The sequence below is a fragment of the Pseudomonas sp. 22189 genome, from assembly GCF_052045635.1.
Classification (GTDB): Bacteria; Pseudomonadota; Gammaproteobacteria; order Pseudomonadales; family Pseudomonadaceae; genus Aquipseudomonas; species Aquipseudomonas parakoreensis.
The window spans coordinates 1-44,499 of sequence record NZ_JBQEPG010000035.1 but is presented as its reverse complement, the minus strand read 5'-3'; the positions used below and the strand labels follow the sequence as shown (position 1 = coordinate 44,499).

Sequence of the window (44,499 nt, the reverse complement as noted above, 5' to 3'; positions counted from 1 at the left end):
GCGATGGTGCGTCGATTGGATGATCTTCAGGAAATGGAGCAGATGGAGCTCAATCGTCTGGATGTGTCCGACGAAAAGGTCAAAGACTCGATCAACTCCGTTCTGCGCCACATCGAAAAAGAGATCGCTGAAACGCACAAAGCGATCAAGAAACACATCGATGATGATCCGGACATGCGCCAGATGCGCGACTTGATCGTGACCATCGACGGTATCGGGCAGAAAACCCTTGAGCGGCTGCTGGCCGAGCTGGGCGACCTGCGCAAATACGACGACCCTCGCAAACTGGTCGCTGCTGCAGGGTTGAACCCTAAGCTGCAGGAGTCAGGAAAACTCAAAGGCAGAACAATTATTTCGAGGGTCGGCTCGGCTCGCGTTCGGGCGGGTCTGTACATGCCAGGCCTGGTAGCGCTGAGGCACAACGAGGCGATCATCGCCATGAAGGAACGCTTGAAGGCCAATGGCAAAGCCCCCAAACAGATCATCTGTGCAGCCATGCGCAAGTTGTTGCACTTCGTCTACGGAGTGCTCAAATCGGGCCAACCATTTGACCCGAAATTGGCACTTGCCCGGTGAGGGGCAAGACGGTATCTACATTGGAATGCGATTCCCTGTAGGAGCTGCCGAAGGCTGCGATCTTTTTGCTCTTAATGCGGTTGTGTGTCGCCCGCTGCGGTGTCGATGCTGACCACCACCGACATCCCCGGGCGCAAGCGTTCCTCCTCCTGCTGATCCGGATCGATGGTGATCCGCACCGGCACGCGCTGGGCGATTTTCACGAAGTTGCCCGTGGCGTTATCCGCCTGCAGCAGGGCGAACTCCGAACCGGTGCCGGGCGAAATGTGCTGCACATGCCCGGTGAACTGGCGGTGGTTCAGCGCATCAACGGTGAAGCGCACCGGCTGCCCGACACGCACGTTGTCCATCTGGGTTTCCTTCATGTTGGCGATCACCCATTTCTGATTTGGCACCAACGCCATCAGCTGCGCGCCGGAGTTGACGTAGGCGCCCAGGCGCACGCCGATCTGCCCGAGCTGGCCGTCTCGCGGGGCGACGATGCGCGTATTCGACAAGTCGATTCGCGCCAGTTGCACCGCCGCTTCAGCGCTGGCCACCGCCGCCTCCAGCGAACCGCGATTGACGATCACCGTCTGCAGATCCTGACGAGCGATTTCGAGGTTGGCCTTGGCCTGCGCCACCCCCGCAATGCTCTGCGCATTGGCCGCGAGCGCCACGTCCATTTCGCGTTTCGACACCGAGCCGTCACTCACCAGCTCCTTGTTACGGCGCAGATCCGCCTCGCTTTTACGCAACTGCGCCTCGCTGTCGGCCACCACCGCCTGACGCAGTTTGATCGTCGCTTCGGCGCTGTTGCGTTGCTGCACCACGTTGGCCAGCGCGGCTTTCTGCACCGCCAGTTGCGCCAGCGACTGGTCGAGGCGTTGCTGATAAATCCGGTCATCCAGGCGCACCAGCAAATCACCGGCCTTCACGTACTGGAAATCCTGCACCGGCACCTCGAACACGTAGCCACTGAGCTGCGGGCCGATGATCGTCACCTGCCCGCGCACCAGGGCGTTTTCCGTAGTTTCGACGGCGCTGCTGAACGGCGGCAGTTGCCAGGCGTAGAGCACGATCAACACGCCGACGATGGCAATCGCGGCAAAGCCCAGTGACGAGATGATCCGCACCCGCAACGAGCGCGGCTCAGTGTTCGGCGAGGACGGCGGCGCCACGCCTTCCGGGGTGGCGGCGATGGCATTGGTGGTTGTGGTGGTCGGTTCGGTCATGAATGGGAGGCACCGTCAGGAGGTACGGAAGGCGCTGGGTCGACGGCTTTGGTGGTGCTCATCAGCCACAGCGCACGAATGGACAGCCAGATCATGGTCAGCACCGCAATCACGGCGATCAGCATGAACACATCGTTATAGGCCAGCACGTTGGCTTCGCGAGTGGCCGCGTTGGCCAGGCTGCGAATCCCGGCGAGGTTGCGCAGACTCGGGTCGGCCAGCAAGCTGCCGTAGGTCGAACCGCCGCTTTGTACGCGCGCAGCCACCAGCGGATCGGACAGCGTCAGGTGCTCGACCAGGTGGCTGGAGTGGAATTTCTCGCGCACGATCTGGAACGTGCCCAACAACGCCGCGCCGAGCAGGCCGCCGAGGTTGTTGCAGATCCCGAACAACACCGAAAAACTCACCAGATTGCGCGGGTTGGTCAACACGTTGCGGGTGCCGAACACCATGGTCGGGCCCAGAAAGAACGTGCTGCCGAAGGCCAGCAGGAACTGGCTGAAATACAGGTTTTGCGGACGGGTCAGGTTGTTGGAAAAACTGTCCATCACCGAGCCGGTGGCCATCAGCGCCAGCGAGATGATCAGCGGCATCAGCAGGTGCTTGGGGTCGATGGTCAGCGCACTGGTCGCCAGCCCGGCGATGCTGCCGATCAGCATCACCACGTAGAGGCTGTGCAGTTGCTCATAACCCATATTGAGGTTCTGCATGAAACCGACGGCGCCGGTGGACTGCTCCGAGGTGACCATGCGAATCAGGGTCACCGCCAGCGCCAGACGGATCATCGTGCCGCTGCCGAGCCAACGGGTCATCAGCATCGGGTTGCTGCGGTTGTGCTCGATGGCCAGGCCCGCGAGGATCAGGGCAATCGAGGCCGCCAGCGCATAGCCGATCCAGTCGGCCTCCAGCCACCAGTCGATCCGCCCCAGCGACAACACCGCGCAGAGCAGTGCCACGCCGCTGGCGAGGATGGCGAAGGTCAGAAAGTCCAGCGGTTCGAAGGTTTTGAAGCGGTCACCGGGCGGCAACTTGAGCAGCAGCACGCAGCCCAGCGACAGCAGCGCCATGCCCAGCTCGAACAGGTACAAGCCACGCCATTCGGCAATCTGCAGCAAGTCTTCGGAGAACAATCGCGCCAGCGGCAAAGCCAGTTGCGAGGCGCCGAGGCCCAGCACCAGCGCCTTCAGCCGCCACTTGGCCGGAAACGCCTGAACCATGTAATACAGACCCAGCGAACTCAGCGCCGCACCGACCATGCCGTGCGCCGCGCGCACGGCGATGGCCGAGCTCAGGTCATTGACGAACAGGTGGCCGAAGGTCACCAGCGCATACAACACCAGAAACACTTCGGTGAATGCACGCAGGCCGAACTGCTGACGAAACTTCACCAGCAACAGGTTCATCGACACGTTGGTCATCACGTACGCGGCCGGCAGCCAGGCCATCTCCGCCGTGGTCGCGCCCAGCGCACCTTGCAGGTAAGGCAGGTTGGCGACCACCAGCGAGTTGCCCAGACCACCGGTCACCGCCACCAACAGCCCGACCAGCGCATAGGCCAGGCGCTTGGGGTTGGAGTGCAGCGGCGTCGAGGGGGAACCGGGCAGACTGGGCTTCTCGTGCGGCTGCCAGTTGCGCGGGGCGTATCGATCCATTGAAAGACCTTGTGCTTGTGTTGCCGGGAGTTTGCCGCAAATGTTGCGGCAAACCCACAATCCTGTGGGAGCTGGCTTGCCAGCGATGGCGGCAGTCGGCTCGGCAAGAGGGTGACCGGCAGCCCGCTCCCACTGGTTCGCGGTGGATTCGTAAATTCTGTTTAAAGGTCTTCTTGCCCGCAACGGATTTTTCCCGCGCCGGGCAACTGCCACCCTTGCAGCCCTTCTCAACCTGCAAGGTGCCCGTTATGACCACGCCCCACCGGCAACGCTCCCCACGCTTTTTAAAAAACCTTGTGGCGGCCGCCCTGCTGCTGCCGGCCCTCGCCTTCGCTCAGGAACGCCCGTGGCCGGACGGTTCGCAACTGGTGATCTCGGTGTCGATGCAATTCGAAACCGGCGGTCAGCCCGAAGGCGCGGAAAGCCCGTTCTCCGGCACGCCGCTGCCCAAGGGTTATCCGGATCTGCCGGCGCAGACCTGGTTTGATTATGGCTACAAGGAAGGCTTGTGGCGGATGCTCGACCTGTGGGATCGCACCGGCATCAAGGTCACCTCGCATGTGGTCGGCGAAGCGGCGCACAAACACCCGGAACTGGCGAAAGCGATTGCTGCGCGCGGCCATGAACTGGCGGCCCATGGCATGCGTTGGGCCGATTCGTACAACATGAGCTACGACCAGGAAAAACAGTTCATCGGCGACGGTGTCAACGCGGTGGAAAAACTTACCGGCCAGCGCTCGGTGGGTTACAACGCCAACTGGCTGCGGCGCAGCCCCAATACGCTGAAGGTTCTGCAAGACCTGAATTTCACCTACCACATCGATGACGTCAGCCGCGACGAACCGTTCGTGACCATGGTCCGTGGCCGCAAATTTGCCGTGGTGCCGTACACCCTGCGCAATAACGACATCGTGCTGATCGAGGGCCGGCATTTCTCCGCCGAGCAGTTCTATCAGCAACTGGTGCTGGAATTTGATCGCCTGTACACCGAAGGCGCGAGCCAGCGGCGGATGATGTCGGTGAGTCTGCACGACCGCATCGGCGGCACGCCGGCGATGGTCGAAGCGATGGAGCGGTTCATTCGTTATGCGCAGGCGCATCCGAAGGTGAGTTTCATGCGCAAGGATCAGATCGCGCAGGTTGTGCTGACCGAGAAAAATCCTTTGATTGATTGAGGAGCAAAATCAAAAGATCGCAGCCTGCGGCAGCTCCTGCAAGGTGTACACCATTGCCATGGAGCTGCCGCAGGCTGCGATCTTTTCAGGCGCGCAATAACATATACCCCGCCACCACCAGACACACACTGGCAAACCCCACCTGCAACGTCCGCGCCGGCACCCGCGCACAAAGCTTGCGCCCGATGATCATGCCGACGATGCTGGCGACGATAAACGCCGCGCCCTGTGCATCAATCCGCACGCCTGCGTGAAACGATCCGATCACGCCAATCGCGGAAATCAGGCTGATCACCATCAGCGACGTCGCCACGATCCCACGCATCTGCACATCGGTCAGTTGCTTGAATGCCGGCACGATCAGGAAACCACCGCCGACGCCGAGCAAACCCGAAACCACACCCGTCACTGCGCCCAATACCGCAAGGGTCGCGGTGCATTTGGCGGTCCAGTCGAAGCGCCCGGTCTGTTCATTGAGCATGCAGTTCTTCTGCCCCCAGCTCGCATGACCGTGGTCGCTCGGCCCCTCTTGCGCACGCTCGCGGCGCAACATCCGCCAGGCGACCATGACCATCAGCAGGCTGAAGAGGATCATCAGAATCTGCTCCGGCAACTGATGCGCGAAATAGATCCCCAGCGGCGAAAACACCGCGCCGAGCGCGGCAATCAGCAGTGCCGCGCGATAGCGCACCAGGCCATGACGCAAACCGTCAATGGCACCGACAGCTGCCGCACTGCCCACGGCGAACAACGCCACGGGCGCAGCCTGGGTCATGCTCCAGCCGAGGCCGAGCACCAGCGCCGGCACCGCGAGAATCCCGCCGCCCGCCCCGGTCAGCCCGAGAATCAGCCCCATCAACACGCCAAACAGACTTGCCAGCAACATACGGAGTTCTCAGTCGACTTTGGACAAACCGGTCAGCCACTCGCGGCCTTTGAGCATGCCGTTCCAGTAGAACCACGGCAGCAGCGTCGCCTTGAGAAACCACGCCGAGCGGCGCGGCACGGTCGCATCAAGGGCGAAGGTCGGCAGCAACTTCCCGCCGTAACCGAACTCGGCGAGGATCACCTTGCCCTTCTCCACTGTCAGCGGACAGGAACCATAGCCGTCGTACTTCAGTGGCAACGGCTGCCGCTTGCGCAGCGCCAGAAGGTTTTCGGCGACGACCACGATCTGCTTGCGCACGGCGGCAGCGGTTTTTGCGTTAGTGGTGCCGCAGATGTCACCGAGGCCAAACACTTCGGGGTATCGCGGATGTTGCAGGCTGTGCGGATTGACTTCGCACCAGCCGGTGGTGTCGGCCAGCGGGCTCTGGGCGATGAACTCCGGCGCGACTTGCGGCGGCACAACATGCAGCAGGTCAAAGGTTTTCGCCTGTGTGGTGACGTTGCCGTCAGCGTCCTTGATCTCGAACCAGGCGGTTTTCGCCGGGCCGTCGACCCTGACCAGATTGCTGTTGAAGGCCAGTTGCGCGTTGTACTTTTCGATGTACTTCATCAGTGGCGGGACGAAAGTCGCGACACCGAACAGCGCGGCGCCGGCGAGATTGAACTCGACGTTGATGTTGTTCAGCACAGCGGTTTTGCGCCAGTGATCGCACGACAGGTACAACGCCTTCTGCGGTGCGCCGGCGCATTTGATCGGCATCGCCGGCTGAGTAAACAGCGCCTTGCCGCCGCGCAGTTTCTGCACCTGATCCCAGGTGTACTGCGCATGCTGATAGCTGTAGTTGGACGTCACGCCATGCTGACCGAGGCTTTCCTGCAGGCCTTCGATCTTCTCCCAGGCCAGACGCAGGCCGGGGCAGACGATCAGGTTCTGGTAGCTGACGCGGCGTTGATCGTTGAGCGTGAGTTGACGTGTGTCGGGATCCACCGCTGTCACCGCCGCCTGAATCCAGGTGGCCTGACGCGGCATCACTTTGCTCATCGGCCGCGCAGTGTCCTTGACGTCATAGGCGCCACCGCCGACCAGCGTCCACGCCGGTTGGTAGTAATGCTGGGCGCTCGGCTCGATCACGGTGATGTTCAGAGTGGGATCACGCTTGAGCAGACTGGCGACAAAACCGATGCCGGCGGTGCCACCGCCGATGACCACGATGTCTGCACTGATGGATGGGCCCCAGTGTTGATCGTTCATTGCTTGTTCCTTATTGCTGCACGCAAGGATTTTTTCGAATCAAACCACTAAACCTGTGGGAGCTGGCTTGCCAGCGATAGGGACTTGTCAGCCGCTATTGATGGCGACTGACACTCCGCCATCGCTGGCGAGCCAGCTCCCACAGGTTTTGTATTGTGTTGGCTGACATTTATGGGTGGCCCCAGCTCTTGAGCACCGCCCCGCAATACAGTCCGGACAGGGTCTTCATCACCTGAATCACTTCAGGGCTGGCCAGGCCGTAAAAGATGTATTTGCCTTCGCGGCGGGTCGCCACCAGGCCTTCATCGCGCAGGATGCCCAGTTGCTGGGACAGCGTCGGCTGGCGCACGCCGGTGATTTTTTCCAGCTCGCCGACGTTGCGTTCGCCCTGAGTCAGCTGGCACAGGATCAACAGGCGATCCTCATTGGCCAACGCCTTGAGCAGCGCGCAGGCCTTGGAGGCGGACGCCCGCAGTTGGGCGACTTCACATTCGGTCAGACTGGATTGCATTTGCACGATGCCTTCAACGTCACTTAAGCTGCGAACATTATGTTTTTAGATAAAGTGTTGCAACCCATTTCCCTGATTCAGGTTGGTGTCCATGCCCGCGCAGATTGAAGCTTTCCTCGACCCCGCCTCTTCGACCTACAGCTATGTGGTCTATGAAGCCGATGGCGGGCAATGTGCAATCGTCGATCCGGTGCTTGATTACGACGGCGCTGCCGGTCGTACCTGCACCGTACAGGCCGACAAAATCATCGCCTTCGTCCGTGACCACCGCCTGCAGGTGCAATGGCTGCTGGAAACCCACGCCCACGCCGACCACCTGTCCGCCGCGCCGTACCTGCGCCGCGAACTGGGCGGCAAGATCGCCATCGGTGAGTCGATCAGCAAAGTGCAGAATGTGTTCAAGGCGCTGTTCAATCTGGAGCCGGAGTTCTGCGTCGACGGCTCGCAGTTCGATCACCTGTTCGCGCCGAACGAGTCGTTCAGGATCGGCAACCTCAAAGCCACCGCCCTGCACGTCCCCGGCCACACCCCGGCAGACATGGCTTATCTGATCGACGGCGAACAGATTCTGGTCGGCGACACGCTGTTCATGCCCGACGTCGGCACCGCCCGCTGCGACTTCCCCGGCGGCGACGCGCATCAGTTGTTCAACTCGATCCACAAACTGCTGGCCTTCCCGGCCAGCGTCAAACTCTACGTTTGCCACGATTACCCGCCAGAAGGCCGCGCCGCGCAGTGCCAGACCACCGTTGGCGAACAGCGCAAGAGCAATATTCATGTGCATGACGGGATCGACGAGGCGGCGTTTGTCGAGATGCGCACCAAACGCGATGCCGGGTTGGGCATGCCGACGCTGTTGCTGCCGGCGATTCAGGTGAATGTGCGGGCGGGGAATTTTCCGGCGGCCGAGGACAATGGTGTGGTTTACCTGAAGGTGCCGATCAACAAGCTCTAAAAGCAAAAGATCGCAGCCTTCGGCAGCTCCTACAGGGACATGGTTTGTGCGTGCCCTGCGTAGGAGCTGCCGCAGGCTGCGATCTTTTGATCTTCAGGACCCGAGGGTCAACCCATTCGCTGGCAACGGCAGCGCCGTCTTGTAGCGCACCTGCTTCAAGGCAAAACTCGAGCGGATATTCGCAACGCCCGGCACCTTGGTCAGAAAGTCCATCATGAACCGCTCCAGCGCCTGAATCGTCGGCACCAGCACCCGGATCAGGTAGTCCGGGTCGCCGGCCATCAGGTAGCACTCCATCACCTCGGGGCGGTCGGAGATCGCCTCTTCGAAATGCTGCAACGCCTCCTCGACCTGCTTCTCCAGACTGACGTGAATGAACACGTTCACATGCAGGCCCAGCAGATCGGCATCCAGCAGCGTCACCTGCTCGCGAATCAGGCCTAATTCTTCCATCGCCTTGACCCGGTTGAAACACGGCGTCGGCGACAGGTTCACCGAGCGTGCGAGGTCGGCGTTGGTGATGCGCGCATTCTCCTGAAGGCTGTTGAGAATGCCGATGTCGGTACGGTCCAGTTTGCGCATGAGACAAAACCACCTGTTTTTTATGTTTATGCAGAATTTCTATCTGCAAATCATCTCCAGCGCAACGAAACAGAGAGAAATATTCTTCTCCGCCGGGCCTATGATTGTTGTAGGACAAGATTTCTTTCACCCAAGAATGATTGCCAGCTCACTACAAGAAATTCACAAGATCGAGCGTAGAAGCCATGACCCAAGCGTATGAACCGCTGCGTCTGCACGTCCCTGAACCCTCGGGCCGCCCAGGCTGCAAAACCGACTTCTCCTACCTGCATCTGACCGATGCCGGCACGGTGCGCAAACCTTCCATTGACGTCGAACCTGCCGACACCGCCGACCTGGCGCGTGGGCTGATTCGGGTGCTCGACGATCAGGGCAACGCCCTCGGTCCCTGGGCTGAAAATGTGCCAGTCGACATCCTGCGCAAGGGCATGCGCGCCATGCTCAAGACGCGGATTTACGACAACCGCATGGTGGTCGCCCAGCGCCAGAAAAAAATGTCGTTCTACATGCAAAGCCTTGGCGAAGAAGCCATCGGCAGCGCCCAGGCCCTGGCCTTGAACATCGACGACATGTGCTTCCCGACGTACCGCCAGCAAAGCATCCTGATGGCCCGCGAAGTGCCGCTGGTCGACCTGATCTGCCAGCTGCTGTCCAACGAGCGCGATCCGCTCAAGGGCCGGCAGTTGCCAATCATGTACTCGGTCAAGGACGCCGGCTTCTTCACCATCTCCGGCAACCTCGCCACTCAGTTCATTCAAGCCGTCGGCTGGGGCATGGCCTCGGCGATCAAGGGCGACACCAAAATCGCCTCGGCGTGGATCGGTGACGGTGCCACCGCCGAATCGGACTTCCACACCGCCCTCACCTTCGCCCACGTTTACCGCGCGCCAGTGATTCTCAACGTGGTCAACAACCAATGGGCAATCTCGACCTTCCAGGCCATCGCCGGAGGTGAAGCCACCACCTTCGCCGGACGCGGCGTCGGTTGCGGCATCGCCTCGTTGCGGGTCGATGGCAACGACTTCTACGCGGTCTACGCCGCTTCCGCCTGGGCTGCCGAACGCGCCCGGCGCAACCTCGGCCCGACCATGATCGAGTGGGTCACCTACCGCGCCGGCCCGCACTCGACCTCCGACGATCCGTCGAAATACCGGCCTGCCGACGACTGGAGCCACTTCCCGCTGGGCGACCCGATTGCCCGCCTGAAGCAGCACCTGATCAAGGTCGGCCACTGGTCGGAAGAAGAGCACGCCGCCGTCAGCGCCGAGCTTGAAGCCGAAGTGATTGCCGCGCAGAAACAGGCCGAACAGTACGGCACCCTCGCTGGCGGGCAGATTCCTAGCGCCGCGACCATGTTCGAAGACGTCTACAAAGAGATGCCGGAGCACTTGAAGCGCCAGCGTCAGCAGTTGGGGATCTGACATGAACGATCACAACAACAATATTCAGTTGGAAACCGCCATGACCACGACCACCATGACCATGATCCAGGCCCTGCGCTCGGCCATGGATGTGATGCTTGAGCGTGACGACAATGTGGTGGTATTCGGTCAGGACGTCGGCTACTTCGGCGGCGTGTTCCGTTGCACCGAAGGCCTGCAGACCAAGTACGGCACCTCGCGGGTATTCGACGCACCGATCTCCGAAAGCGGCATCGTCGGTGTGGCGGTAGGCATGGGCGCCTACGGCTTGCGTCCGGTGGCCGAGATTCAGTTCGCCGACTACGTCTACCCCGCTTCCGACCAGATCATTTCCGAAGCCGCACGCCTGCGTTATCGCTCGGCCGGCGAGTTCACTGCGCCGATGACCCTGCGCATGCCCTGCGGCGGCGGGATCTACGGCGGCCAGACCCACAGCCAGAGCATCGAGGCGATGTTCACTCAGGTCTGTGGTCTGCGCACCGTCATGCCGTCCAACCCGTACGACGCCAAAGGCCTGCTGATCGCCTCCATCGAAAACGATGACCCGGTGATCTTCCTCGAGCCAAAACGCCTGTACAACGGCCCGTTCGACGGCCACCACGACCGCCCGGTGACCCCGTGGTCGAAACACCCCCAAGCTCAGGTGCCAGACGGTTACTACACCGTACCGCTGGACGTCGCCGCGATCACCCGTCCGGGCAAGGACGTGACCGTGCTGACCTACGGCACTACCGTTTACGTGTCGCAAGTGGCTGCTGAAGAATCCGGCGTGGATGCCGAAGTCATCGACCTGCGCAGCCTGTGGCCGCTGGACCTGGACACCATCGTCAAATCGGTGAAAAAAACCGGTCGTTGCGTGGTGGTGCACGAAGCCACCCGCACCTGCGGTTTCGGCGCCGAGTTGGTAGCGCTGGTGCAAGAGCATTGCTTCCATCACCTGGAAGCGCCGATCGAACGCGTCACCGGTTGGGACACCCCCTACCCGCACGCGCAAGAGTGGGCGTATTTCCCAGGGCCGTCCCGAGTGGGCGCGGCGTTGAAACGGGTCATGGAGGTCTGAATGGGCACGCACGTTATCAAGATGCCGGACATCGGCGAAGGCATCGCAGAAGTAGAGCTGTCGCAGTGGCACGTCAAGGTTGGCGATCTGGTCGTTGAAGACCAGGTGCTGGCGGACGTGATGACCGACAAGGCGATGGTCGATATTCCCTCGCCGGTACACGGCAAGGTGATTGCCCTCGGCGGTCAGCCGGGGGAAGTGATGGCGGTCGGCAGTGTGCTGATCAGCATCGAAGTCGAAGGTGCCGGAAACCTGAAGGAATCCGCCGCGCCAGCACCGGTTGCTGCGAAAGAGGCACCTGCTGCGGCGAAAGTTGAGACAGCTGCCGAGAGCAAACCTGCGGCCGCTGCTGCACCGCGTCCGGCACCGGTTTGCCAAGGCCCGATGGTTGCCCGCGAGGCCAATGAACGTCCGCTGGCCTCGCCGGCGGTGCGCAAACATGCGCTGGATCTGGGCATTCAGTTGCGTCTGGTGCGCGGTTCCGGCCCGGCCGGCCGTGTGCTGCACGAAGACCTCGAAGCCTATCTGGCGCAGGGGCAGTCGAACGCTTCGGCACCGCTCGCCGCCGCTTACGCCCAGCGCAACGACGAAGAACAGATTCAAGTAATCGGCATGCGCCGCAAGATCGCCCAACGCATGCAGGACGCCACCCAGCGTGCCGCGCACTTCAGCTACGTCGAAGAAATCGACGTCACCGCCATCGAAGAACTGCGCGCGCATCTGAATGAGAAACACGGCGCCAGCCGGGGCAAGTTGACCTTGCTGCCGTTCCTGGTGCGCGCGTTGGTCGTCGCTCTGCGCGACTTCCCGCAGATGAACGCCCGTTACGACGACGAAGCCCAGGTCATCACCCGCCTCGGCGCAGTGCATGTCGGCGTCGCCACGCAAAGCGATGTCGGCCTGATGGTGCCAGTAGTGCGTCACGCCGAAGCGCGCAGCCTGTGGGACAGCGCCGCAGAAATCTCGCGTCTGGCCAATGCTGCCCGCAATGGCAAGGCCAGTCGCGACGAATTGTCCGGCTCGACCATCACCCTGACCAGCCTCGGTGCGCTGGGCGGCATCGTCAGCACGCCGGTGCTGAACCTGCCGGAAGTGGCCATCGTCGGCGTGAACAAAATCGTCGAACGGCCAATGGTCGTCAAAGGCCAGGTGGTGATACGCAAGATGATGAACCTCTCCAGCTCCTTCGATCACCGCGTGGTCGACGGCATGGACGCGGCGCTCTTCATCCAGGCCATTCGTGGTCTGCTCGAACAACCCGCGACTCTGTTTGTGGAGTGATGCCATGCAAACCTTGAACACCACGCTGCTGATCATCGGCGGCGGCCCCGGCGGTTACGTCACGGCGATTCGCGCCGGACAACTGGGCATTTCGACGATTCTGGTCGAGGGTCAATCGCTGGGGGGCACCTGCTTGAACATCGGCTGCATTCCGTCGAAAGCGCTGATTCATGTAGCCGAGCAGTTTCACCAGACTCAACACCACAACCAGCATTCGGCACTGGGCATCAGCGTTTCCGCGCCGACCCTCGACATCGGCAAAAGCGTCGAGTGGAAGGACGGCATCGTCGATCGCCTGACCACCGGTGTCGCCGCACTGCTGAAAAAGAACAAGGTCCAGGTCATCCATGGCTGGGCCAAAGTCATCGACGGCAAAACCGTCGAGGTCGGCGATACACGTATCCAGTGCGAACATCTGGTGCTGGCCACCGGTTCAACCAGCGTCAACCTGCCGATCCTGCCAATCGGCGGGCCGATCATCTCCTCCACCGAAGCGCTGGCACCGAAAGCGGTACCCAAACGTCTGGTGGTGGTCGGCGGCGGTTATATCGGTCTGGAGCTGGGCATTGCTTACCGCAAGCTCGGCGCCGAAGTCAGTGTGGTCGAGGCGCAGGATCGTATCCTGCCAGCCTACGATGCCGAGCTGACCCAACCGGTGCACGAAGCGCTGAAGCAACTGGGCGTGAAGCTCTATCTCAAGCACAGCGTGCTGGGTTTCGATGGCACCTTGCAGGTGCGTGACCCGAACGGCGACACCCTCAATCTGGAAACCAATCAGGTGCTGGTGGCAGTCGGTCGCAAGCCGAATACGCAGGGCTGGAACCTCGAAGCGCTGAATCTGGACATGAACGGCTCGGCGATCAAGATCGACAACCGCTGCCAGACCAGCATGCGCAACGTCTACGCCATCGGCGACCTGAGCGGCGAACCGATGCTCGCGCACCGCGCCATGGCCCAGGGCGAAATGGTCGCCGAACTGATCAGCGGCAAGCACCGCGAATTCAACCCGACCGCCATCGCCGCCGTGTGCTTCACCGACCCGGAACTGGTGGTGGTCGGCCAGACCCCGGACGAGGCCAAGGCTGCCGGGCTGGACTGCGTCGTTTCCAGCTTCCCGTTCGCCGCCAATGGCCGGGCGATGACCCTGGAATCGAAAAGCGGCTTCGTGCGCGTGGTCGCGCGTCGCGACAATCATGTGATTGTCGGCTGGCAGGCAGTCGGAGCAGGTGTTTCCGAATTGTCGACCGCGTTTGCGCAAAGCCTGGAAATGGGCGCACGCCTGGAAGACATTGGCGGCACCATCCATGCGCATCCGACCCTGGGTGAAGCGGTGCAGGAAGCGGCGTTGCGTGCGTTGGGGCATGCGTTGCACCTTTAAAGATCAAAAGATCGCAGCCTGCGGCAGCTCCTACAGGGGGGTTGCCGATTCTGTAGGAGCTGCCGCAGGCTGCGATCTTTTCAGCGATGGACAAGGATTTTTCATAAGCAGGCTAATAAATCTGCTTTTCCCCCCATCGTCCGGGCTGCGAAACCGCTCCAGAATGAAGTATTGTTGTGCCCATCCAAAAAAACGTCAGAAGCCTGAACCGTTTCGACGGTTGTTCAGTGATAGAGGGTGTCATGGGTAACGAAAGCATCAATTGGGACAAGCTGGGTTTTGACTACATCAAGACCGACAAACGCTATCTGTCGTACTTTCGCAATGGCGAGTGGGACAAAGGCACCCTGACCGAAGACAACGTGCTGCACATCAGCGAAGGCTCGACGGCCCTTCACTATGGCCAGCAGTGCTTCGAAGGCCTGAAGGCTTATCGTTGCAAGGACGGCTCGATCAACCTGTTCCGTCCGGACCAGAACGCCGCGCGCATGCAGCGCAGCTGCGCTCGCCTGCTGATGCCGCACGTATCGACCGAGCAGTTCATCGAAGCGTGCAAAGAAGTGGTTCGCGCCAACGAGCGCTTCATCCCGCCATACGGCACCGGCGGCGCGCTGTACCTGCGTCCGTTCGTGATCGGCGTGGGTGACAACATCGGCGTGCGCACCGCGCCAGAGTTCATCTTCTCGGTATTCGCGATCCCGGTCGGCGCCTACTTCAAGGGCGGCCTGACCCCGCACAACTTCCAGATCTCCAGCTTCGACCGCGCTGCCCCACAGGGCACCGGTGCGGCCAAGGTCGGTGGCAACTACGCCGCCAGCCTGATGCCGGGCTCCCAGGCCAAGAAGGCGCACTTCGCTGACGCTATCTATCTGGATCCGCTGACCCACAAGAAAATCGAGGAAGTCGGTTCGGCCAACTTCTTCGGGATCACCCACGACAACAAGTTCGTCACCCCGAACTCGCCCTCCGTACTGCCAGGCATCACCCGTCTGTCGCTGATCGAACTGGCGAAAACCCGTCTGGGCCTGGAAGTGGTGGAAGGCGACGTGCTGATCGACAAGCTGTCGGACTTCAAGGAAGCCGGCGCCTGCGGTACCGCTGCGGTGATCACTCCGATCGGCGGCATCAGCTACAACGACCACCTGCACGTGTTCCACAGCGAAACCGAAGTCGGCCCGGTCACCCAGAAGCTCTACAAAGAACTGACTGGCGTGCAGACCGGCGACATCGAAGCGCCAGCGGGCTGGATCGTCAAGGTTTGATCTGACGGCCAGTTGTACAAAAGCCCTCCATCAAGTGATTGATGGGGGGCTTTTTGGTTGTGAGAATCAAGATCAAAAGATCGCAGCCTGCGGCAGCTCCTACAGGNCAGGCTGCGATCTTTTGATCTTTTGATTCTATTTCACCGCAATCCGCTTCCCGCCTCGCGCAGCGATCCCGCTGGCCTGACCATTCTGTTGCTTGCCCGTGCGCGCCTGGGTAATCAATCCGGGAATCAACTCCCCTTCCGGCAGATTCTTCCAGAAACGCACCGGCAAGTGCCCTTGCATGACCTTCTCGTTCAACCGCGCCGGGTTGAAGATGTGGCTGTAGTACGTCAGCCACAACTCGCCGTGCGGGTCATCGACGTTCTGCGCCAGTTGCTGCCATTCCAGTGGGCATTGGCGTTGATGGATCAATTGCTCGCCATCGTAATAAACCCCGTCACGCGGGGTGGCGATCAACCAGCGATGCCGGCCCATGCGCCCGATGAAATGCTCGCTGGCGCTGTGCAGGATGTCGTGGGCCGGCTCGTGCCATGCGACGTATTGCGGGCCCGGCTGATCCTGCGGGCGTTCGATGAAACGCACGAACGCATGCAAATGGTGGGCTTCGCGGTGTACCTGCTTGATGCGCCGCTGCAACTCGCTGCCGAGTTTATCGCCGGCCATCATCGCTGTGCGGTCGCCGTGGCTGACTCGCCACAGCACTTCATACAACAGACTCCAGCGCTGGTCGCCCCGGTAGCGCGCGGCTTGCTCCAGGGTATCGAGCAGTGCACGGGGGATACGTGCCTGAAACGGCCCCTGCCCCTCCGGCACCGAGACGTCACTGGCAAACAGATCGCTCACCCCTTCCGACGCCCAGCTCACCAGACTCGGGTCGACTTCATGGCTGAGCAGCCAGCGCGCCTGTTGGCGCCAGGTGTCGAACAGGTCGTCGCAATCGAGATTGATCATCCCCACAATCCCATCTGCTGCGGCTGCGGCCGGTCGCGCAGTTGCTGATAGAGCATGTGGCTGGTGACTTCCGCCTGTTGCGGGTGGTAGTCGCTGGTGATGATGAAGGGCTTGGCCTTGGCCAGCACACAGCGCATGCGCGCCACGTCTTCGTAGCGAATGCGCCGTTGCTGGCGCAATTGCACCAGACGTTCGGTGGTACGCAGGCCAATGCCGGGGATGCGCGCGATCAGCGACGGCTCGGCGCGGTTCAGGTCCAGCGGAAACACTTCGCGATTCTGCAGCGCCCAAGCCAGTTTGGGGTCGATGTCCAGCGCCAGATTACCCGGGCCCTTGAGCAACTCATCTGCGTTGTAGCCGTAGCTGCGCAAGAGGAAATCGGCTTGATACAGACGGTGTTCGCGCATCAGCGGCGGCGCGGCCAGCGGCACGCTTTTCGGGCTGTCGGGAATCGGACTGAAGGCCGAGTAGTAGACGCGGCGCAAGCGGTAGTTGCCATACAGCGACTGAGCGCTGTGCAGGATCGTGCTGTCGTCGGTGTCATCGGCGCCGACGATCATTTGCGTACTTTGCCCGGCGGGGGCGAATTTCGTCGATCGCGGTTCGTTGAGCACCGTTTGCACGCCAGTGTAAATGGTGTTCATCGCTTGCTTGATCGAACCGATCTGTTTCTCCGGCGCCAGGGTTTGCAGGCTGGCATCGGTGGGCAGTTCGATATTGACGCTGAGGCGATCGGCATAACGCCCGGCCTCCTCGATCAACGCCGGGTCGGCCTCGGGAATGGTCTTGAGGTGGATGTAGCCGCGAAACTCGTGCTGTTCGCGCAACAGCTTTGCCACGCGTACCAGTTGTTCCATGGTGTAGTCCGCCGAACGGATGATCCCCGAACTGAGAAACAGCCCGCTGACGCAGTTGCGCCGGTAGAAATCCAGGGTCAGCGTGACCACTTCCTCGGGGGTGAAGCGTGCGCGCGGCACATCGCTGGAGCGGCGGTTGACGCAATATTGGCAGTCGTAGAGACAGAAATTGGTCAGGAGGATTTTCAGCAGCGACACGCAACGACCGTCCGGCGTGTAGCTGTGGCAGATGCCCATGCCATCGGTCGAGCCCAACCCGGTCTTGCCCTCGGAGCTACGCTTGGGCGCACCGCTGCTGGCGCAGGAAGCGTCGTACTTGGCGGCGTCGGCGAGAATGCTGAGCTTGTCGATGATTTGCATGGCGGAGACTCGATACTGGTTATGCGTACAGTATCGAGTCTATTGGATTGGCACAAGGTGCAAAACGGGATCAAAAGATCGCAGCCTTCGGCAGCTCATACAGGGACTGAGCAGCGCCGAGAATTATCGGGTGTACGCGATTACTGTTGGAGCTGCCGCAGGCTGCGATCTTTTGACCTTCGCGTCTAACGGCAACTCAAGACCAAACCGCGTATCTATTGCCTTTCGCCCCGCCACGGTCAATGCCAACGCCCGACTATCAAGATCCTGCGTCACCCACTTGCGTTTCAACGCCATCTGCAACAACGCCGCACCCAACGAACCGCCCAGATGCGGCCGACGCATGCTCCAGTCCAGGCACGGGCAAGCGAGCTTGCGGCGCAAGGTACTCAAGTCCTGTACCTCAATACCCAAATCCACGAACAGCGCCTCGCCACTCTCGCTCAAGCGATAAGCCCGCTCGTCGGTTTCCACCAGCCATCCCGCCGCGAGCAAACGGTCATGCAGCAACACCGCCAGCGTGCCAGCCATATGGTCATAGCAGGTGCGCGCGAATTGCAGACGATCTGGAGTGTGCGGCTTGAAGCTCGGCACGGCGTTCTGGCCGATCACCATCAACGCTTCCAGCGCCTGCGCCACCCGTTGATCAGCGAGGCTGTAATAACGATGGCGGCCCTGCACGTGCAAGCGCACCAGCGACAGATCCTTGAGTTTGGCCAAGTGCGCGCTGGCAGTGGAGGCACTGACCTCGGCAACGGCGGCCAATTCAGTGCTGGTGCGGGCGTGGCCGTCCATCAGCGAGCAGAGGATTTTGGTGCGTGCCGGTTCGGCGATGGCGGCTGCCACCTGCGAAACGCCGATGTCTTGATGTTCTGCGTGCATATTTCGCTCCCCGACGAATCGTCGCCGCTGCGAACTGAAGATACTCGCATCACTTTCCCGACGACAAGGTTATGAACCATGGACCCGATCATCGCTGCGACGCATGCCGATCCCTACCCTTACTACGCCAAACTGCGCGCCGAGGGCGGACTGACCTTTGATCATGGATTGAGACTGTGGGTCGCCAGCAGCGCCCGAGCGGTGCGTGCGGTGCTGACGCATGCCGATTGTCGGGTGCGGCCGCTGCAGGAACCGGTGCCCAAGGCGATTGCTTCGGGGACGGCCGGCCAGGTATTCGGGCAGTTGATGCGGATGAACGACGGCGAACGTCAGCGCTGCCCACGCTCTGCGATGGAACCGGCGCTGCAGTTGATCGATGACGTTCAGGTACGCGCATTGGTGGCAGCACGGCTGATGACCGCGGACGCCGACGGCTTATATAAGGCGATGTTTCGCGGCCCGGTGTGCGTGGTCGCGACGCTGCTCGGCTTCACCCCGGCGCAAGGCCGGGCGATCAGTGAGCTGACGGCGGATTTCGTCGCCTGCCTGTCGCCGTTGAGCAATGACCTGCAACTGGCGGCGGCGCATGCGGCGGCTGAGCAATTGCGCGGTTATTTCATCGAGTTGCTCGCTGAAGCCAACAGTGATTTGCTCCAGGCTATCGAGCAGCGATTCGCAGGGGACAAAGAACCCCTGACCGCCAACCTGATCGGTCTCTGCTCGCAGACATTTGAGGCGACAGCCGGGCTGATCGGCAATGCACTGATAGCGCTGCAACGTCAGCCCGAGTTACGTGGCGCCTCTGTGGACGCACTGTTGGCCGAGGTTCAGCGCTTTGATCCGCCGGTGCAGAACACTCGACGCTTTGTCGCACAGACTTGCGAGATCGATGGCGTGCGGCTCGAGGCTGGCGAGGTGATTCTGGTGCTGCTGGCCTCGGCCAACCGCGATCCCTTGTTAAATGCAGAGCCCGACCGGTTTCTGCTGGATCGTCCTGACCGGCGCAGTTTCAGCTTTGGCAGCGGCCGGCATCAGTGTCCGGGGCAGACACTGGCGCTGAGTATTGCCGCTGCGACTGTCAGAAAAATCCTTGATCAGGGTATGAATCTGCAACAACTGACGTGGCATTACCGCCCTTCCCTCAACGGGCGGATTCCACTGTTCAGCGCAGTGCGACCTTAAGCGCTACGCAACTCGATGGTCAGGTGCGACAGCTCATGCACCGGCGCCAGCCGTTCGCGAATCGCCTCCGCCGTCACGCCCGCCGCCGCGACCACACTGACAATCGCCGCCCGCGCCTGCGGGCCGACCTGCCAGACATGCAGATCGCTGATGCGTACATCGTCGGAGGCTTCCAGCAACTCGCGGATCTCCGCCGCCACCGGCTCGTCGGTGGTGTCGAGCAGCACGGCGGCGCTGTCGCGCATCAGGTTGTAAGCCCATTTCGCGATGACAATCGAACCGACAATCCCCATCGCCGGGTCCAGCCATACCCAACCGAGATAGCGCCCGGCCAGCAACGCGGCAATCGCCAGCACCGAGGTCAGGGCATCGGCCAGCACATGGACGTAGGCCGAGCGCAGATTGTTGTCGTGATGGTGATGATGATCATGACCGTGGTCATGCTGATGGCCGTGGTCATGGCCGTGATGGCCCATCAACAGGAAGGCGCTGAGGACGTTTACGCCCAAGCCGACAATCGCAATAACAGTGGCTTCGCCAAACGCCACGGTGGTCGGTTCGAACAAACGAAAAATCGACTCGCCGGCAATGCCCAGCGACACCAGCCCCAGCACCATCGCCGAAGCAAATCCGGCCAGATCGCCGACTTTGCCGGTGCCGAAACTGTAGCGGCGGTTGTTGGCATTGCGCCGGGCAAAACCATAGGCTGCCGCGGCGATACCCAACGCGCCGGCATGGGTCGCCATGTGGAAACCATCGGCCAGCAGGGCCATGGAGCCGGTGATGTAGCCGGCGGCGATCTCGCCGATCATCATCACGAACGTCAGCGCCACCACCCACAAGGTGCGGCGGGCGTTTTCGTCGTGAGATGCGCCGAGAAACTGGTGATCGTGGCTGAAACGCTCAGCGCTTGGGGTCAGGCTCATGATGCGGATGCTCTATTTGGAATAACGGCGGATGGCTTGCAACAGATCTTCGGCGCCCTGAGCGCGCTGTTCGTCGGTGAGGTCGGGATGCGCCACGTGCTCACGGGTGTGGGCCTCGATGAACTGCTCCATCAACCCGTTGACCGCCCCGCGAATCGCCGCCACCAGGTGCAAGGTCTTGGCGCAATCGGCATCGCCTTCCAGCGCTTTCTCCACCGCCTGCACCTGCCCGGCAATCCGCCGCACGCGGTTGAGCAACTCGTCTTTGTGTTCGTGAATGTGCGACATACCTATACCCCCTACCCCTATATGGCGCGCATAATCGCCGATGGCTTGGGCAATCGCAAGTTCGGTGAGCATTCAAGGGATGAACGGGATGCTGAAAGCGATTTCACTCCCACTGTGGGAGCGAGCCTGCTCGCGCAGGAGCCCTCTCTACTATCGAATATCCGAAGGTCAAACCCGGGAAAAAAGGCTGATCCATGAAGAGTTACTCACACGAATCCAAGCGCTTTTTCAAGCGTCTGCTTGCCTAACTGATGCGCACACTTACTCAGTCAAGCCTCGACGATTTACTTAACGGTTGGATGGGTAAATTAAGCTGCGATACCACAAACTTGATTTTTTACATTTGTAACAATCACTTGGATTTCAGACCCTTCCTACAGCTATAAAAAGCATCTTCATATAGCGTCCGCATCGCTTTCAAAAACGATGTAACAAGGACACTGATGGTGCGTAAAAAAGATATACCCCGTGTTCAAAACCCACCGACTGGTGACGGTCACCACATTACCAGCCGCTACATGACAATCAGCGAACTGGCGGAGAGGGAGGCAAGACAATCTGCTTATGACGATATGCTGGCCAGGCAGCAGGCGTATGAAGATCGATTGATCAAACAACCGCTAAAGTATCAGCGCGCTGTTAAAGGCTGTGTGTTTACCAAAAGCTGCAAACTTCCTGATGGTGTTATCAATCACACTAGCCCCGCCGGGTTTATACCGGTAGAGAGGCTGGCCGACTTTGGAGAGTTTTCCCTGCTAGGCGGCCGCGAACGAGACGCCGTCGGAAACATACCGCTGAAAAAAATCTGCGGCAGCCACTTGCCCAACTCAGCAGGAACGCTTGCTCTAGGTTTGACTGCCGTAGCAGGCACAAGTGGTAGCGCAGTGAACGGTGCAGCCGTTGCGACTGGAGGTGTTGGCGCTGGAGCATTACTCGGAATAGTCGCACTGCTTTGGCCATCGAGTTTGGGCGACAGTTCTCTGTACACAGAAGAACAACTCAAATCACTCGACAAAGGCCGAACTCGTGTCCGACTGCACGTAGAACAACAGCCTGATGGCACTCTGAAAGGGTACGGATATAACACCCAGACGCGCAGTGATTGGGAGATGATTCCTGTCGTAAAGTTCGTCGAGCAAGGAACGCAACAAGTTGCGGACTTCGGTAATGGGGCAGCACTGATCTGGACTCCCGTTGTTGACCCTTCCAGTACCACGGGAATCCCGCCACTGGAAAGTGCGCCGCAAGCGCCACAGATATGGATTTATCCGCCGACAGAACAGGCGGACAAAATCATCGTCAACCCGATTTATCCGCCGCAATATCAGGACTTCATTCTGGTGTTCCCGGCCAACTCAGGGATCAAACCGCTTTATATTGTCCTGGCGCTTGAATTCGACGCGGCGAGTTACCACGGAAAAAAAGATACACCCGTGAAAAGTAAGGGGCCTACCAATGGTCAGGAAGCATTGGAAAACTCTGTTCAGGTAAAGCCCACATCGCCCCGCCGAATTGGTGTCGATCCGGATACAAATGAGCTAGTTGTCTTTGACCGCACGGGCGGAGATATCTACCACGGCCACGTACGGGCATGGGATAAACTTCATCAAGATATGAAAAATGCACTGATCAAAGCCAAAAAAGTAGACAACAAAGGCAATATCCTCGGAGCAAAAAAATGAGCCTCATTTATCAAGACCCATCACTCAGCCATGATGAAGCCATAAGACGCCTCGCCAGCGACGTGGACGAAAGTGTCGTTTCCGCTCTGGTGTCTATCGGTCTGAACGAAACCGACAGAGCCTGGGCTCAAGACACCTGCCTGAAATATCTCACCAACAAAACTGAAGCGATTGTGGCATCTGCGATTACCGCTCTCGGCCACATCGCTCGCCGCCATGGCGAAATGAATACCGAAACCGTCCTGCCCGCGCTCGAAACCGTTCAGAGGAAGTTCCCTGCTCTGAAGGGCATAATTGAAGACACGCTTGACGATATCCACACATTCACCTGACCCGCCGGACGAGTGCTCAAATTACAGAGATTGGGATGAGGGTCCCCACCCCTCATCCGGACAGCTTCGACACTCGCTATCCTCAATCCTCCCGCGTCAAAACCTCCAGCAACTCAATCTCAAACACCAGATTCGAATTCGGCGGAATCTTGCCCATCGTTCGTTCGCCGTACCCCAGATGCGCTGGCACCAGCAGCTTGCGCTTGCCGCCCACTTGCATGCCCATCAGCCCCTGGTCCCAGCCCTTGATCACCCGGCCCGTGCCAATCACGCACTGGAAAGGTTTGCCTCGGCTGTGGGAAGAGTCGAATTCGCTACCGTCTTCCAGCCAGCCAGTGTAGTGGGTGGTGATCAGTGCGCCTTTGACGGCGGCCTTGCCCTCGCCCACCTGGAGATCGATTACCTGCAGTTCATCATTCATGCCATTCACTCTATTGTTCAGCTGGCCGCCGTTTTCCCAGAAATGGCGGCTGTTCGCAACTCATTAACGAAGATTGGCGCTGTATCCGAAGTGACTGACAACCCATTAAGATAGCCAACCGCCATTACTTCACGGATCGATTGTTCATGCTGGCAGTTCCCGAATGACTGACCTCTGGATCAGCCTTGCCCTTGGCGTTGTCATGCTTGGATTGATCGCTGTCCTGATCTGGCGCGAGCGCGGTTTGCGCAAGCAACTGGACGAATACCGCGAGCTGCTGACCCGCGCCACCGAACGCCAGAACATCCACCAGGACGGTGACGCCGAGCGTTTCAAACGCAGCCAGTACTTTGCCCGTATCGGCACTTGGGATTGGGAAGTCGACACCGACCGGCTGTATTGGTCGGACGCGATCTACGGCATGTTCGGGTTCAAGATCGGCGAGATCACACCGTCTTATGCGCTGTTCTGCGCCTGCGTGCACCCGGACGACCGCGTCAGAGTGCGCGACGGTGAATTGCGCTGTCTGGAGACCGGTGAAAACCACGACGAGGAATACCGCGTGGTCTGGCCCGACGGCACGATTCGCTGGCTGCGGGAAACCGGCAATGTGGTGCGCAACGATCACGATGCGGTGATCAAGATGATGGGTGTGGTGCGCGACATCACTGAGGAAAAAGCCTCGGCGAGTTACCTTCAGCACCTCGCCCACTTCGACCCGTTGACCGGTCTGCCCAATCGCCTGGTGCTTGAAGAGCGTTTATCCGAAGCACTGGAACAGGCGCGCCGCAGCCTGACCCGCGTGGCACTGGTGTTTATCGATCTCAATGGTTTCAAGGCGATCAACGACCATTACGGTCATGCCGCCGGCGACCGCGTGCTGATCACCACTGCGACGCGTCTGAAACGCATCCTGCGCGCCACCGACACCGTCGCGCGGATTGGCGGCGACGAATTCGTGGTGATCCTGCAAGGCCTGGCCCCGAGCCTCAACCTGCAGGAGGAAGCCCGCAGCATCTGTCAGAAGATTTTCATCGAACTGTCGCCGCCGATCAGCATCGGCAACGACCAGCGCCACATCGGCACCAGCCTTGGCGTCGCGGTATTTCCGGACCATGCGCCAACCATGGACCGACTGCTGCACATTGCCGACCTGGCGATGTATGAGGCCAAGCGCAGTGGGAATAATCAGTATCGATTGGGGGGTGGGCAGGTATTAAATCAGGGTCGAGTGGAGTTGCTCAGTCAGGAGGCAAGCCAAATACGACACCATTGAAAGTATGGGTACAACATTGGCAATGGGGTTTCATCTCCTCGGCCTTCAAATCCGGGTTGACGATTTGCAGGCACTTTTGCTCATCGACGTACAGACCACTGAAGTAGCTCGACTCACCCACTCGCACGATCTCCTCGCGATCGTCTTCATGGATGGACACGATCCAGAACACTGGCTCCGGGCGATCAAGGCGCGCCACCGCCTCACTGTAAATCTCATCCCAGTTACCTCCGACGCGAGATAACAGAAAGCGAAATAATGGGGTGTAATCGTAGCCGTGATGCTTGATCCCGTGCATCGAACCCCGCGTTGCCTCGCTGCGCCTCTCGGCTTTGGTATTGCGCTCATACCGATAGTGGCTGCCCTGATTGTTGCGCCAGACGTTGTGGGCAGTGGTATTTACCTTGCGATAAAGCGGTTTCTTTTCCAACGATTGCTCCTGACATCCAGTCACTCGAAACGCCTTTCGGGTTTTACTCGAATGGCGCCCGAATGCAATCGACCGTCCATGGCCAATTGTTGCCGAAGTGCTTAACGCTCGACAGGCTGCATCTCGACAATGGTGCCGTTGGTGATCATGACCATCACGTACTTGTCGTTGATCTGCACCCACTGCGCCTGGTCGACCGGTGCTTTCAAGCCTTTCTGTTTCCAGTTTTTCAATGCCTTGTCGCTGCGCTGATAAATGTCTGGAGCGCGGTCGTTGACCTTCAATTCACGGTCGCTGGTCGGCGATTGGACGGTGGGTTCGCTTGAGGTTTGCGCCGCTTGAACAAGTGGGCTGATCCCGGCAATGCCGGCGACGAGGGCCAGGCTGGCGATTAGGGTTTTGCTGTTCATCGGTGAACCTCCTTCAGGTGTGTGATGCCTGTACTCCGACTGCGGAGGACTGGAATCATTCCTTGTTTTTTGCGTGGACTGGCCGGGGATTGTAGTTGTCCGTGAGGCCGCTATCGCTGGCAAGCCAGCCCCCACAGGTTTTCTTGGTGTTGCAGGAACAGCGCGTACACCGCAAAACGGTGGGAGCTGGCTTGCCAGCGATGGCGTCGGCACATTCAGCCTCTTCATTACCTGACACACCGCTTTCGCGAGCAGGCTCGCTCCCACAAATAGGGGTGTTTCAGGGGATTGATCCACTTTGCACATCAATCCATGCCAACAATGCAATTAACATCCTGTTACAGCTGCGCGACCATCCGCCGCAATAACAACCGTGCGCCGCTTCCACGTCGCGCACGTCATAAAAGCGGTGGAGATCTTTTCTATGACAGCCTCAATCCCACACGGCGGCTCGCGGGCCGGCGCCATTTTCCGGGTGACCTCGGGTAACTTCCTCGAACAGTTCGACTTCTTTCTGTTCGGCTTCTACGCCACGCAGATCGCGGCGGTGTTCTTCCCGGCGAGCAGTGAGTTCGCTTCCCTGATGATGACGTTCGCGGTGTTCGGCGCAGGCTTTCTGATGCGTCCGCTGGGGGCGATCGTGCTGGGTGCCTACATCGATGACGTCGGTCGGCGCAAAGGGTTGATCGTCACCCTGTCGATCATGGCCAGCGGCACGATCCTGATTGTGCTGGTGCCCGGATACGAGACCATTGGTCTGTTTGCGCCAGCGCTGGTGTTGGTCGGACGGCTGTTGCAGGGCTTCTCCGCCGGTGCGGAACTGGGCGGTGTTTCGGTGTACTTGTCGGAAATCGCCACACCGGGCCGCAAAGGCTTTTTCACCGCTTGGCAGTCAGCCAGTCAGCAGGTCGCGATCATCGTCGCGGCAGCATTGGGCTATGCGCTGAACGCGTGGATGGCGCCGAGCGTGGTGGCCGATTGGGGCTGGCGGATTCCGTTTTTCGTCGGCTGCCTGATCGTGCCGTTCATCTTCCTGCTGCGCCGTAACCTGGCGGAAACCGAAGAATTCGCCGCACGCAAACACCGCCCGAGCATGAAAGAAGTGTTCCGCACCCTCGGCCAGAACTGGGGCGTGGTGCTCGGCGGCATGCTGATGGTCGCGCTGACCACCACGGCGTTCTACCTGATCACCGTGTACGCGCCGACCTTCGGCAAAACCGTGCTGCACCTGAGCACTTCCGATGCGTTGCTGGTGACCTTGCTGGTGGGCGTGTCGAACTTCTTGTGGCTGCCGATTGGCGGCATGTTGTCCGACCGCATCGGCCGGCGTCCGGTGTTGATTGCGATGTCGCTGCTGGCGCTGGCCAGCACCTACCCGGCGCTGTCGTACCTGGTGCAGGCGCCGAGCTTCAGTCACATGTTGCTGTCGCTGTTGTGGCTGTCGTTCATCTACGGCATGTACAACGGCGCAATGATTCCGGCGCTGACCGAGATCATGCCGGTGGAAGTGCGGGTGGCCGGCTTCTCCCTCGCCTACAGCCTGGCGACCGCGATTTTCGGCGGTTTCACCCCGGCGATGTCGACCTTCCTGATCCAGTACACCGGCGACAAGGCCGCGCCGGGTTACTGGATGAGCGTCGGCGCACTGTGCGCGTTGGGCGCCACGCTGTACCTCTATCGCCGCGCAGGCGGCCGTTTGCAATCGGTTGCCGCCTAAGGAGCAATCACCTTGAAAAAACTGATAAATCTCAGCGCCATCGCCCTCTTCGCGTTCAGCGCCCTGGCCCATGCTGAACAGCTGAACGTGATGACGTCGGGCGGTTTCACCGCCGCCTACAAAATCCTCGGCCCGAAATTCGCGGCGGCCACCGGCAACACCCTCGACACCCAGCTCGGCCCGTCGATGGGCAAGGCGCTGGAGGCGATCCCCAATCGCCTCGCCCGTGGCGAACACGCCGACGTGGTGATCATGGTCGGCTATGCCCTCGATGACTTGATCAAACAAGGCAAGGTCGACCCGGCCTCGCGGGTCGAACTGGCGGATTCGCGGATCGGTCTGGTGGTGCGTGAAGGCGCGCCGAAGCCAGACATCAGCAGCGTCGAAAGCCTGAAGAAAACCCTGCTCGACGCAACATCGGTGGCCTACTCCGACAGTGCCAGCGGCGTGTACATCGAGAAGGAGTTGTTCAACAAACTCGGCGTAGAAGATCAGCTGAAACCTAAGGCGAAAATGATCCCGAAAGTCCCGGTCGGTTCGGTGGTTGCCACCGGCGATTATCAACTGGGCTTCCAGCAGGTCAGCGAATTGCTGCCGGTGCCGGGGGTGAGTTTTGTCGGCAAGATTCCGGAATCGGTGCAGTCGGTGACGCGTTTTGCCGCCGGCATCCCGGTCGGTGCGCAGCATCCGAAAGAGGCCAAGGCCCTGCTCGACTACCTCGCCGCGCCTGCCGCCCAGGCTGACGTGCAAGCCACCGGGCTGGATTCGGTCAAGCGCTGATCGTCGGCGGCTGGACTTTCATTTCCACCACCAGCCGTTCGAGCTCCAGTGCTGCCGGGGTCAACGTGCGACCCCGGCGTTTGATGATGCCGACACTGCGCATCACTTGCGGATCGGTCAGCGGCACCCGGGTCAGGATCGGATGATCCGGCCCGGGCATCGCCATCAGCGGCACCGCCGCCACGCCAAGCCCCGCTTCCACCAGACCAATCATCGTCGTCACATGCCGCGTCTCGCAGATGCTCTGGCGTTGCGGCACCACTCGGCTCAAGGCCTGATCGAGCAGAAACCGGTTGCCGGACGTCTTGTCCAGCGAGATGTAATCCTGCTGATAGAACTCGTCCCAGCTCACGCTGCTGCGCCCGGCCAACGGATGATCACGGCGACAGGCGACAACGTAGCACTCCTGCACAAGCGGTTCGAAATCGACTTTGGCATCCTGGGTGCCGATGAAGCTCAAACCGAAATCCGCCTCGCCATTGACCACCGCACTGAGCACGTCGTGGGCGCTGGAATCGAGGACTTTGACCTTGATGCGGGGGAATTGCCGGTGATAATGGGCGACCACGCGCGGCATGAAGTAGTAGGCTGCCGACGGCACGCAGGCGACGGTGACGTGGCCCATTCGCGTCGAAGCGACTTCGCTGATGCCCAGCAACGCCACGTCCAGATCATCCAGCAAACGCTCGACGCTGGGCATGAAGCCGCGCCCGGCCTGAGTCAGGCTGACTTTGCGCGTGGTGCGTTCGAACAGTTTTACGCCGAGGGCGTCCTCGAGCTTTTCGATGCGTCGGCTCAAGGCCGGTTGTGACAGGCGCACGGTGTCGGCGGCCTTGCGGAAGCTGCCCTGCTCGACGACCGCGCGAAAGGCTTGCAGGTCGTTGAGATCGAAGTTGATGGCCATGGCGGACTCGGAAAGACTGATTCGCGAAGGCTATCAATGTAACCATTTGATGCAAATTATTACAGATTTACACTGGCTCACTGTAGGAGCTGCCGAAGGCTGCGATCTTTTGATCTTCAAAAACAAGATCAAAAGATCGCAGCCTTCGACAGCTCCTGCACGGGATCTTCGGTGGATCTTGAATCGTTTCAGCCTTTATCCTTGTCACCCCCCGCCGTACCGCTGTCAGGAGTCAACCCATGCCCCATGAAGGCAACCTGTTACAAGCCGCTGTCGTGTTTCTGTTCGCCGCAGTGCTCACCGTGCCCTTGGCCAAACGTCTGCAACTGGGCGCGGTGCTCGGTTATCTGTTGGCGGGGGTGATCATTGGCCCGTCGGTACTCGGTCTGATCGGTAATCCGCAAAGCGTCGCGCATATTTCCGAACTGGGCGTGGTGCTGCTGTTGTTCATCATCGGCCTGGAACTGTCTCCACGCCGCTTGTGGGTGATGCGCAAGTCGGTGTTCGGCGTGGGTCTGGCGCAGGTGCTGCTGACAGCGGCGGTGATCGGCGTGCTGGCGTTGTATGTGTTCGGTCAGCCGCTGAACAGTGCAATTGTGCTCGGCCTTGGCCTGGCGCTGTCGTCCACCGCATTCGGCCTGCAGAGCCTGGCCGAGCGCAAGGAACTCACCAGCCCGCACGGGCGGCTGGCGTTTGCGATTCTGCTGTTTCAGGACATCGCCGCGATCCCGTTGATCGCGCTGGTGCCGATGCTCGCCGGCAGCGCGCATGCCACCAGCAACGCAGAAAGCCTGAATCACGGTTTGCAAGTACTCGGCGGGATCGCCGTGGTGGTGGTCGGCGGGCGTTATCTGTTGCGTCCGGTGTTCCGCGTGGTGGCAAAAACCGGTCTGCCGGAGGTGTCCACCGCCACCGCATTGCTGGTGGTGATTGGTACGGCGTGGCTGATGGATCTGGTCGGCGTGTCGATGGCCCTCGGGGCTTTCCTTGCCGGCCTGCTGCTGGCGGACTCCGAATATCGACATGAACTGGAAGCGCAAATCGAGCCGTTCAAGGGCTTGCTGCTTGGGCTGTTTTTCATCAGCGTCGGCATGGGCGCCAACCTGAGTCTGCTGCTGAGTGCGCCGATCACCGTGCTGGGCCTGACGCTGTTGCTGATCGGCTTGAAGTTGCCGCTGCTGTTTGTGGTCGGTCGTCTGGCCGGTGGGCTGACCAAGGTCAGTGCAATTCGCCTGGGCATCGTGCTCGCCGCCGGCGGTGAATTTGCCTTTGTGGTGTTCAAGATCGGGCGCGATCAGGGCCTGTTCGAACCGCGCCTGTATGACCTGCTGGTGCTCACTATCACCCTGTCGATGGCGTTGACGCCGTTGCTGCTGTTGATCTGTGCGCGGCTGGTCAGCCCGAAAGTACAGCCGGTGGAAGTACCGGAGAAATTCCGCGAAATCGATACCGAAGCACCGCGCGTGGTGATCGCCGGCATGGGTCGGATGGGCCAGATCGTGGCGCGGATTCTGCGGGCGCAGAACATCAGGTTCGTCGCCCTCGACACTTCAGTTGAAACCATCGAACTGTCGCGCAGTTTTGGCGGCGTGCCGGTGTTCTACGGCGACCCGATGCGCCCGGAAATCCTCAATGCGGCAAAGGTTGGTGAGGCGGAATACTTCGTGATTGCCACGGACGATCCGGAAACCAACATCAAGACCGCCGAGATCGTGCGCAAGCTGTATCCGCACATGAAGATCATCGCCCGCGCACGTAACCGTCAGCACGTGCACCGCTTGGTGGATGTCGGCGCCGAGCCGATTCGTGAGACCTATTACTCCAGTCTGGAAATGAGCCGCCGCACTCTGGTCGGGCTGGGCTTGACCCAGGCTCAGGCCGATGCGCGGATCAAGCGCTTCAAGCACCACGACGAGCAAGTGCTGGAGGCGCAGCACGCCGTTTACGACGACGCGGCCAAAGTCCTGCAGACCGCTCAGGAAGCCCGCGCGGAACTGGCGCGACTGTTCGAATCGGATCAACTGGAAGAGGAAGCGCGCAAGACCTGACCTCCTTGCACAGATCCAAACGTCAGGCCGACAGCACTGACGCCTTCGCGGGCAAGCCCGCTCCCACAGGTTTTGTGAACGACCGAAAACCCTGTAGGAGCTGCCGCAGGCTGCGATCTTTTGATCTTGATCTTAAAAATCAAAATCAAAATCAAAAGATCGCAGCCTGCGGCAGCTCCTACAGGGGATTGGATCAGGCCAGCTCTAATTCACGTTCTTGCTTGACCGGCGCCACCTCAAACCGATCCGCGAGGAACGGTGTGATATCCAGCGGCAGTGCTTCCTGGTTGACCAGTTTATCCAGCAGCACCCCGGTAATCGCCGAGGTCAGGATGCCGGTGCGGAAGTGTCCGCAGGCATTCAGATACCCTTCCACCCCACGCATCGGCCCGAGGATCGGCAGTTCATCCGGCGAGCCCGGACGCAATCCGGCCCAGGTGCGCTTGAGGTTGACGTCCTTGAGTTCCGGCAGGCAGCGCACCGCGCCCTGCACCAGTCCGGCGATTTCCGGGTAGGTGGTGGTGACGTCGAAGCCTTTGTCTTCGGTGGTGCTGCCGATCAGGATCTCGCCGTTGTCCTTCTGCGCCACATAGCAGTCGCTGGTAGTCAGGCAACCGTTGAGGATCTTCGGCATGCGTTCGGTCAGCAGGATCTGGCCCTTGACCGGCTTCACCGGAATCCGCACACCGGTGGCCCATTCGCTCAAATCCGCCGCCCAGGCGCCGCCGGCGTTGATCAGGGTTTTGCAGTGGAACACGCCCTCTTCGGCCGTCTGCACGCCGGTCACGCGGCTGCCGTGGTGCAACACGCCAGTGACGTTGGTATTGACGAAGATGTCGACGCCGTTCTGCCGCGCACCTTCCATGTAGGCATCGGCGAGACGGAACGGGCTGACCTGGTGGTCGCAGAGAAATTCCAGTGCCCCACGAGCCTCATGGCTGACGCTCGGCTCGGCTTCGCGCAATGCAGCCTGATCGAGCCAGCGCACCTGATCGGCCAGATGCGGAATGCAGCTGACAATGTGCTCGGCGTAGAGCCGGTCTTCGTCGTCATATATGACGAACTTCAGCCCGGTCTTTTCGAACTTGAAATCCATCCCGTGCTTGTCCTTCAGCTCGCGATGCAACGCCGGGTAAAGCGCGTTGGACTGCAGGGCGAAATCGAAGAACGACTCCGGCAGGATATGCGGCGTGCTGGCGTCCACCGCAACGGCCGCGCCCTGGGTTTCGCGTTTGCGGTTGGCCGACATCATCCGGAAGAAAATCACCCCGCAGCCCAGTCCCACCGACTCGCCGATGGCCCACAAGCCGCCGGCCGAAGCGCGGGTTGCGTTGCCCGGGCGTTTGGCGTCGATCAACGCCACTTTGAGGTTCTCGCGCTTGGACAATTGATAGGCGCAGGACGCCCCGATCACGCCGCCGCCGGCAATGATCACGTCATAGAACTTACTCATGGGAAACGGCCTCCGTGCCGCCGGACTGGAACGCGGAAAAAGGAATCGGATCGATCGGGAAACGCGGGCGCAACCAGCCGACGTCCTTGCGCCCGGTTGCCTGGCGCAGGCGATCGCTGCAGTAGCCGACGCACATCCGGCCCTGACAATCGCCCATGCTGACGCGGGTGCGCATCTTCAGGCTGGCGATGTCCTGCACGCCTTGCTCCAGCGCCAGATCAATGTCCGCGCGGGTCGCATGTTCACAGCGGCAGATCACCGTATCGGCAGCCGGCAAAGCGGTCTGGCCGACACCGCGTTCGGTGTAGCGGTCGACAGCCGCACGAAAGCGCACGATGGATTTGAGTTTGCCCAAATAACGGTCGCGGCGTACCCGTGCCAGATCCTCTTCGATAATCCCGCGTTGCAGCAGGATCGAGGTGGCAGCGATTCTGCCGGCGAGCATCGCCGCTTCACCGCCGCGAATGCCGCCCATGTCACCGGCCAGGTGCACATGCGGCTCGTTGCTTTGTTGCCAGCTGTTGGCATTGGCGCGCAGGTAACCGTCGTCGCTGAAACCGTGGTCGAGGCCCATCTGCTGACTGAGCTGGGTGCGCGGGATAAAACCGTAACCGACCGCCAGGGTCTGCGCTTCGAAGCGCTCGATGCGTGTCAGGTCCGGCTCCCAGGTGGCCGAGTACGGTGCCACGCTGACGCTTGTCAGCTCGCCGTCGCCATGAGCTTCGACCACGCCCCAGCCGTAGTTCATCGGGATGCCGTGCAGTTTCAGGTAAGCGAGCATGCTCAAACCATCGAGGAACAACTGCGGCTTGTTCAGCAACGCCAGGCTTTCGCGGGCGATCTTGCCGAAGGCGCAGGCTTCGTACACACCCGCGACCTTGACGCCGGACGCGTGCAGCTGCGTTGCCACCAGCGGCAGCAACGGGCCGGTACCGGCGATGACCACCGGTCCCTGCGGCTTGACCACGCCACTTTTGATTTGCAGTTGCAGGCCGCCGAGCATGATCACGCCCGGCAGGGTCCAGCCGGGAAACGGCACGCTGCGTTCGTGACAACCGGCGGCCAGCAGCAATTGCGGATAATCGATCTCATGCAGTTGCTCATCGCCATCCAGCACCACTAGGGCACGGGTGCCTTCGGCGCCGACCACGCGGTGATTCAGGCGCACGTCAATCAGCCCGGCCTGTTGCTGAAAGTCACCATGCAGTTTGCTCAGGGCTTCGGAATAACGTGGCCCGAGGTAATCCAGTTGCACGCCGTCACGCAACGGCCCGCGATAGACCACCCCACCGAGGCGCGAAGCCTCTTCGAGCAAGGTACAGCGCACGCCATGGCGCGCCAGTTCGATGGCCGCCGCCATCCCCGCCGGACCACCGCCGACGATCACCGGTTGCAGGCTCATACAACCTCCTGCTCGTTGATGCGGTTGACCTGGGTTTCAATCCGCATACCGTCGCGCACCACCGTCTGGCAGGCTCGGCGCTTGTGCCGACCGTTGATTTTCACCAGGCAGCACTGGCACACGCCCATGCCGCAATAGGCGCCGCTGATCTGGTCATGATCGTTACGTGCGACCTGGCGCACACCGAGGGACTGGATAACGCTGAGGACCGTTTCACCGATGGCCGCGCTAACCGGTTGGCCGTTGATGTGGACAGTCATATCCGCCTGGGTCAGGGGCTGGATATCAAAGGTGCGTTCGAGGCAGTGCATTACGATGTTCATCCGTGAAAAGTTTCAGGGGGAGTTCTACGTCAGCTCCTTGCTGCACTCTGCCTGGCGACCCGTTGTGATTGTTGGTGGGGGCTGCCGGGCTACTCCATCAGCGCAGCAAATCGCGCACCGGAGCACTGTAGTCGATACCGCAACAAGGGCCTGGATCTTTTAAGTTAGGTGATATTTCAAGGGGAAATATTGATCCAGATCGGTGAAATCTCGAGCCGGGTGAAAAACCCTTGAGGTGTCAGTGTTTACCGCTGAGCAGCCCCTGCTCCGCCTCGCACAGCCCCACCACATAATCCCAGACCACCCGCAGCCGCACCGATTTGTGCAGCTCGCGCCGGGTGCTGATCCAGTAACTGCGCTCAATACGCTCATCCGGCAGCAACAGGCGCAGATCCGGATCCGACGCCGCCATATAGCAGGGCAACACAGCAATTCCCAGGCCCGAGCGCGCCGCCTCCTGCTGGGCGATCACGCTGGTGCTGTGGAATACAACGCGCGGGCTGCGACAGAAACTGTTGAGGAACATCAGTTCCTGGCTGAACAGCAGATCATCCACATAGCCGATCCACGCATGCCGGGCGAGGTCTTCGCGACTCTGTAGCGGCGGTGCCTTGTCGAGGTAGGCCTGACTGGCGTAGAGCGCTAACCGATAGTCCGTGAGCTTGCGCGTGACCAGCATGTCGGCGGCCGGGCGTTCGAGGTGGATGCTGATTTCCGCCTCGCGGTTGAGGATGCTGACGAACCGCGGCACGGCCACCAACTCCACTTCCAGGCCGGGATAGCGTTCGAACAGGCCGATCATTCGACTGGCGAGAAATTTGATACCCAGCCCTTCCGTGACGCCGACGCGGATCTTGCCCAGCGGCGCGGTGGATTGGGTGATCTCTTCCTGGGCCAATAGCGCGACGTTTTCCATGGCCTCGGCGTGCTTGAGCAGCGCCTCCCCCGCCGGGGTCATTTCGTAGCCTTGGGCATGCTGGACGAACAGTGCGGTGCCGAGGCTCCTTTCGATGGCCTCGATGTGCCTGGCGACGGTGGCGTGAGTGGTGTTCAGGCGTCGGGCGGCCGTGAGCAGGCGACCGCTGCGTTGCAACTCCAGAAAAAACCGCAGGTCGTTCCAGTCGAACATGGGGTGTCCTTGTCAGCCAGGGTCAAGCCAGGCTGTTCGAAAACGCACAGCGGCTGGGTAAAAACTAACATTCTTTTAACGAAAGCTAACAACTAGAGTGTCGGACAATAAAAAAAAAAAGCGAGGTCAGGGAATGCAGACTTCCCTTGATGAATACGACTACATCGTGGTCGGTGCCGGACCTGCCGGCTGCCTGCTGGCCAATCGATTGTCGGCAGACAAGCAGCAGCGGGTGTTGCTGCTCGAAGCCGGCGGACGCGACAACTACGCGTGGATTCACATCCCGGTCGGCTATCTGTTCTGCATTGGCAACCCACGCACCGACTGGTGCTTCAAGACCGAAGCCCAACCCGGCCTGCAGGGACGCAGCCTGAGTTACCCGCGCGGCAAAGTGCTCGGTGGCTGCTCCTCCATCAACGGCATGATCTACATGCGCGGCCAGGCCGGCGACTATGACGGCTGGGCGGCCGAGGGTAATCCGGGCTGGGCCTGGAACGACGTGCTGCCACTGTTCAAACAGAGCGAAAACCACTTTGCCGGCGCCGCTGAATTTCACGGCGCCATGGGTGAATGGCGGGTTGAGCAACAGCGGTTGTCATGGCCGATTCTCGACGCGTTTCGCAGCGCCGCCGAACAGAGCGGCATCGCCAGCATCGACGACTTCAACCAGGGCGACAACGAGGGTTGCGGCTACTTCCAGGTCAACCAGAAGGCCGGGGTGCGCTGGAACGCGGCGAAGGCATTTCTCAAACCGATTCGCGAGCGGGCCAATCTGACGGTGCTGACCGGGGTTGAAGTGGATCGGGTGCTGCTGGAAAACGGCCGTGCTTGCAAAGTCAGCGCGCGTCACGAAGGCCAGGTGAAAAGCTTCAAGGCGCGCAAGGAAATCATCCTCTGCGCCGGTGCCGTCGGTTCCCCGAGCATTCTGCAGCGCTCCGGAATCGGCCCGCGGCCGTTGCTGGAACGCCTCGGCATCGGCGTGATTCATGAGCTGCCGGGGGTTGGCGGCAACCTGCAGGATCACCTGCAATTGCGCCTGATCTACAAACTGCAAAACGCCCGCACGTTGAATCAGATCGCCGGCAGCCTGTGGGGCAAGATGGGCATGGGCCTGCGTTACCTGTATGACCGCAGCGGGCCGCTGTCGATGGCGCCGAGTCAGTTGGGCGCATTTGCCCGCTCCGGGCCGGAGCAGACTTCCGCGAACCTTGAATACCACGTGCAACCGCTGTCGCTGGAGCGCTTTGGCGAGCCGCTGCACGGTTTCCCGGCGTTCACCGCGTCGGTCTGTGATCTGCGTCCGCAGAGCCGTGGGCGGATCGACATCCGTTCGACGAATCCTCAGGACGCGCCGCTGATTCAACCGAACTACCTCAGCCATCCGGAAGATTTGCGCGTGGCCGCCGATGCGATCCGCCTCACCCGCCGCATCGTCAGCGCCCCGGCCCTGCAAGCGTTCAAACCGGTGGAGTATCTGCCCGGCGACAGCCTGCAAAGCGAGGCGCAACTGCACGAAGCGGCGGCGCGAATCGGCACGACGATTTTCCACCCGGTCGGCACCTGCCGCATGGGCAATGACGCTGATGCGGTGGTCGATGCACAACTGCGCGTGCATGGCGTGCCCGGCCTGCGCATCGCCGACGCCTCGATCATGCCGCGCATCACCTCGGGCAATACCTGTTCGCCTACGCTGATGATTGCCGAGAAGGCGGCGCAGATGATCCTCAACCCACCGATCAGGACCTGCACACCCACTCCCGAACTGGCCCACACCCTGTAGGAGCTGCCGCAGGCTGCGATCTTTTGCCTTTGGCTTTTACAAGATCAAAAGNGGCAGCTCCTACAGGGGGCCGTGTAATTCGTTCAAGGCAGCGCGCAACACCAGTGGAACAACAAAAACAATCACTGTGAGGGATACCGATATGTCAGAACACGCTCAGCCGCTGGATGCCGCGAGCGGCGCCAGCACCAGCAATGCCACACAGAAAGTCATCTTCGCCTCGTCGCTGGGGACGGTGTTCGAGTGGTATGACTTCTTCCTCTACGGCGCCCTGGCGGCGGTGATCAGCAAACAGTTCTTCGCCGGCGTCAACGACACCACCGCGTTCATCTTCGCGCTGATGGCCTTCGCCGCCGGGTTTATCGTGCGGCCGTTCGGGGCGCTAGTGTTCGGTCGGTTGGGGGACATGATCGGGCGCAAATACACCTTCCTCGCGACCATCGTCCTGATGGGCATCGCCACGTTCTGCGTCGGCCTGCTGCCGAACTACGCCAGCATCGGCATCGCCGCGCCGATCATTCTGGTGGTGCTGCGCATGCTCCAGGGCCTGGCGCTGGGCGGTGAATACGGCGGCGCCGCGACTTACGTGGCGGAACACGCGCCCATCGGCAAGCGCGGTTTCCACACCAGCTGGATTCAGTCCACCGCGACCCTCGGCCTGCTGCTGTCGCTGCTGGTGGTGCTTGGTTGCCGGTACTTCACCGGTGACCAGTTTGAAGTCTGGGGCTGGCGCATTCCGTTTCTGCTGTCGATCGTGCTGCTGGGCATTTCCACCTGGATCCGCCTGAGCCTGCACGAGTCGCCGGCCTACCTGAAAATGAAAGAGGAAGGCAAAGCGTCGAAGGCGCCGATCCGCGAATCCTTCGGCCAATGGGAGAACCTCAAGGTCGTGCTGATCGCGCTGTTCAGCATCAACGCCGGGCAAGCGGTGACCTTTTACGCCGCGCAGTTCTATGTGCTGTTTTTCCTCACCCAGTTTCTGAAAATGGATCCGGCCGTTGCCAACAGCCTGCTGATCATCAGCGTGGTGATCGGTGCGCCGTTCTTCATCATTTTCGGCTGGCTGTCGGACAAGGTCGGACGCAAACCGGTGTTGATGCTCGGTTTGCTGCTGGCGACGGCGCTGTACTTTCCGATTTTCAAATCCCTCGCCCACTACGCCAATCCGGCAATCGATCAGGCCAGCCGTCAGGCGCCGATCACTGTACTGGCGGACCCAGCAACCTGCACCTTTCAGTTCGACCCGGTGGGCAAGGCCAAATTCGACAGCCCGTGCGACAAGGTCAAGACCTTCCTGGTCAAGCAAGGCCTGCCCTATACCAGCGCCGCAGCGCCGGCCGGCAGCGGCGTGCAGGTGAGCATCGGCGACGTGAGGATCGACGGCTATGACGAATCGGCCCTGCGCGGCGCCGTCACCCTCGCCGGTTACCCGCAACAGGCCGACCTGCAGCAGATCAACAAACCGATGATCGTGGCACTGATTGTCGCGCTGATCATCATCTCGGCCATGTGCTACGGCCCGCTGGCCGCGCTGATGGTCGAGCTGTTCCCGACGCGCATCCGCTACACCTCGATGTCCCTGCCGTATCACATCGGCAACGGCTGGTTCGGCGGTTTCCTGCCGACCGTGTCGTTCGCGCTGGTGGTGTACACCGGGGATATTTTCTATGGGCTGTGGTACCCGGTGCTGATTACCGGGGTGAGCCTGGTGGTGGGGATGATTTGTCTGCGTGAGACGAAGAATATCGATCTCGATAAGAACTGAATCTGAAACATGATCCTTTGGTAAAAAACCTGTGGCGAGGGGATTTATCCCCGATGGGGTGCGTAGCGCCCCCCGTGAAAAATGGGACTACTGCGTAGTCCATCGGGGATAAATCCCCTCGCCACAATTGAATCTCTTCTTCCAGGAACTAAGCATCCGCCGTGATCACCTCGAACTTCACCTGATCCGGATAAAACGCCACATAGTCCTTGATCTGCTCGACCGAGATTTTCGGTTTCTCATACGTCCACACCGCATTCGCCGCCTCATGCCCCGGTATTTGCAAGCTGAAGTAATTGGCGTCGCCCTTGTACGGGCAATAACTGGTGTGGTCGGTGCGGGCGAAGTATTTTTCGTCGATGTCCTCGCGGGGCACGTAGTACACCGGCGGGTAATTGGCCTCATGAAGAACCAGCACATGCGAGGACGCTGCGACCTGGATGCCGTGGAATTTCACCAGCAGGCAACCGGGAAGTTCTTCGAGGGTGATGACGGGGTTGAGGCCGGTGGTGCTCATGGGGGTTTCTCCAGGGACAAATGAACTGTGGCGAGGGAGCTTGTCGAATCGTCGCACCGTCCCGCTGGGCTGCGTAGCAGCCCTGAATCCAGGAATCGCGTGTGTCAGGTATAACGCGATTTCCGAGTTTGCGACGGCTTCGCCGCCGAGCGGGACGGTGCGACGATTCGACAAGCTCCCTTGCCACAGGACGATAGTTGCCCTGAATCGGTGTCAGTCAGGATCAGCTCAAACCACGATATCAGTCGCCAGCGCCTGCCCCACCACACCGACGGCAAAGTCCACCTCACCCTGCCCCGTCAGATCGATCAGCAGCCCGGTCTGACCACTCTGTGCGTAATAAGTCAGGATTGCATCGCCCGCATGGCCGGTGAAACCGCTGACGAAGTTCAGCGTGGCCGCGCCCGTGGCGAAACCGGCGATGCCCGAGAGGTCGATCTTGTCCACGCCGCTTTTGAAATCCATGATCCAGTCCGGCTGGTTGTTGGTCGAGTCACTGGCCGCACCGAACACGAAGGTGTCCGCACCCTCGCCGCCCCACAGCACATCCGCGCCGCCACCGCCGTAAAGGATGTCGTTGCCGGCTCCGCCGAACAGATGGTTGACGGCCGAGTTACCGATCAGCAGGTCATTGCCGGAACCGCCAACGGCGTTTTCCACGGTCACGCCATAGGCGATCGACACGTTACCGACCAGCCCGCCGACATCGGAGAACGAGCCTTCTTTGAGATTGATTTTCTGGTTCTGGGTGAAGCCGGAGAAGTTCAGCGTGTCATCGCCGCCACCGTCCCACACCGAGAACACCAGCTTCGACGACGCCGAGGTGGCGCTGTAGTAATCGCGCCCGGTATTGGAGCCGAAACCGTAGGTGGTGTTATCGGCGCGAGTCTCATAGTTGGCGCCGTAGAGTTTTTGCACGGCGACGATATCGTCCAGCAGCGGTGCCGAAGCGTAGGCGCCGCTGCCGTCCTTGCTGAAGTTCTGGTCGGTGTTGGCTTCGCTCCAGTAGCTCATCAGGCTGTAGCCACGGGTGTCTTCGGCGTATTTGGCGTCGTTGTAGGTCGGGTTTCCGTTGCCGGCGTTATAGGCGCCCGGGTGCGACAGGCCGAGGGTATGGCCGATTTCGTGGGTCAGGGTCTGACGCCCGTAGTTGTTGGTGTCCGGGGTCTTGTTGACCTGATACTGGTTGTTGATCAGGTACCACGACTGGCCATCGTAGCTGCCACCGCTCGGCAGGTAAGCAAACGCCGCGCCGCCAGTGCTGACGTCGTAGTTGCCGAAGGTCATGTGGCCGTCGCCGCCTTTACCCTCGGTGAAGGTCACCTTGGCCACGTCGGCCCAGGATTGCATCGACAGCACGGCCTGAGCCTTTTGTTGAGCGCTGAACTGGCTGAAATTGCCGAGGTTGGGGTTGTAGTTCGCCGGTTTCTCGGTCAGGAAGGTGTAGGTCAGGGAGATTTTGCCGTCGCCGTTCTTGTCGTGCCACGACAGGTTTTTGCGCAGGATTTCGTCGGCCGCCTGGTCGGCAGTGAACGACGGTTTGCCGTTCACCAGGTCGACGCCACGGTCGTACAGGTGGCTGAAGGCGTTCACTTCGTCATAGGCGCTGCTGGTTTTCGCTTTGGCTTGAGCCATGGTGGGACTTCCTTGTTTCAGAGTAGTCAGTGCGTTCGGACGTTGGCGATCATCTGGCGGGATCGTCCGGTCTCTCGCGTTTCTTGAAGGCCCGACGAACCTGACATGCCCGGCAAGCGCGGCACCATTCGATTTCTCGATAGTGGTGCGCGACGTCCCGGTAATACCGGTCATTCCCGGCAACGTTTTGATCTGTATATCCATACAGATAAAAGTTGCCCCCGACGCCAACTGCGGCCATCCTGTGCACCTCCAGTGAACTGATCGACGACGGTGGTTATGCGGCTGTACCTCTGTGAAAAACCTTCCCAGGCCAAAGACATTGCGGCCGTGCTCGGCGCCAGGCGTCGGGGCGACGGCTGCTGGCTGGGAACGGACGTCACAGTGACCTGGTGCATCGGCCATTTGCTGGAAACCGCACCGCCGGATGCCTACGACGCGCGCTACAAACGCTGGGTACTGGCGGATCTGCCGATCATCCCGGACAAGTGGAAAATGACCGTCAAGCCGCGCACTGCCAGCCAGTACAAGGCGGTCAAGCGCCTGCTCAGCGAGGCCAGCGAACTGATCATCGCCACCGACGCCGACCGTGAGGGCGAGATGATTGCCCGGGAACTGGTCGAGCACTGCCGCTATCGCGGGCCGATCCGGCGCTTGTGGCTGTCGGCGCTGGATGAAGCGTCGATTCGCAAGGCCCTGGCCGCGCTGAAGCCGGGAGCGGAAACCTTCAGCCTGTATCACTCGGCGCTGGGGCGCTCGCGGGCGGACTGGCTGATCGGCATGAACATGAGCCGCCTGTTCACCTTATTGGGCCGGCAGTCCGGCTATCAGGGCGTGCTGCCCGTCGGCCGGGTGCAGACGCCGACACTGCGGCTGGTGGTGGATCGCGACCGCAGCATCGCCGATTTCGTCCCGGTGCCGTATTGGGCGATCGATGTGCAACTGCTGCACGACGGCACGCGGTTCACTGCGCAATGGCGTGCGCCCAGCGACGTTTGCGACGATCAGGATCGCTGTCTGAATCAGGCACTGGCGCAACAAGCGGCGGCGGCAATCAGCAATGCCGCCACTGCGCGGGTGATGAAGCTGCGCACCGAACGCATGCGTGAAGTGGCACCGCTGCCCTTCGATCTGGGCACCCTGCAGGAAGTCTGCTCGAAGAAACTCGGTCTCGGCGCCCAGGAAACCCTCGACATCGCCCAGGCCCTCTACGAAACCTACAAGGTCATCACCTACCCGCGCAGCGATTGCGGCTTTCTGCCGCTGAGCCAGCACAGCGAAGCACCGGGGATACTTGCGGCACTGCGTCAGGCCGACCCGAGCCTTGACGCGCTGAACGGTCACCTCGACCCGCAGCGCCGCTCCCGAGCGTGGAACGACGCCAAGGTCAGCGCCCACCACGGCATCATCCCCACGGCTGCGGCGAAAAATCTCGAACGCCTGAGCGGCAAACACCGGGCGGTCTATACCCTGATTCGCGCGCGTTATCTGGCGCAATTCCTGCCCAACCATGAATACGATCGCACTCAGGCCGATTTCGATTGCGCCAGTGAAGCATTGCGCGCGGTCGGCAAGCAGATCATCGAACCGGGCTGGAAACGTGCCCTGCCTGAAGCCCTCGCCCCGGCCAAGGGCCGTGAAGCGCCAGCGCCGCAAACGCTTCCGGCGCTAAGCCAGGGTATCGATTGCGCCGTGGCCGGCGTGAACCTCAAGGATCTGTGGACCCAGCCGCCCAAGCCCTACACCGAGGGCGATCTGATCAAGGCGATGAAGAACGTCGCCAGACTGGTGGAAGATCCGCTGCTCAAACAGAAACTCAAGGACACCACCGGCATCGGTACCGAAGCGACCCGCGCTTCGATCATTCAGGGTCTGCTGGATCGAGGTTATCTGGTGAAGAACGGCAAGGCGCTGGCCGCGACCCCGGCGGCCTTCAGCCTTATCGACGCCGTGCCCCGGGCGATTGCCGATCCCGGCACCACCGCCATCTGGGAACAGGCGCTGGACATGGTGCAGAGCGGCGAGATGAGTCTGGAAGAGTTCGTCACCAAACAGGCGGCGTGGATGAGCAAGCAGGTCACCCGCTGTTCTGCGCTGAGCCTGACCATCAGCGGCCCGCCACCGGCCGGCAAGGCTGCCGCGCCGTGGAAGAAAAAGCGTAAATCGACGCGCAGTAAAACTTCTGGCACCACACAACGCAAAACAAAATAGGCTTTTGTGGCGAGGGAGCTTGCTCCCGCTCGGCTGCGCAGCAGTCGCAATCCTGCAACTATGGTCTATCTGAAACATCGCGATTGCAGGTTTTAGGGCCGCTTCGCGCCCCAGCGGGAGCAAGCTCCCTCGCCACAGGGTTCTTAAGTCTCCCTTTTGGAGTTTATTGAACATGCCCACCATCGAACTGCACCCCGCCCACCGCGACGAACTGCAAACCATCGAAAACCTCATGCAGTTCTACATGTACGACTTCAGCCAATGGCTACCACTGAAACTCGGCGGACATGGCTTCTTCAGTATTCAGCAGAAAGACGACTATTGGCGCAATCCCGCTACCCAACCGTTCCTGATCCGCGTCGGCGGTGAACTGGCCGGCTTCGTGACCGTGGATAACGACACCCACATCGACGGCGCCGAATACAACATCAGCTACCTCTTCCTCACTCGACGCTTCCGTGGCCGAGGCGTCGCGCAGTTTGTCGTCTCTGCCCTCTTGAGCCGTTTGCCCGGTCAGTGGCAGATTTTCCATATCGACGCCAACCTGCCTGCACGGCACTTCTGGGCCAGGTTGATCCCCAAATTGAGCGGTGGTGAGTTCGTCCGCCAGCAGCGTTCGGTCGACGGTTATCCCTGTACCTTCTATGTCTTTCACAGCCCCGCGTCCGTTGCCTGAACGGAACTTTTCTCATTCCAAAACAGCTTTGTCCGACAATATGTAGTGATCAAAAATAATCACTACAAAACCGTTGACGGCGTCGTTTTGCTTTTGCATGATGAAGACGTTCCCCGATCGGGAACATCGGTAACACGCTTGAGCAAACTCGTCTGACCGCCGAGTTGTTTTTTCCGGATACACGCTGCCCACAAGGCAGATTGAAGAAGCTGACCTGGCCTGAACGTCCAGTACAAGGACGAGAAGCGCTGGCGAAAATTCTCAAGACGCTTGTGGTCGACCCTGAAAACGTCGTCAAGGAGCCTCCCGGTTTTCGCTGCTTCTCCTCGTTGTGACGCTATTGCGTAGCAGTTATTCAACACGACTACATGCAACAGACGCATGACCCCGTACTTCTCACGGGCGACCGCTGACGTCCTGGTTTCGGTGCCAGGGATCAACTAACCGATGGGCTACCTGTATTAGCGAATCAACTTTGAAAGATCACCAGACTGGTCAAGGGGCAAACATCATGAATCTGAACAATCAACCTACTATCGAAGAACTGGCTCGTATGTTCGCGGCGCAAAAAGACAGCCACGACAGCCACATTCTCTGGATCAGCAAGTCGGGTCAGGTGCATATCGACTGCCTGTCGCCCCACGCTGGTGAAGAAGAATTCGACCGCAACAACCAGAACCTGCTGGCCCGCCTGAAGATGTACCGCCGTGGCCATGGTTATGTCGGCAAGAAAGCTGCGGCCGATAAAGACTTCATCGGCAATGTGCTGCAGACGCTGAAACAGGCGTGGGATTCGATGCAGAACAAGAATGAAGTTCGGGTGATTGACCGGTTTTGCTGAGTTATAACTTCAATAAATAAAAAGGGCCTGCTTCCAAAAGAAGCAGGCCCTTTTTATTGCTCCCTGAAACTGCCCTGTAGGAGCTGCCGAAGGCTGCGATCTTTTGAT

41 protein-coding genes are annotated in these 44,499 nt (G+C 60.5%); 20 read left to right on the top strand and 21 right to left on the bottom strand.

Features of this window, described 5'->3' with window-relative positions; genetic code table 11:
* Positions 1-576, top strand: a 576-nt coding sequence (locus ACTJKS_RS25530) for a transposase (protein WP_440828800.1), incomplete at its 5' end; no start/stop codon positions are given.
* Between the two features lie 71 nt (positions 577-647).
* Here the strand turns inward: ACTJKS_RS25530 and ACTJKS_RS25525 are convergent.
* Positions 648-1,790 carry an HlyD family secretion protein gene (locus ACTJKS_RS25525; protein ID WP_108183010.1) on the bottom strand — a complete coding sequence of 381 codons (1,143 nt, stop codon included), beginning with the start codon at positions 1,788-1,790 and terminating at the stop codon, positions 648-650.
* Entirely contained in the window at positions 1,787-3,442 is a 1,656-nt protein-coding gene (locus ACTJKS_RS25520) for an MFS transporter (protein ID WP_108183011.1), read from the bottom strand. The genes ACTJKS_RS25525 and ACTJKS_RS25520 overlap by 4 nt, the downstream gene beginning before the upstream one ends.
* A 248-nt stretch (positions 3,443-3,690) precedes the next feature.
* Between ACTJKS_RS25520 and ACTJKS_RS25515 the strand changes: the two genes are divergently transcribed.
* Complete coding sequence (locus ACTJKS_RS25515; protein ID WP_108183012.1) at positions 3,691-4,617, top strand: polysaccharide deacetylase family protein; 927 nt, start codon at positions 3,691-3,693, stop codon at positions 4,615-4,617.
* Between the two features lie 85 nt (positions 4,618-4,702).
* Here the strand turns inward: ACTJKS_RS25515 and ACTJKS_RS25510 are convergent, their stop codons facing one another.
* The 3 genes from ACTJKS_RS25510 to ACTJKS_RS25500 all read right to left on the bottom strand — a co-directional run bounded on the left by ACTJKS_RS25510 (position 4,703) and on the right by ACTJKS_RS25500 (position 7,268).
* The gene (locus tag ACTJKS_RS25510) at positions 4,703-5,503 is read right to left on the bottom strand and encodes a sulfite exporter TauE/SafE family protein (protein ID WP_108183013.1); all 801 of its coding nucleotides are present in this window, start codon (positions 5,501-5,503) and stop codon (positions 4,703-4,705) included.
* A 9-nt stretch (positions 5,504-5,512) separates the two neighbouring features.
* Positions 5,513-6,757 (bottom strand): NAD(P)/FAD-dependent oxidoreductase, encoded by a 1,245-nt coding sequence (locus tag ACTJKS_RS25505; protein ID WP_108183014.1) that lies wholly within the window; start codon positions 6,755-6,757, stop codon positions 5,513-5,515.
* Positions 6,758-6,926: 169 nt separating this feature from the next.
* Positions 6,927-7,268, bottom strand: a complete 342-nt coding sequence (locus ACTJKS_RS25500; RefSeq protein ID WP_041073332.1) for an ArsR/SmtB family transcription factor — start codon at positions 7,266-7,268, stop codon at positions 6,927-6,929.
* A 91-nt stretch (positions 7,269-7,359) separates the two neighbouring features.
* Here ACTJKS_RS25500 and ACTJKS_RS25495 point away from each other — a divergent pair, with 91 nt between their 5' ends.
* Entirely contained in the window at positions 7,360-8,223 is an 864-nt protein-coding gene (locus ACTJKS_RS25495; RefSeq protein ID WP_108183015.1) for an MBL fold metallo-hydrolase, read from the top strand.
* Positions 8,224-8,316: 93 nt separating this feature from the next.
* Here ACTJKS_RS25495 and bkdR read toward each other — a convergent pair whose 3' ends face one another.
* On the bottom strand, positions 8,317-8,805 hold the full coding sequence (gene bkdR / locus ACTJKS_RS25490; protein WP_027613216.1) for a Bkd operon transcriptional regulator BkdR: 489 nt from the start codon (positions 8,803-8,805) through the stop codon (positions 8,317-8,319).
* A 185-nt stretch (positions 8,806-8,990) separates the two neighbouring features.
* Here bkdR and ACTJKS_RS25485 point away from each other — a divergent pair, with 185 nt between their 5' ends.
* The 5 genes from ACTJKS_RS25485 to ACTJKS_RS25465 all read left to right on the top strand — a co-directional run bounded on the left by ACTJKS_RS25485 (position 8,991) and on the right by ACTJKS_RS25465 (position 15,207).
* Positions 8,991-10,226 (top strand): 3-methyl-2-oxobutanoate dehydrogenase (2-methylpropanoyl-transferring) subunit alpha, encoded by a 1,236-nt coding sequence (locus ACTJKS_RS25485; RefSeq protein WP_041073337.1) that lies wholly within the window; start codon positions 8,991-8,993, stop codon positions 10,224-10,226.
* A 1-nt stretch (position 10,227) separates the two neighbouring features.
* Positions 10,228-11,286 carry an alpha-ketoacid dehydrogenase subunit beta gene (locus tag ACTJKS_RS25480; protein ID WP_041073339.1) on the top strand — a complete coding sequence of 353 codons (1,059 nt, stop codon included), beginning with the start codon at positions 10,228-10,230 and terminating at the stop codon, positions 11,284-11,286.
* Complete coding sequence (locus ACTJKS_RS25475; RefSeq protein WP_086792665.1) at positions 11,287-12,567, top strand: dihydrolipoamide acetyltransferase family protein; 1,281 nt, start codon at positions 11,287-11,289, stop codon at positions 12,565-12,567.
* A gap of 4 nt (positions 12,568-12,571) precedes the next feature.
* Positions 12,572-13,945, top strand: a complete 1,374-nt coding sequence (gene lpdA / locus ACTJKS_RS25470; RefSeq protein ID WP_262949558.1) for a dihydrolipoyl dehydrogenase — start codon at positions 12,572-12,574, stop codon at positions 13,943-13,945.
* 242 nt (positions 13,946-14,187) lie between these two features.
* Entirely contained in the window at positions 14,188-15,207 is a 1,020-nt protein-coding gene (locus ACTJKS_RS25465) for a branched-chain amino acid aminotransferase (protein ID WP_047293591.1), read from the top strand.
* Between the two features lie 135 nt (positions 15,208-15,342).
* On the opposite strand, the gene ACTJKS_RS25460 is transcribed toward ACTJKS_RS25465, so the two are convergent.
* From ACTJKS_RS25460 to ACTJKS_RS25450, 3 genes are all read right to left on the bottom strand, one after another.
* Entirely contained in the window at positions 15,343-16,164 is an 822-nt protein-coding gene (locus ACTJKS_RS25460) for a TIGR03915 family putative DNA repair protein (RefSeq protein WP_198758977.1), read from the bottom strand.
* The gene (locus ACTJKS_RS25455; RefSeq protein WP_174377225.1) at positions 16,161-17,381 is read right to left on the bottom strand and encodes a putative DNA modification/repair radical SAM protein; all 1,221 of its coding nucleotides are present in this window, start codon (positions 17,379-17,381) and stop codon (positions 16,161-16,163) included. Before ACTJKS_RS25455 ends, ACTJKS_RS25460 begins: the two co-directional genes overlap by 4 nt.
* 123 nt (positions 17,382-17,504) lie before the next feature.
* Positions 17,505-18,263 carry an ArsR/SmtB family transcription factor gene (locus tag ACTJKS_RS25450; RefSeq protein ID WP_108183021.1) on the bottom strand — a complete coding sequence of 253 codons (759 nt, stop codon included), beginning with the start codon at positions 18,261-18,263 and terminating at the stop codon, positions 17,505-17,507.
* 78 nt (positions 18,264-18,341) lie between these two features.
* On the opposite strand from ACTJKS_RS25450, the gene ACTJKS_RS25445 reads away from it, so the two are divergent.
* Positions 18,342-19,445 carry a cytochrome P450 gene (locus ACTJKS_RS25445; RefSeq protein WP_108183022.1) on the top strand — a complete coding sequence of 368 codons (1,104 nt, stop codon included), beginning with the start codon at positions 18,342-18,344 and terminating at the stop codon, positions 19,443-19,445.
* On the opposite strand, the gene dmeF is transcribed toward ACTJKS_RS25445, so the two are convergent.
* Positions 19,442-20,371 carry a CDF family Co(II)/Ni(II) efflux transporter DmeF gene (gene dmeF, locus ACTJKS_RS25440; protein ID WP_108183023.1) on the bottom strand — a complete coding sequence of 310 codons (930 nt, stop codon included), beginning with the start codon at positions 20,369-20,371 and terminating at the stop codon, positions 19,442-19,444. The two genes, ACTJKS_RS25445 and dmeF, sit on opposite strands and share 4 nt — an antisense overlap.
* Positions 20,372-20,383: 12 nt before the next feature.
* Positions 20,384-20,659 (bottom strand): metal/formaldehyde-sensitive transcriptional repressor, encoded by a 276-nt coding sequence (locus tag ACTJKS_RS25435; RefSeq protein WP_003223990.1) that lies wholly within the window; start codon positions 20,657-20,659, stop codon positions 20,384-20,386.
* 443 nt (positions 20,660-21,102) lie between these two features.
* On the opposite strand from ACTJKS_RS25435, the gene ACTJKS_RS25430 reads away from it, so the two are divergent.
* Both ACTJKS_RS25430 and ACTJKS_RS25425 read left to right on the top strand, forming a co-directional pair.
* Positions 21,103-22,341, top strand: a complete 1,239-nt coding sequence (locus ACTJKS_RS25430) for an S-type pyocin domain-containing protein (protein ID WP_262949556.1) — start codon at positions 21,103-21,105, stop codon at positions 22,339-22,341.
* Positions 22,338-22,673 (top strand): hypothetical protein, encoded by a 336-nt coding sequence (locus ACTJKS_RS25425; RefSeq protein ID WP_262949554.1) that lies wholly within the window; start codon positions 22,338-22,340, stop codon positions 22,671-22,673. The genes ACTJKS_RS25430 and ACTJKS_RS25425 overlap by 4 nt, the downstream gene beginning before the upstream one ends.
* Before the next feature lie 82 nt (positions 22,674-22,755).
* On the opposite strand, the gene ACTJKS_RS25420 is transcribed toward ACTJKS_RS25425, so the two are convergent.
* A complete protein-coding gene (locus ACTJKS_RS25420) occupies positions 22,756-23,094 on the bottom strand; it encodes an FKBP-type peptidyl-prolyl cis-trans isomerase (RefSeq protein WP_041073359.1) in 339 nt (112 codons plus the stop codon).
* A gap of 163 nt (positions 23,095-23,257) precedes the next feature.
* Here ACTJKS_RS25420 and ACTJKS_RS25415 point away from each other — a divergent pair, with 163 nt between their 5' ends.
* Positions 23,258-24,370 (top strand): sensor domain-containing diguanylate cyclase, encoded by a 1,113-nt coding sequence (locus ACTJKS_RS25415; RefSeq protein ID WP_262949551.1) that lies wholly within the window; start codon positions 23,258-23,260, stop codon positions 24,368-24,370.
* On the opposite strand, the gene ACTJKS_RS25410 is transcribed toward ACTJKS_RS25415, so the two are convergent.
* Both ACTJKS_RS25410 and ACTJKS_RS25405 read right to left on the bottom strand, forming a co-directional pair.
* A complete protein-coding gene (locus ACTJKS_RS25410; RefSeq protein WP_198758982.1) occupies positions 24,336-24,800 on the bottom strand; it encodes a hypothetical protein in 465 nt (154 codons plus the stop codon). The genes ACTJKS_RS25415 and ACTJKS_RS25410 overlap by 35 nt on opposite strands.
* Positions 24,801-24,901: 101 nt before the next feature.
* Positions 24,902-25,210 carry an RcnB family protein gene (locus ACTJKS_RS25405; protein WP_027613230.1) on the bottom strand — a complete coding sequence of 103 codons (309 nt, stop codon included), beginning with the start codon at positions 25,208-25,210 and terminating at the stop codon, positions 24,902-24,904.
* Positions 25,211-25,634: 424 nt separating this feature from the next.
* Between ACTJKS_RS25405 and ACTJKS_RS25400 the strand changes: the two genes are divergently transcribed.
* Both ACTJKS_RS25400 and ACTJKS_RS25395 read left to right on the top strand, forming a co-directional pair.
* Positions 25,635-26,927, top strand: a complete 1,293-nt coding sequence (locus ACTJKS_RS25400; RefSeq protein WP_198758983.1) for an MFS transporter — start codon at positions 25,635-25,637, stop codon at positions 26,925-26,927.
* A gap of 12 nt (positions 26,928-26,939) precedes the next feature.
* Positions 26,940-27,707, top strand: coding sequence for a substrate-binding domain-containing protein (locus ACTJKS_RS25395; protein ID WP_108183032.1), 768 nt, complete (start codon positions 26,940-26,942; stop codon positions 27,705-27,707).
* On the opposite strand, the gene ACTJKS_RS25390 is transcribed toward ACTJKS_RS25395, so the two are convergent.
* On the bottom strand, positions 27,697-28,611 hold the full coding sequence (locus ACTJKS_RS25390; protein WP_440829036.1) for a LysR family transcriptional regulator: 915 nt from the start codon (positions 28,609-28,611) through the stop codon (positions 27,697-27,699). The two genes, ACTJKS_RS25395 and ACTJKS_RS25390, sit on opposite strands and share 11 nt — an antisense overlap.
* Before the next feature lie 239 nt (positions 28,612-28,850).
* On the opposite strand from ACTJKS_RS25390, the gene ACTJKS_RS25385 reads away from it, so the two are divergent.
* Positions 28,851-30,659, top strand: a complete 1,809-nt coding sequence (locus tag ACTJKS_RS25385; RefSeq protein ID WP_198760308.1) for a monovalent cation:proton antiporter-2 (CPA2) family protein — start codon at positions 28,851-28,853, stop codon at positions 30,657-30,659.
* Positions 30,660-30,852: 193 nt separating this feature from the next.
* On the opposite strand, the gene hcnC is transcribed toward ACTJKS_RS25385, so the two are convergent.
* The 4 genes from hcnC to ACTJKS_RS25365 all read right to left on the bottom strand — a co-directional run bounded on the left by hcnC (position 30,853) and on the right by ACTJKS_RS25365 (position 34,966).
* Entirely contained in the window at positions 30,853-32,112 is a 1,260-nt protein-coding gene (gene hcnC / locus ACTJKS_RS25380; RefSeq protein ID WP_041073371.1) for a cyanide-forming glycine dehydrogenase subunit HcnC, read from the bottom strand.
* The gene (hcnB, locus tag ACTJKS_RS25375; protein WP_108183034.1) at positions 32,105-33,514 is read right to left on the bottom strand and encodes a cyanide-forming glycine dehydrogenase subunit HcnB; all 1,410 of its coding nucleotides are present in this window, start codon (positions 33,512-33,514) and stop codon (positions 32,105-32,107) included. The genes hcnC and hcnB overlap by 8 nt, the downstream gene beginning before the upstream one ends.
* Positions 33,511-33,825 carry a (2Fe-2S)-binding protein gene (locus tag ACTJKS_RS25370; protein WP_041073555.1) on the bottom strand — a complete coding sequence of 105 codons (315 nt, stop codon included), beginning with the start codon at positions 33,823-33,825 and terminating at the stop codon, positions 33,511-33,513. Before ACTJKS_RS25370 ends, hcnB begins: the two co-directional genes overlap by 4 nt.
* Before the next feature lie 250 nt (positions 33,826-34,075).
* Positions 34,076-34,966: a LysR family transcriptional regulator gene (locus tag ACTJKS_RS25365; protein ID WP_262949585.1), complete on the bottom strand. Its 891-nt coding sequence runs from the start codon at positions 34,964-34,966 to the stop codon at positions 34,076-34,078.
* A gap of 133 nt (positions 34,967-35,099) precedes the next feature.
* Between ACTJKS_RS25365 and ACTJKS_RS25360 the strand changes: the two genes are divergently transcribed.
* Together ACTJKS_RS25360 and ACTJKS_RS25355 are read left to right on the top strand one after the other, a co-directional pair.
* A complete protein-coding gene (locus ACTJKS_RS25360; RefSeq protein ID WP_262949587.1) occupies positions 35,100-36,746 on the top strand; it encodes a GMC family oxidoreductase in 1,647 nt (548 codons plus the stop codon).
* 142 nt (positions 36,747-36,888) lie between these two features.
* A complete protein-coding gene (locus ACTJKS_RS25355) occupies positions 36,889-38,511 on the top strand; it encodes an MFS transporter (RefSeq protein WP_262949589.1) in 1,623 nt (540 codons plus the stop codon).
* Between the two features lie 148 nt (positions 38,512-38,659).
* On the opposite strand, the gene ACTJKS_RS25350 is transcribed toward ACTJKS_RS25355, so the two are convergent.
* Both ACTJKS_RS25350 and ACTJKS_RS25345 read right to left on the bottom strand, forming a co-directional pair.
* A complete protein-coding gene (locus ACTJKS_RS25350) occupies positions 38,660-39,028 on the bottom strand; it encodes a DUF427 domain-containing protein (RefSeq protein ID WP_108183037.1) in 369 nt (122 codons plus the stop codon).
* A 228-nt stretch (positions 39,029-39,256) separates the two neighbouring features.
* Positions 39,257-40,663, bottom strand: coding sequence for a serralysin family metalloprotease (locus tag ACTJKS_RS25345; RefSeq protein WP_108183038.1), 1,407 nt, complete (start codon positions 40,661-40,663; stop codon positions 39,257-39,259).
* A gap of 279 nt (positions 40,664-40,942) precedes the next feature.
* On the opposite strand from ACTJKS_RS25345, the gene ACTJKS_RS25340 reads away from it, so the two are divergent.
* From ACTJKS_RS25340 to ACTJKS_RS25330, 3 genes are all read left to right on the top strand, one after another.
* Positions 40,943-42,874: a DNA topoisomerase III gene (locus ACTJKS_RS25340; RefSeq protein WP_108183039.1), complete on the top strand. Its 1,932-nt coding sequence runs from the start codon at positions 40,943-40,945 to the stop codon at positions 42,872-42,874.
* A 172-nt stretch (positions 42,875-43,046) separates the two neighbouring features.
* The gene (locus ACTJKS_RS25335; protein ID WP_108183040.1) at positions 43,047-43,550 is read left to right on the top strand and encodes a GNAT family N-acetyltransferase; all 504 of its coding nucleotides are present in this window, start codon (positions 43,047-43,049) and stop codon (positions 43,548-43,550) included.
* 511 nt (positions 43,551-44,061) lie between these two features.
* The gene (locus ACTJKS_RS25330) at positions 44,062-44,391 is read left to right on the top strand and encodes a hypothetical protein (protein WP_047293552.1); all 330 of its coding nucleotides are present in this window, start codon (positions 44,062-44,064) and stop codon (positions 44,389-44,391) included.
* Positions 44,392-44,499: the final 108 nt, after the last annotated feature.

Coding starts and splice junctions, on each gene's coding strand:
- ACTJKS_RS25505 (WP_108183014.1), bottom strand. CDS start 6,757: ATGAACGATCAACACTGGGGCCCATCCATCAGTGCAGACATCGTGGTC.
- ACTJKS_RS25420 (WP_041073359.1), bottom strand. CDS start 23,094: ATGAATGATGAACTGCAGGTAATCGATCTCCAGGTGGGCGAGGGCAAG.
- ACTJKS_RS25340 (WP_108183039.1), top strand. CDS start 40,943: ATGCGGCTGTACCTCTGTGAAAAACCTTCCCAGGCCAAAGACATTGCG.
- ACTJKS_RS25405 (WP_027613230.1), bottom strand. CDS start 25,210: ATGAACAGCAAAACCCTAATCGCCAGCCTGGCCCTCGTCGCCGGCATT.
- hcnB (WP_108183034.1), bottom strand. CDS start 33,514: ATGAGCCTGCAACCGGTGATCGTCGGCGGTGGTCCGGCGGGGATGGCG.
- ACTJKS_RS25400 (WP_198758983.1), top strand. CDS start 25,635: ATGACAGCCTCAATCCCACACGGCGGCTCGCGGGCCGGCGCCATTTTC.
- ACTJKS_RS25360 (WP_262949587.1), top strand. CDS start 35,100: ATGCAGACTTCCCTTGATGAATACGACTACATCGTGGTCGGTGCCGGA.
- ACTJKS_RS25435 (WP_003223990.1), bottom strand. CDS start 20,659: ATGTCGCACATTCACGAACACAAAGACGAGTTGCTCAACCGCGTGCGG.
- ACTJKS_RS25330 (WP_047293552.1), top strand. CDS start 44,062: ATGAATCTGAACAATCAACCTACTATCGAAGAACTGGCTCGTATGTTC.
- ACTJKS_RS25445 (WP_108183022.1), top strand. CDS start 18,342: ATGGACCCGATCATCGCTGCGACGCATGCCGATCCCTACCCTTACTAC.
- ACTJKS_RS25345 (WP_108183038.1), bottom strand. CDS start 40,663: ATGGCTCAAGCCAAAGCGAAAACCAGCAGCGCCTATGACGAAGTGAAC.
- ACTJKS_RS25485 (WP_041073337.1), top strand. CDS start 8,991: ATGACCCAAGCGTATGAACCGCTGCGTCTGCACGTCCCTGAACCCTCG.
- ACTJKS_RS25390 (WP_440829036.1), bottom strand. CDS start 28,611: ATGGCCATCAACTTCGATCTCAACGACCTGCAAGCCTTTCGCGCGGTC.
- ACTJKS_RS25385 (WP_198760308.1), top strand. CDS start 28,851: ATGCCCCATGAAGGCAACCTGTTACAAGCCGCTGTCGTGTTTCTGTTC.
- ACTJKS_RS25465 (WP_047293591.1), top strand. CDS start 14,188: ATGGGTAACGAAAGCATCAATTGGGACAAGCTGGGTTTTGACTACATC.
- ACTJKS_RS25355 (WP_262949589.1), top strand. CDS start 36,889: ATGTCAGAACACGCTCAGCCGCTGGATGCCGCGAGCGGCGCCAGCACC.
- bkdR (WP_027613216.1), bottom strand. CDS start 8,805: ATGCGCAAACTGGACCGTACCGACATCGGCATTCTCAACAGCCTTCAG.
- ACTJKS_RS25335 (WP_108183040.1), top strand. CDS start 43,047: ATGCCCACCATCGAACTGCACCCCGCCCACCGCGACGAACTGCAAACC.
- ACTJKS_RS25425 (WP_262949554.1), top strand. CDS start 22,338: ATGAGCCTCATTTATCAAGACCCATCACTCAGCCATGATGAAGCCATA.
- ACTJKS_RS25430 (WP_262949556.1), top strand. CDS start 21,103: ATGGTGCGTAAAAAAGATATACCCCGTGTTCAAAACCCACCGACTGGT.
- ACTJKS_RS25500 (WP_041073332.1), bottom strand. CDS start 7,268: ATGCAATCCAGTCTGACCGAATGTGAAGTCGCCCAACTGCGGGCGTCC.
- ACTJKS_RS25450 (WP_108183021.1), bottom strand. CDS start 18,263: ATGCACGCAGAACATCAAGACATCGGCGTTTCGCAGGTGGCAGCCGCC.
- hcnC (WP_041073371.1), bottom strand. CDS start 32,112: ATGAGTAAGTTCTATGACGTGATCATTGCCGGCGGCGGCGTGATCGGG.
- ACTJKS_RS25350 (WP_108183037.1), bottom strand. CDS start 39,028: ATGAGCACCACCGGCCTCAACCCCGTCATCACCCTCGAAGAACTTCCC.
- lpdA (WP_262949558.1), top strand. CDS start 12,572: ATGCAAACCTTGAACACCACGCTGCTGATCATCGGCGGCGGCCCCGGC.
- ACTJKS_RS25520 (WP_108183011.1), bottom strand. CDS start 3,442: ATGGATCGATACGCCCCGCGCAACTGGCAGCCGCACGAGAAGCCCAGT.
- ACTJKS_RS25525 (WP_108183010.1), bottom strand. CDS start 1,790: ATGACCGAACCGACCACCACAACCACCAATGCCATCGCCGCCACCCCG.
- ACTJKS_RS25480 (WP_041073339.1), top strand. CDS start 10,228: ATGAACGATCACAACAACAATATTCAGTTGGAAACCGCCATGACCACG.
- ACTJKS_RS25495 (WP_108183015.1), top strand. CDS start 7,360: ATGCCCGCGCAGATTGAAGCTTTCCTCGACCCCGCCTCTTCGACCTAC.
- ACTJKS_RS25370 (WP_041073555.1), bottom strand. CDS start 33,825: ATGCACTGCCTCGAACGCACCTTTGATATCCAGCCCCTGACCCAGGCG.
- ACTJKS_RS25365 (WP_262949585.1), bottom strand. CDS start 34,966: ATGTTCGACTGGAACGACCTGCGGTTTTTTCTGGAGTTGCAACGCAGC.
- ACTJKS_RS25475 (WP_086792665.1), top strand. CDS start 11,287: ATGGGCACGCACGTTATCAAGATGCCGGACATCGGCGAAGGCATCGCA.
- ACTJKS_RS25515 (WP_108183012.1), top strand. CDS start 3,691: ATGACCACGCCCCACCGGCAACGCTCCCCACGCTTTTTAAAAAACCTT.
- ACTJKS_RS25510 (WP_108183013.1), bottom strand. CDS start 5,503: ATGTTGCTGGCAAGTCTGTTTGGCGTGTTGATGGGGCTGATTCTCGGG.
- ACTJKS_RS25460 (WP_198758977.1), bottom strand. CDS start 16,164: ATGATCAATCTCGATTGCGACGACCTGTTCGACACCTGGCGCCAACAG.
- ACTJKS_RS25415 (WP_262949551.1), top strand. CDS start 23,258: ATGACTGACCTCTGGATCAGCCTTGCCCTTGGCGTTGTCATGCTTGGA.
- ACTJKS_RS25455 (WP_174377225.1), bottom strand. CDS start 17,381: ATGCAAATCATCGACAAGCTCAGCATTCTCGCCGACGCCGCCAAGTAC.
- dmeF (WP_108183023.1), bottom strand. CDS start 20,371: ATGAGCCTGACCCCAAGCGCTGAGCGTTTCAGCCACGATCACCAGTTT.